Annotated in this window: 49 protein-coding genes (2 of these 49 cut by a window edge); 20 read left to right on the top strand and 29 right to left on the bottom strand. The window is 65.0% G+C overall.

Features of this window, described 5'->3' with window-relative positions; all coding sequences use genetic code 11:
• The 10 genes from rpsA to GDN70_RS03805 form a co-directional block, all read left to right on the top strand.
• On the top strand, positions 1 to 814 hold the final stretch of the coding sequence (rpsA, locus tag GDN70_RS03760; protein ID WP_028139473.1) for a 30S ribosomal protein S1. 893 nt of this gene lie to the left of the window's left edge; only the last 814 of its 1,707 coding nucleotides appear in the window; its start codon lies beyond the left edge, outside the window; it ends in the stop codon at positions 812 to 814.
• A gap of 362 nt (positions 815 to 1,176) precedes the next feature.
• Entirely contained in the window at positions 1,177 to 2,157 is a 981-nt protein-coding gene (gene sppA, locus GDN70_RS03765) for a signal peptide peptidase SppA (RefSeq protein ID WP_028139474.1), read from the top strand.
• A gap of 171 nt (positions 2,158 to 2,328) precedes the next feature.
• The gene (locus GDN70_RS03770; RefSeq protein ID WP_007598410.1) at positions 2,329 to 2,634 is read left to right on the top strand and encodes an integration host factor subunit beta; all 306 of its coding nucleotides are present in this window, start codon (positions 2,329 to 2,331) and stop codon (positions 2,632 to 2,634) included.
• A 74-nt stretch (positions 2,635 to 2,708) separates the two neighbouring features.
• Complete coding sequence (locus GDN70_RS03775; RefSeq protein ID WP_038950992.1) at positions 2,709 to 3,101, top strand: lipopolysaccharide assembly protein LapA domain-containing protein; 393 nt, start codon at positions 2,709 to 2,711, stop codon at positions 3,099 to 3,101.
• Between the two features lie 65 nt (positions 3,102 to 3,166).
• Complete coding sequence (locus tag GDN70_RS03780; RefSeq protein ID WP_038950993.1) at positions 3,167 to 3,838, top strand: phosphoribosylanthranilate isomerase; 672 nt, start codon at positions 3,167 to 3,169, stop codon at positions 3,836 to 3,838.
• Complete coding sequence (gene trpB, locus GDN70_RS03785; protein WP_038950994.1) at positions 3,835 to 5,049, top strand: tryptophan synthase subunit beta; 1,215 nt, start codon at positions 3,835 to 3,837, stop codon at positions 5,047 to 5,049. Before GDN70_RS03780 ends, trpB begins: the two co-directional genes overlap by 4 nt.
• The gene (trpA, locus tag GDN70_RS03790) at positions 5,046 to 5,882 is read left to right on the top strand and encodes a tryptophan synthase subunit alpha (protein WP_028139478.1); all 837 of its coding nucleotides are present in this window, start codon (positions 5,046 to 5,048) and stop codon (positions 5,880 to 5,882) included. Before trpB ends, trpA begins: the two co-directional genes overlap by 4 nt.
• A 111-nt stretch (positions 5,883 to 5,993) precedes the next feature.
• Entirely contained in the window at positions 5,994 to 6,935 is a 942-nt protein-coding gene (accD, locus tag GDN70_RS03795) for an acetyl-CoA carboxylase, carboxyltransferase subunit beta (RefSeq protein ID WP_028139479.1), read from the top strand.
• On the top strand, positions 6,932 to 8,275 hold the full coding sequence (locus GDN70_RS03800; protein WP_152102172.1) for a folylpolyglutamate synthase/dihydrofolate synthase family protein: 1,344 nt from the start codon (positions 6,932 to 6,934) through the stop codon (positions 8,273 to 8,275). Before accD ends, GDN70_RS03800 begins: the two co-directional genes overlap by 4 nt.
• A gap of 138 nt (positions 8,276 to 8,413) precedes the next feature.
• Positions 8,414 to 9,154 carry a metallophosphoesterase gene (locus GDN70_RS03805; RefSeq protein ID WP_038972338.1) on the top strand — a complete coding sequence of 247 codons (741 nt, stop codon included), beginning with the start codon at positions 8,414 to 8,416 and terminating at the stop codon, positions 9,152 to 9,154.
• 100 nt (positions 9,155 to 9,254) lie between these two features.
• Here GDN70_RS03805 and GDN70_RS03810 read toward each other — a convergent pair whose 3' ends face one another.
• The 4 genes from GDN70_RS03810 to addB all read right to left on the bottom strand — a co-directional run bounded on the left by GDN70_RS03810 (position 9,255) and on the right by addB (position 17,445).
• Complete coding sequence (locus GDN70_RS03810) at positions 9,255 to 10,262, bottom strand: ATP-dependent DNA ligase (protein WP_038972339.1); 1,008 nt, start codon at positions 10,260 to 10,262, stop codon at positions 9,255 to 9,257.
• Positions 10,263 to 10,407: 145 nt separating this feature from the next.
• Complete coding sequence (gene trxA, locus GDN70_RS03815; protein ID WP_007598398.1) at positions 10,408 to 10,728, bottom strand: thioredoxin; 321 nt, start codon at positions 10,726 to 10,728, stop codon at positions 10,408 to 10,410.
• A gap of 67 nt (positions 10,729 to 10,795) precedes the next feature.
• The gene (gene addA, locus GDN70_RS03820) at positions 10,796 to 14,305 is read right to left on the bottom strand and encodes a double-strand break repair helicase AddA (protein WP_173015747.1); all 3,510 of its coding nucleotides are present in this window, start codon (positions 14,303 to 14,305) and stop codon (positions 10,796 to 10,798) included.
• Entirely contained in the window at positions 14,299 to 17,445 is a 3,147-nt protein-coding gene (gene addB, locus GDN70_RS03825) for a double-strand break repair protein AddB (protein ID WP_152102174.1), read from the bottom strand. Before addB ends, addA begins: the two co-directional genes overlap by 7 nt.
• Positions 17,446 to 17,843: 398 nt before the next feature.
• On the opposite strand from addB, the gene GDN70_RS03835 reads away from it, so the two are divergent.
• Positions 17,844 to 18,815, top strand: coding sequence for an IS110 family transposase (locus GDN70_RS03835; RefSeq protein ID WP_049801720.1), 972 nt, complete (start codon positions 17,844 to 17,846; stop codon positions 18,813 to 18,815).
• Between the two features lie 217 nt (positions 18,816 to 19,032).
• Here GDN70_RS03835 and GDN70_RS03840 read toward each other — a convergent pair whose 3' ends face one another.
• From GDN70_RS03840 to ubiE, 8 genes are all read right to left on the bottom strand, one after another.
• A complete protein-coding gene (locus GDN70_RS03840) occupies positions 19,033 to 19,755 on the bottom strand; it encodes a nucleotidyltransferase family protein (RefSeq protein WP_097668272.1) in 723 nt (240 codons plus the stop codon).
• Positions 19,756 to 19,873: 118 nt separating this feature from the next.
• On the bottom strand, positions 19,874 to 20,191 hold the full coding sequence (locus GDN70_RS03845) for a PilZ domain-containing protein (protein ID WP_018323417.1): 318 nt from the start codon (positions 20,189 to 20,191) through the stop codon (positions 19,874 to 19,876).
• Positions 20,192 to 20,277: 86 nt separating this feature from the next.
• Positions 20,278 to 21,804, bottom strand: a complete 1,527-nt coding sequence (tsaE, locus tag GDN70_RS03850; RefSeq protein WP_038970606.1) for a tRNA (adenosine(37)-N6)-threonylcarbamoyltransferase complex ATPase subunit type 1 TsaE — start codon at positions 21,802 to 21,804, stop codon at positions 20,278 to 20,280.
• A complete protein-coding gene (locus tag GDN70_RS03855) occupies positions 21,801 to 24,305 on the bottom strand; it encodes a PAS domain-containing sensor histidine kinase (RefSeq protein ID WP_018323415.1) in 2,505 nt (834 codons plus the stop codon). The genes tsaE and GDN70_RS03855 overlap by 4 nt, the downstream gene beginning before the upstream one ends.
• A gap of 294 nt (positions 24,306 to 24,599) precedes the next feature.
• On the bottom strand, positions 24,600 to 25,058 hold the full coding sequence (gene dut / locus GDN70_RS03860) for a dUTP diphosphatase (RefSeq protein ID WP_152102175.1): 459 nt from the start codon (positions 25,056 to 25,058) through the stop codon (positions 24,600 to 24,602).
• Complete coding sequence (coaBC, locus tag GDN70_RS03865; RefSeq protein WP_038970608.1) at positions 25,055 to 26,506, bottom strand: bifunctional phosphopantothenoylcysteine decarboxylase/phosphopantothenate--cysteine ligase CoaBC; 1,452 nt, start codon at positions 26,504 to 26,506, stop codon at positions 25,055 to 25,057. The genes dut and coaBC overlap by 4 nt, the downstream gene beginning before the upstream one ends.
• 72 nt (positions 26,507 to 26,578) lie before the next feature.
• Entirely contained in the window at positions 26,579 to 28,153 is a 1,575-nt protein-coding gene (gene ubiB / locus GDN70_RS03870; protein WP_028139489.1) for a 2-polyprenylphenol 6-hydroxylase, read from the bottom strand.
• Positions 28,150 to 28,911: a bifunctional demethylmenaquinone methyltransferase/2-methoxy-6-polyprenyl-1,4-benzoquinol methylase UbiE gene (gene ubiE / locus GDN70_RS03875; RefSeq protein ID WP_028139490.1), complete on the bottom strand. Its 762-nt coding sequence runs from the start codon at positions 28,909 to 28,911 to the stop codon at positions 28,150 to 28,152. The genes ubiB and ubiE overlap by 4 nt, the downstream gene beginning before the upstream one ends.
• Before the next feature lie 81 nt (positions 28,912 to 28,992).
• Here ubiE and mutM point away from each other — a divergent pair, with 81 nt between their 5' ends.
• Positions 28,993 to 29,892: a bifunctional DNA-formamidopyrimidine glycosylase/DNA-(apurinic or apyrimidinic site) lyase gene (gene mutM, locus GDN70_RS03880; protein WP_028139491.1), complete on the top strand. Its 900-nt coding sequence runs from the start codon at positions 28,993 to 28,995 to the stop codon at positions 29,890 to 29,892.
• 6 nt (positions 29,893 to 29,898) lie between these two features.
• Positions 29,899 to 30,465, top strand: a complete 567-nt coding sequence (locus tag GDN70_RS03885; protein ID WP_028139492.1) for a GNAT family N-acetyltransferase — start codon at positions 29,899 to 29,901, stop codon at positions 30,463 to 30,465.
• A 247-nt stretch (positions 30,466 to 30,712) separates the two neighbouring features.
• Here GDN70_RS03885 and GDN70_RS03890 read toward each other — a convergent pair whose 3' ends face one another.
• Positions 30,713 to 31,456, bottom strand: a complete 744-nt coding sequence (locus GDN70_RS03890) for a ParA family protein (protein ID WP_028139493.1) — start codon at positions 31,454 to 31,456, stop codon at positions 30,713 to 30,715.
• A 382-nt stretch (positions 31,457 to 31,838) separates the two neighbouring features.
• Positions 31,839 to 33,197: a peptidoglycan-binding protein gene (locus GDN70_RS03895; protein ID WP_028139494.1), complete on the bottom strand. Its 1,359-nt coding sequence runs from the start codon at positions 33,195 to 33,197 to the stop codon at positions 31,839 to 31,841.
• A 248-nt stretch (positions 33,198 to 33,445) separates the two neighbouring features.
• On the opposite strand from GDN70_RS03895, the gene GDN70_RS03900 reads away from it, so the two are divergent.
• Positions 33,446 to 34,249: a molybdopterin-synthase adenylyltransferase MoeB gene (locus GDN70_RS03900; protein ID WP_152102176.1), complete on the top strand. Its 804-nt coding sequence runs from the start codon at positions 33,446 to 33,448 to the stop codon at positions 34,247 to 34,249.
• 16 nt (positions 34,250 to 34,265) lie between these two features.
• Here GDN70_RS03900 and GDN70_RS03905 read toward each other — a convergent pair whose 3' ends face one another.
• A complete protein-coding gene (locus GDN70_RS03905) occupies positions 34,266 to 35,267 on the bottom strand; it encodes a D-glycerate dehydrogenase (RefSeq protein ID WP_018323404.1) in 1,002 nt (333 codons plus the stop codon).
• 326 nt (positions 35,268 to 35,593) lie between these two features.
• Between GDN70_RS03905 and GDN70_RS03910 the strand changes: the two genes are divergently transcribed.
• On the top strand, positions 35,594 to 36,124 hold the full coding sequence (locus GDN70_RS03910; RefSeq protein ID WP_018323403.1) for an SH3 domain-containing protein: 531 nt from the start codon (positions 35,594 to 35,596) through the stop codon (positions 36,122 to 36,124).
• 141 nt (positions 36,125 to 36,265) lie between these two features.
• Here the strand turns inward: GDN70_RS03910 and irrA are convergent, their stop codons facing one another.
• On the bottom strand, positions 36,266 to 36,757 hold the full coding sequence (gene irrA, locus GDN70_RS03915; protein WP_008131763.1) for an iron response transcriptional regulator IrrA: 492 nt from the start codon (positions 36,755 to 36,757) through the stop codon (positions 36,266 to 36,268).
• A 353-nt stretch (positions 36,758 to 37,110) separates the two neighbouring features.
• On the opposite strand from irrA, the gene fabA reads away from it, so the two are divergent.
• The 3 genes from fabA (at position 37,111) to fabI (ending at position 39,822) form a co-directional block, all read left to right on the top strand.
• Positions 37,111 to 37,632: a bifunctional 3-hydroxydecanoyl-ACP dehydratase/trans-2-decenoyl-ACP isomerase gene (fabA, locus tag GDN70_RS03920; protein WP_018323402.1), complete on the top strand. Its 522-nt coding sequence runs from the start codon at positions 37,111 to 37,113 to the stop codon at positions 37,630 to 37,632.
• 39 nt (positions 37,633 to 37,671) lie between these two features.
• Positions 37,672 to 38,895, top strand: coding sequence for a beta-ketoacyl-ACP synthase I (fabB, locus tag GDN70_RS03925; protein ID WP_038949452.1), 1,224 nt, complete (start codon positions 37,672 to 37,674; stop codon positions 38,893 to 38,895).
• Between the two features lie 126 nt (positions 38,896 to 39,021).
• On the top strand, positions 39,022 to 39,822 hold the full coding sequence (gene fabI, locus GDN70_RS03930; protein ID WP_028139498.1) for an enoyl-ACP reductase FabI: 801 nt from the start codon (positions 39,022 to 39,024) through the stop codon (positions 39,820 to 39,822).
• A 138-nt stretch (positions 39,823 to 39,960) separates the two neighbouring features.
• Here the strand turns inward: fabI and GDN70_RS03935 are convergent, their stop codons facing one another.
• The 5 genes from GDN70_RS03935 to GDN70_RS03955 all read right to left on the bottom strand — a co-directional run bounded on the left by GDN70_RS03935 (position 39,961) and on the right by GDN70_RS03955 (position 43,946).
• The gene (locus GDN70_RS03935; protein WP_028139499.1) at positions 39,961 to 40,557 is read right to left on the bottom strand and encodes a glutathione S-transferase family protein; all 597 of its coding nucleotides are present in this window, start codon (positions 40,555 to 40,557) and stop codon (positions 39,961 to 39,963) included.
• A gap of 114 nt (positions 40,558 to 40,671) precedes the next feature.
• Complete coding sequence (locus tag GDN70_RS03940; RefSeq protein ID WP_152102177.1) at positions 40,672 to 41,553, bottom strand: hypothetical protein; 882 nt, start codon at positions 41,551 to 41,553, stop codon at positions 40,672 to 40,674.
• Positions 41,554 to 41,622: 69 nt separating this feature from the next.
• Positions 41,623 to 42,456, bottom strand: coding sequence for a hypothetical protein (locus GDN70_RS03945; protein ID WP_038949450.1), 834 nt, complete (start codon positions 42,454 to 42,456; stop codon positions 41,623 to 41,625).
• Positions 42,457 to 42,547: 91 nt separating this feature from the next.
• On the bottom strand, positions 42,548 to 43,012 hold the full coding sequence (locus GDN70_RS03950; protein WP_097668276.1) for a GNAT family N-acetyltransferase: 465 nt from the start codon (positions 43,010 to 43,012) through the stop codon (positions 42,548 to 42,550).
• Between the two features lie 7 nt (positions 43,013 to 43,019).
• Entirely contained in the window at positions 43,020 to 43,946 is a 927-nt protein-coding gene (locus GDN70_RS03955) for a hydrogen peroxide-inducible genes activator (protein ID WP_152102178.1), read from the bottom strand.
• 114 nt (positions 43,947 to 44,060) lie between these two features.
• Here GDN70_RS03955 and katG point away from each other — a divergent pair, with 114 nt between their 5' ends.
• On the top strand, positions 44,061 to 46,226 hold the full coding sequence (gene katG / locus GDN70_RS03960) for a catalase/peroxidase HPI (RefSeq protein ID WP_038949447.1): 2,166 nt from the start codon (positions 44,061 to 44,063) through the stop codon (positions 46,224 to 46,226).
• Between the two features lie 110 nt (positions 46,227 to 46,336).
• Here katG and pnp read toward each other — a convergent pair whose 3' ends face one another.
• The 8 genes from pnp to rimP form a co-directional block, all read right to left on the bottom strand.
• Complete coding sequence (gene pnp, locus GDN70_RS03965) at positions 46,337 to 48,493, bottom strand: polyribonucleotide nucleotidyltransferase (protein WP_028139505.1); 2,157 nt, start codon at positions 48,491 to 48,493, stop codon at positions 46,337 to 46,339.
• Positions 48,494 to 48,868: 375 nt separating this feature from the next.
• Complete coding sequence (rpsO, locus tag GDN70_RS03970) at positions 48,869 to 49,138, bottom strand: 30S ribosomal protein S15 (RefSeq protein ID WP_008131787.1); 270 nt, start codon at positions 49,136 to 49,138, stop codon at positions 48,869 to 48,871.
• A gap of 2 nt (positions 49,139 to 49,140) precedes the next feature.
• Positions 49,141 to 50,262 (bottom strand): tRNA pseudouridine(55) synthase TruB, encoded by a 1,122-nt coding sequence (gene truB / locus GDN70_RS03975; protein WP_038970620.1) that lies wholly within the window; start codon positions 50,260 to 50,262, stop codon positions 49,141 to 49,143.
• Positions 50,259 to 50,705 (bottom strand): 30S ribosome-binding factor RbfA, encoded by a 447-nt coding sequence (gene rbfA / locus GDN70_RS03980; RefSeq protein ID WP_018319415.1) that lies wholly within the window; start codon positions 50,703 to 50,705, stop codon positions 50,259 to 50,261. The genes truB and rbfA overlap by 4 nt, the downstream gene beginning before the upstream one ends.
• Before the next feature lie 156 nt (positions 50,706 to 50,861).
• Positions 50,862 to 53,570, bottom strand: coding sequence for a translation initiation factor IF-2 (infB, locus tag GDN70_RS03985; protein ID WP_038970621.1), 2,709 nt, complete (start codon positions 53,568 to 53,570; stop codon positions 50,862 to 50,864).
• Between the two features lie 69 nt (positions 53,571 to 53,639).
• Positions 53,640 to 54,323, bottom strand: a complete 684-nt coding sequence (locus GDN70_RS03990) for an RNA-binding protein (RefSeq protein WP_028139508.1) — start codon at positions 54,321 to 54,323, stop codon at positions 53,640 to 53,642.
• Positions 54,324 to 54,346: 23 nt separating this feature from the next.
• The gene (gene nusA, locus GDN70_RS03995; protein ID WP_018319418.1) at positions 54,347 to 55,957 is read right to left on the bottom strand and encodes a transcription termination factor NusA; all 1,611 of its coding nucleotides are present in this window, start codon (positions 55,955 to 55,957) and stop codon (positions 54,347 to 54,349) included.
• 2 nt (positions 55,958 to 55,959) lie between these two features.
• Positions 55,960 to 56,718 carry a ribosome maturation factor RimP gene (gene rimP / locus GDN70_RS04000; protein WP_038949442.1) on the bottom strand — a complete coding sequence of 253 codons (759 nt, stop codon included), beginning with the start codon at positions 56,716 to 56,718 and terminating at the stop codon, positions 55,960 to 55,962.
• Positions 56,719 to 57,080: 362 nt separating this feature from the next.
• Between rimP and GDN70_RS04005 the strand changes: the two genes are divergently transcribed.
• Positions 57,081 to 57,671 carry the 5' portion of a DUF2336 domain-containing protein gene (locus tag GDN70_RS04005; protein WP_038949440.1) on the top strand. 492 nt of this gene lie beyond the right edge of the window, so only the first 591 of its 1,083 coding nucleotides appear in the window; it begins with the start codon at positions 57,081 to 57,083; its stop codon lies off the right edge, out of view.

Consider the following 57,671-nt stretch of genomic DNA (forward strand, 5'->3'; position numbering starts at 1 on the left):
CACCGACTACGGTGCGTTCGTCGAGCTCGAGCCGGGCATCGAAGGCCTGATCCACGTCTCCGAGATGTCGTGGACCAAGAAGAACATGCACCCCGGCAAGATCGTTTCGACCTCGCAGGAAGTCGAAGTGCAGGTGCTGGAAGTCGATTCCGTCAAGCGCCGCATCTCGCTCGGCCTCAAGCAGACCATGCGCAACCCCTGGGAGGTCTTCGTCGAAGGTCACCCGACCGGTTCGACGGTCGAGGGCGAGGTCAAGAACAAGACCGAGTTCGGTCTGTTCCTGGGTCTCGAGGGCGACGTCGACGGCATGGTCCATCTCTCCGACCTCGACTGGAAGCTTCCGGGCGAGCAGGTGATCGACAACTACAAGAAGGGCGACATGGTGAAGGCCGTGGTGCTCGATGTGGACGTCGAGAAGGAGCGCATCTCGCTCGGCATCAAGCAGCTCGAAGGCGACCCCTTCGCCGAGCCGGGCGATGTCAAGAAGGGCGCGGTCGTGACCTGCGAAGTGCTCGAAGTGAAGGAAAGCGGCATCGAGGTGAAGATCACCGGTACCGACTTCTCGACCTTCATCAAGCGCTCCGAACTCGCCCGTGACCGCAACGACCAGCGCGCCGAACGCTTTGCCGTCGGTGAGAAGGTCGATGCCCGCGTGATCCAGTTCGACAAAAAGGCCCGCAAGGTCCAGGTGTCGATCAAGGCGCTCGAAGTCGCCGAAGAAAAGGAAGCCATCGCGCAGTACGGCTCCTCCGATTCGGGAGCAACGCTCGGCGACATCCTCGGCACCGCGCTCAAGAACCGCGACAGCAAGTAAGCGAACCTTTCGGTTCGCCAGACATCGAAGCCCCGGCGCGAGCCGGGGCTTTTTTGTTGCCGCCTCCACAAACTCCGCTGTCGTCCCGGACAAGCGCGCTCAAAGCGCGCGTAGATCCGGGACCCATACCCACAGGGAGTGGTTTGACGAAGACTCGGAGTGGGCGTCTCGCGTCACACTCCGCCCTGCGGGTATGGGTCCCGGCCTTCGCCGGGACGACATGTGAGTGTATGGCAGCATCTCGGCCTACGCTGTCACAGCCTTGTTTTCTTCTAATTGCGCCGCAATTGATGTATCCAGATAAGCCGTTGGTCACGCTGTGAGGGCACAACGCGTCCGGCCTTTCATTTGGAGATATCTAGATGTCGCTCGATTCGGACATCATCGTCGATCGCCGCAGGATCCGCCGCAAGCTGACGTTCTGGCGCGTGATGGCTGCGCTGATCGCGATTGCGGCGATTGCGGGCTTTGCGCTGGTCGTGACACCGGGTACGCGGGGCACGTTCGCATCCGCCGGCTCGATCGCGCGGGTCCAGATCGAGGGCCTGATCCGCAGCGATTCCGATCGTACGCAGGCGCTAGAGCGGCTGGAGAATTCGCAGGCCGCCGCCGTCATCATTCACATCAACTCGCCGGGAGGCACCACCGCCGGCTCCGAGCAGCTCTACGATTCACTCGTCCGGCTGAAGGCGAAGAAGCCGCTCGTCGTGGTGGTCGAGGGCCTGGCTGCCTCCGGGGGCTACATCACGGCGATTGCCAGCGATCACATCATCGCCCAGCAGAGTTCGCTGGTCGGGTCGATCGGCGTGCTGTTCCAATATCCCAACGTCAGCGAGCTCCTGAAGACCATCGGCGTCAAGGTCGAGGAGGTGAAGTCGTCACCGCTGAAGGCCGCGCCCAACGGTTTTGAGCCGACCAGCCCGGAAGCACGGGCCGCGCTCGATGCGCTGGTGAAGGATTCCTATGCCTGGTTCAGGGGATTGGTGAAGGAGCGGCGTGGCATGGATGACACGCAGCTCGAGAAAGTGGCTGATGGCCGCGTCTTCACCGGGCGCCAGGCGATCGATCTCAAGCTGATCGATCAGATCGGCGACGAGAAGACGGCGGTGACCTGGCTGGTCGAGCAGAAGGGCGTCAAGAAGGGGCTCTCCGTGCGCGACTACAAGCTCCAGCCGCGCTTCGGCGATCTGCCATTCCTCAAGACGGCCGCCGCCGTTACGCTGGAAGCGCTCGGTTTGGGCTCGATTGCGCATCAAATCGGGCAAACCGGCGTCGCGCAGGCGGTCGATCGGTTCGGAATGGATGGAATGCTGGCCCTGTGGCAACCGGCCGCCTCAAATTGAGGGGGTTGGGCGAGCGGCTGAGGGTTTTCCCGTTTGGCGGGCGTCGGGTCAGCCCGCTTTTTCGGCATTTGTCACGTAATTTCGCGACGCTCAACCTTGATTTAGCGTCTTGACAGATCAAGGTATTTTCACGGAAATGGTCATCCGCACGCTTCCGGGTCCTATCTCTCGATGATCAAATCCGAACTTGTTCAGCGTATCGCCGAGCACAACCCGCATCTGTACCAGCGGGATGTCGAGAACATTGTGAATGCGATTCTCGAAGAGATCGTAGCGGCCCTCGCGCGCGGTGACCGCGTCGAGTTGCGCGGCTTCGGTGCCTTCTCGGTCAAGCATCGCCCTGCACGCGCCGGGCGCAATCCACGCACCGGCGCCCATGTGCCCGTCGATCAGAAGAGCGTTCCGTTCTTCAAGACCGGCAAGGAAATGCGCGAGCGGTTGAACCGCGACCATCCGGATCCCGGCGCGCCCGACTGAGGCTGTCGTCGTCGGGGTTTAACCGAACGGCCGCATGATGCGGCCGCAAGCTTGATTCAAGACGAGCGATCGCGATGCGAAAGTTCCTGACCGCGCTGATCGTGATCCCGCTGGGCCTGATCCTGGTGGCCTTCGCCGTTGCCAACCGGCACTTCGTCACGGTCTCGTTCGATCCGTTCATTGCGAACGACCCGTCATTGTCGGTCACGCTGCCGCTGTTCCTGCTCCTGATCCTGGTCGCCGCCCTCGGCGTCTTCGCCGGCGGCTCCGCCGTCTGGCTCGGTCAGCGGCGCTGGCGCCGCGCGGCGCGCCGGCACGAGACGGATTCACGGGTCGCCAGGGCCGAACTGGCCGATTTGCGGGCCCAGGCGGCCGCGGCAAAGCCCGGCTCGCAGCGCCTTCCCGTACCCTCCGGGGTCGGGCTTTACGGGCCCATCGGGCGAGACAAGCAGCGCGCGACGTTGTAGAAGCGGCCCCGACCGAAAACGCTGTTTTCCGGCCGCACGTTGCGGCCTCCATTTGCTTTGAGACCATGTCCCTGCTCGTCAAAATCTGCGGCCTGTCCACGCGCGAGACGCTTCAAACGGCGCTCGAGGCGGGTGCGGATATGGTGGGGTTCGTGTTCTTCCCCCCTTCGCCGCGGCATCTGTCCCTGGAGCTCGGCCGCGACCTCGGCCGCCAGGTGAAGGGGCGCGCGCTCAAGGTCGCCCTCACCGTCGACGCCGACGATGCGACGCTCGACAACATCATGGACGCGCTGTCGCCGGACATTTTCCAGCTGCACGGCAAGGAGAGCGTGGCGCGGCTGCGCGACATCAAGCAGCGGTTCGGCCGCCCGGTGATGAAGGCGGTCCCGGTCGCGACCGCGGCCGATCTCGCCGTGTTGCCCGGCTATGCCGCGATCGCCGACCGCATCCTGTTCGATGCCCGCGCGCCGAAGGATGCGACCCGGCCGGGCGGCCTCGGGGAGCCCTTCGACTGGCACCTGCTCGAAAACCTCGATCTGAAGCTGCCCTACATGGTCTCGGGCGGGCTTCATGCCGACAATCTCGCCGAGGCACTCCGCGTCACCCGCGCCGGCGGTGTCGACGTCTCCTCCGGTGTCGAGAGCGCCCCCGGCGTGAAAGATCCTGAAATGATCAAGGCCTTCATTCGCGCTGCGCGCGCCAGCCAAGAATCCAGCCAAGAGTTGAGTGTTCGATGAACGTCGCCAAACCCAATTCCTATCGCAGCGGTCCCGACGATCGCGGCCATTTCGGCATCTTCGGCGGCCGCTTCGTCGCCGAAACCCTGATGCCGCTGATCCTCGATCTCGAGAAGGCCTACACCGAGGCCAAAGCCGATCCGGCCTTCCAGGCCGAGATGAACGGCTATCTCACGCATTATGTCGGCCGGCCCTCGCCACTCTATTTCGCCGAGCGCCTCACCGAGCATCTCGGCGGCGCCAAGATCTATTTGAAGCGCGAAGAGCTCAACCACACCGGCTCGCACAAGGTGAACAACGTGCTCGGCCAGATCATGCTGGCGCGGCGCATGGGCAAGAAGCGCATCATCGCCGAGACCGGCGCCGGCCAGCACGGTGTCGCCACCGCGACGCTGTGCGCGCGCTTCGGGCTCGAATGCGTGGTCTATATGGGCGCCGTCGACGTCGAGCGGCAGCAGCCCAACGTGATCCGCATGGAGATGCTGGGTGCGACGGTGGTCCCGGTGCAGTCGGGCACGCGCACGCTGAAGGACGCCATGAATGAGGCCCTGCGCGACTGGGTCACCAACGTGCACAACACCTTCTACTGCATCGGCACGGTGGCCGGCCCGCATCCCTATCCGACGCTGGTGCGCGACTTCCAGTCGATCATCGGCAACGAGACCAAGACGCAGATGCAGGAGGTCGAAGGCCGCCTGCCGGATTCGCTGGTCGCCTGCATCGGTGGCGGCTCGAACGCGATGGGCCTGTTTCATCCGTTCCTCGACGATCCCTCCGTCGAAATCTTCGGCGTCGAAGCTGCGGGCCATGGGCTGACGCAGCTGCATGCGGCGTCGATCGCGGGCGGCCGTCCCGGCGTGCTGCACGGCAACCGCACCTATCTCTTGATGGACGCGGACGGCCAGATCCAGGACGCGCATTCGATCTCGGCCGGCCTCGATTATCCCGGCATCGGCCCCGAGCATTCCTGGCTGCACGAGATCGGCCGCGTGAACTATCTCTCCGCGACCGATGACGAAGCGCTCGCCGCGTTCCAGCTGCTGTCGCGCCTCGAAGGTATCATCCCCGCGCTTGAGCCCGCGCACGCCATCGCCAAGGTGATGGAGCTCGCGCCGAAGCGGCCTCGGGATCACCTGATGGTCGTCAACCTCTCCGGCCGCGGCGACAAGGACGTCCCGCAGGTCGGCGACATCCTGAGGGGCAAGAAGTGACCACGCGTATCGACACCCGTTTTGCCGAGCTTGCGAAGCAGGGCCGCTCGGCCTTCGTCACCTTCTTGATGGCCGGCGATCCCGATCCGGCGACCTCGCTCGAGATCATCAAGGCGCTGCCGAAATCAGGCGCCGACGTCATCGAGATCGGCATGCCCTTCACCGATCCGATGGCCGACGGTCCCTCGATCCAGGCCGCCGGGCTGCGTGCGCTCAAGGCCGGCATGACGCTGAAGAAGACGCTGGAGCTGGTGCGCGGCTTCCGCAAGGACGACAATGCGACGCCGATCGTGTTAATGGGCTATTACAATCCGATCTACATTTACGGCGTCGACAAGTTCCTGGTCGATGCCAAGAGCGCGGGCGTCGATGGTCTGATCATCGTCGACCTGCCGCCGGAGGAGGACGACGAGCTCTGCCTGCCCGCGATGAAGGCCGGCCTCAATTTCATTCGTCTGGCGACACCGACGACCGACGACAAGCGGCTGCCGGCCGTGCTCGCCAACACCTCGGGCTTCGTCTACTACGTCTCGATCACCGGCATCACCGGTGCGGCGGCGGCGGACTCCTCGGCCGTGAGCGAAGCGGTGGCCCGCATCAAGCGGCACACCAAGCTGCCGGTGTGCGTCGGCTTCGGTATCCGCACGCCGGAGACGGCGCGTGCCATTGCCTCCCATGCCAATGGTGCGGTCGTCGGCACCGCGCTGGTCGACGCGCTCAAGAACAGCCTCGACGCCGAGGGACGGGCGACCGGCAAAACCGTTAACGCCGTGGCTGAGCTGACGGCGGCCCTGGCCCAGGGCGTCAAGGGCGCGCAACAGGCGGCGGAATAGGCCATAATTCCGCTTTTGGAGCGGGCGACACGGCGGCTTGCCGGGCAACGGCCCGGTCGCCATATATCCCTTCAGGCGATCCGCGAGGCGGGTCGCACATCGGAGCAAACCATGAACTGGCTTACCAACGTGGTCCGGCCGAAGATCCGCAACATGCTGCGGCGGGAGACGCCGGAGAATCTGTGGATCAAGTGCCCGGACTCCGGGCAGCTCGTGTTCTACAAGGACGTCGAGGCCAACCAGTTCGTCATCCCCGGCTCGAACTATCACATGCGCATGGGGGCGGTGGCGCGCTTGAAGTCGATCTTCGACAACGAGACCTGGTTCGACGTCGCGCTGCCTGACGTCACGCCAGATCCGCTCAAGTTCCGCGATGAGAAGAAATACGTCGACCGCATCAAGGACGCGCGCGCCCGAACCAATCTGAACGATGCGATCAAGGTCGGTTACGGCAGACTCGAAGGCTCCGCCGTCGTCGTTGCCGTGCAGGATTTCGACTTCATGGGTGGCTCGCTCGGCATGGCCGCAGGCGAAGCCATCGTCCGCGGGCTCGAACTCGCCGTTGAAAAGAAGTCGCCGTTCATCGTGTTCGCCGCATCCGGCGGCGCACGCATGCAGGAAGGCATCTTGTCGCTGATGCAGATGCCGCGCACGACGGTCGCGGTGCAGATGCTGCGCGAGGCCAAGCAGCCCTATATCGTCGTGCTGACCAACCCGACCACCGGCGGCGTTACCGCCTCCTATGCGATGCTCGGCGACGTTCAGATCGCCGAACCCGGCGCGCTGATCGGCTTTGCCGGCGCCCGCGTGATCGAGCAGACCATCCGCGAGAAGCTGCCTGAAGGTTTCCAGCGCGCCGAGTATCTGAAGGAGCACGGCATGGTCGACATGGTCGTGCATCGCCACGAGCTGCGTCCGACTCTGGCGCGGCTCTGCCGTCTGCTGACCAAGGCGCCGGCGCCGGAGACCGCGTCGAAGCCGATGCAGCCGGTGCTCAGCCCGGCACAGATCGTATCGGCCGCCGAGACGGCGCCGGCTGCGCCGCACGCGTGAACGCGTCCTCTGACAGCGCGAAGACGCCGCTCGGTGAATTGATCGGGCGGCTGTCGGTCCTGCATCAGAAGCGCATCGATCTCGGGCTGGAGCGGATGCACCGCCTGCTCGAACGGCTCGGCCACCCCGAGCTCAAGCTGCCGCCGGTGATCCACATCGCCGGCACCAATGGCAAGGGCTCGACGCTCGCTTATCTGCGCGCGACGCTGGAGGCAGCAGGCCTGCGGGTGCACGCCTACACCTCGCCCTATCTTGTCAGGATCAACGAGTGCTTCCGGCTCGGCCGCCTCAGTGGTGGTCAGCTCGTCGGCGATGACGAGTTGCGTGCCGCACTCGAAGAGGTCGAGCGAGTCAATGCCGGTGAGGCCGCGACATTGTTCGAGCTGAAGACGGCGGCCGCCTTCCATCTGTTTGCGCAGAACCCGGCCGACGTGGTGCTGCTCGAAGTCGGCCTCGGCGGCCGGCTCGATTCGACCAACGTGATCGATGCGCCGGCGGCCTGCGTGATCACGCCCGTCAGCATGGACCACATGGATTTCCTCGGGGGCACCCTGACGTCGATCGCCGGCGAGAAAGCGGCGATCATCAAGCGCGGCGTGCCCGTGATCTCCGCGGAGCAGGCGGGCGAAGCCATGGCGGTGATCGAGGCGCAGGCCAAGCGCATGCGCGCGCCGCTTTTTGCGGCGAACGAGAGCTGGCACGTCAATGTCGAGCACGGTCGCCTCGTCTACTCCGACGATCGCGGCCTGATGGATCTCACGGCGCCGCGGCTGTTCGGCCGCCACCAGTTCGACAATGCCGGCCTTGCGATCGCGACGCTGCGCGCGATTCCGAACTTCAAGATCAATCAGGCGGCGTTCGAGGCCGGCATCGTTGGTGCCGAATGGCCGGCGCGGATGCAGCGCATCACCTCGGGCGAGCTGCTCGCTCTCGGTCCGCAGGGCTCGGAGATCTGGCTCGATGGCGGGCACAATGCCGAAGGCGGCCGTGTCGCGGCGGCGGCGCTCGGAGATCTCGAAGAGCGGGTGTCGCGACCGCTGGTCGTCATCGCCGGCATGATGGCCAACAAGGATGCGCAGGGCTTCCTTGCCAATTTCGCCGGTCTCACCCGTCACATCTTCGCGGTGCCGATCCCCGACACCGAGAACGCGATGCCGGTCGATCGCCTCGCCGACGCCGCCCGCAGCCTCGGCATGCGCGTCGAGACCGTCTCCGGCGTCGAAGCCGCGCTGCGCGCCCTCTCGAAGCTCGCCTACGAGGTGCCTCCGCGCATCCTGATCACTGGCTCGCTGTATCTGGCCGGCCACGTGCTGGCGATCAACGGCACGCCTCCTGCATGATTTCTCTTGTCCCGGACGCGGTGCAGCGTGCAACGCTGCTCCGCAGAGCCGGGACCCAGGCCGCATGGGCCCCGGCTCTGCAGCGCATCCCTGAAGCAGCGCTGCGCTGCGTCCGGGGCACGAAAGAGAGAATGGCCAATGCGCTTCGCCGCGATTGCCGACGTCCACGGAAACTACCTTGCGCTGGAGGCGGTGCTGGCCGACATCCGGGCCCTTGATATCACCGACATCGTCAATCTTGGCGATATGCTGAGCGGCCCGCTCGATGCGCGCCGCACCATCGAGATCCTGATGACGCTCGACGCCGTCCACGTGCTCGGCAATCACGACCGCTATCTGCTCGACCGCCCCCCGGAGAAAATGGGCTCGTGGGATCGCCCCGCCCACGCAGCGCTTAATACCGTGCAACTGGATTGGCTGCGCTTGCAGCCGATGACGCGCGTCTTCCGTGATCAGGTGTTCCTCTGCCACGCGACGCCCGATAACGACGAAGTTTATTGGCTCGACATGGTGCACCCGGAGGGCGCGGTGGCGCTGTCGCCGCTCGACCGAATCGAGCAATTCGCGCTGGGGCTCACGCAATCCCTGATCCTCTGCGCCCACACTCATCTCGCCCGCGCCGTGCGCTTGCATGACGGCCGGCTGATCGTCAATCCCGGCAGCGTCGGCAGTCCTGGGTATCGTGACAAGCATCCCTATCCGCATGTAGTCGAAGCTGGCACGCCGCATGCGCGCTACGCGATCCTCGAGCTGGCTGATGGTGCCTGGCAGGTGACATTCCGCCACGTCGCGTATGATCACGAGGCGATGGCGGCGCTGGCGCGGCGCAATGGGCAGCCCGAACTGGCGCAGGCGATCGCGACCGGATGGCTCAGGTAAATCCTCTCGTGTCCCGGACGCGGTGCAGCGCAAAGCGCTGCTCCGCAGAGCCGGGACCCAGACTCGCGGCTTCTGGGCCCCGGCTCTGCACTAGACCGACTCACTTCAGCAGCTTCATCGGATCGGCCACCTTCTGCTTCAGTTGCTCGAAGCTGCATTGCCGCGGCGCCTTGTCGGGGCGCCAGCGCAGGATCGAGGTGCCGTGGCGGAAGCGTTCGCCGCTGAAATGGTCGTAGCAGATTTCGATCACCAGCTTCGGTCTCAGCGGACACCATTTTGCCGAGCGCTCGGTGGACCAGCGGCTCGGTCCGCCCGGCGCGTTGCCGGTGAAGCCGGGTTCTGCGATCAGCGCCTCTACCCGGTCGGTCAGCGCGGGCTTCTGCTCTGCCTTGATCGCGGATGTGAAGCCGACATGATGCAGCAAGCCACCATCGTCGTAGAGCCCGAGCAGCAGCGAGCCGACCACCTTTCGCCCGGCGATCTTGTTGGTGGCGTAGCGGAAGCCGCCGACCACGCAATCGGCGCTGCGAAATTTCTTGATCTTCTGCATGCCGTCGCGATTTCCGGCCTGATAAGGCAGGTCGACGCGCTTGGCGATGACGCCGTCCGAGCCGCCACCGGATTGCGCCAGCCACTTTTTCGCCGTGGCGAAGCTCGTCGTCGCCGGCGACAGGCGGAAGAGGCCGCCCTTCAGATGGGCCTTCGCAAAAGCCTCCAGCGCCGGCCGCCGTTCGCTCAGCGGCCTTCCGGCAAGCTGCTTCTGTTTTACCGTCGCGAGCAGATCGAAGGTGAGATAGAGCGCCGGCGTGTCCTGCGAGAGCTTTTTCACACGGCTTGCGGCGGGATGAATCCGTTGCAGCAGTGCGTCGAACGAGAAGCTCTTGCCGTGCGGTACGACGATCTCGCCGTCGAGCGTGAAACGGTCGGCTTTCAGCTTCAGCGCCGCGGCGACGACTTCCGGGAAATAGCGCGCGAGGTCCTCGCCCGATTTCGAGCGCAGTTCGACATGACTGCCGTCGCGCGACAGCAGGCAGCGAAAGCCATCCCATTTCGGCTCGTATTGCCATTCCTTGCCGCGTGGAATTTCGTCGACCGACCGCGCCTCCATGGCAACGAGAGAGGTCGATTTTCGCGCGCGCTTTGCAGGAGGGGCAGGCAAGGGTCGGGACTCGTCATACGCTGGACATGTCCCGTCAACGCAAACGGCCGGCATTTCGCCGGCCGTTGTCGAAAATAAACTTGCGCCAGGCGGATCAGACCGCGGAGGTGATCCACTGCTGCAGCTTCGCCTTCGGCGCCGCGCCGACCTGGCGGGAGGCCATCTCGCCGCCCTTGAAGATCATCAGCGTCGGGATCGACATCACGCCATACTTGGACGCGGTCTTGGGGCTCTCGTCGACGTTGAGCTTCACGATCTTGACCTTGTCGCCCATCGCGCCAGCGATCTCGTCGAGGGCGGGCGCGATCATGCGGCAGGGGCCGCACCACTCAGCCCAGAAATCGACGACCACAGGACCGTTCGCCTTGAGCACTTCGGCTTCGAAATCGGTGTCAGAAACCTTGCCAACGGCCATGGGAGTACCTCGTTCGGTTGAAAGAATCGGCGCGGATGGGAATCGCGCCTGGGATCATGCCGTCAACCTATGAACGGCCCCTTGCCGGGTCAAGGACGCTCACACCGAGATGAAGGGATGCCAGCGCCGCGTCCAGCGCGGGGGCTGAAATCTCCATATATTCAAGGGCCTCGGTCCAGAGCAGGACGGCGCGGATGGGCTTTTGGGGATAAAGCCGCGCCAGCACCGCCCGGTACAGCGCAAGCTGCCGGACATAGGCGGCGGGCGCTGCGGCCGCGTTCTTGGGCGCCGCCTGGTTGGTCTTGAAATCGACGATCAAAACCTCATCCGGACGAACGATCAGCCGGTCGATCTGTCCCGACACCAATGCCGGGGCGCGGCCCGGCCGCTCCAGCCTGCCGGCGATGGCGACTTCCGCCCGGCTGCCGGCGGCAAAGACCGGCGCGAAGCGCGGTTCAGTGAGCAGGGCGAGTACCTTGTCGGCCAAAGCGGCGCGGTCGGCCTCCGTCCAGTCCGCGGCATTGCGCGCCATGAAGCCGAGCGCGGCCTCGCGCCGGCGCTCCGCGGCGATATCAGGCAGGGATTGCAGGAGACGGTGAACCAGCGTGCCGCGCTGCAGTGCGAGCGCGCGGGACCGCACCGATTCGCCGGTCCGCACGCTGCGGCCTTCCTCAGCCGACTGGCCGGACGGACGTACCAGGTCGTCGTCAACGGTCTCGCGCGGCGCGGGCGTTCGCAGCCAGGCCGGCAGCGCGACCGTCTGGTCCACGGTCGTCGCCGGGATACCCAGCGCCGCGACATCCTCCGGCCGGGCGAATCGGGTCACCTTGCCAAGCGGCGTCTCGATCGTCTGCTTGTCCAGGCCCGAGCCTTTGAGCCCGGTGTCGACCAGGTCATACCAGCTCAGCTTGCGGACTGTCCTCATATTGCCGGGCATGCAGCCGCCGACGATCAGCCGATCGGCCGCGCGCGTCATCGCGACATAGAGCAGGCGGCGATATTCGTCCTCGGTCTCCTCGAGCATCGCCTTGCGCGCGTCGGCGACGGGCTTGGGGTCGTCGGCCTTGCGGCCGGCCCAGACCACGACCTCGCCGCCATTGCCGCGCGGCACGTGGATCAGCCGAACCCGCTGCGAGTCCGCGGGCGACGACGTGGTGTCGACCATGAATACGACCGAGGCCTCCAGGCCCTTGGCGCCATGCACCGTCATCACCCGCACCTCGTCGCGCGAGATCTCCATGTCGCGCTTCACCTCGGTGTCGGCCGAGCGCAGCCAGGCCATGAAGCCCTGCAACGATGCCGGCGCCTTGCGCTCACAGCTCAGCGCGAGCTCCAGGAATTCGTCGAGCGCGTCGTTGGCCTCATGCCCGAGCCGGCGCAGGATGCGCGCACGGCCGCCGTCGCCCCCTAACAGCCAGGCGTAGAAGGTAAACGGCGTTTCCTCGCGCGCGCGCGTCTCACAGGCTTCCAGACGCCGCAGCACGGCCGCAAACTTCTCGCTTCCCTTCGCATGCTCGCCGAGTGCGCAGCGCAGCGATCCCTTGCGGTCGTGGGCAAGCTGGAACAGATCGTCGTCATCGAGACCGAACAGCGGGCTCTTCAGCGCCACCGCCAGCGCGAGATCGTCCTGCGGCAGCAGCAGGGCATCAGCGAGGTTCATCAGGTCGATGATCGCGATGTGCTCGGTCAGCTTGAGCCTGTCGGCGCCGGCCACCGGAACGCCAGCGTGCTTCAGCGCCTGGATCACGGCATCGAAGGCATTGCCGCGGCGGCGCACCAGGATCAGCATGTCGCCATAGCGCAGCGGTCGGCGCTCGCCTTCGTGCCCGGTCAGCGTGCCACTCTCGACCAGCCGCTTGATTTCGGCCTGGATGCGGCGCGCCAGCTTGACTTCTGGGCTGGTGACAGCGACGCCGTCGAACGGCGCGCGCCAGCCCTCGATCTCCTGGCGGTCGTCGGCGACAGCCAGATCCCACAGCTCGATCACGCTCGGACCGGCATCGGCGAGCGCGTTGTGCAGGGGATGGCCGATCTCGACCGAATGGATGCTCTTGTAGATCTCCTGGTCGCGGAAGACGTGGTCGACCGAGTGCAGGATCGCAGCGCCCGAGCGGAACGAATAGGTGAAGGCGACCGGATCGAACTTCAGCCCCGCCGAGGTGAACTTGCGGTGCAGCTCGCGCCGGCGCGCGTCGAACTCGTGCGGCGCCGCACCCTGGAACGAGAAGATCGACTGCTTCTCATCGCCGACCGCGAAGACCGTGCGGTTCAATCCTTCGCGCGCGCCTTCGCCGGCGGTGAATTCGGAGATGATGTGCGCGACGATGTCCCATTGCCGCGGGCTGGTGTCCTGCGCTTCGTCGATCAGCACATGGTCCACGCCGCGGTCGAGCTTGTAGTGCACCCAGCCTGAAGACACACGGTTCAGCATCGCCAGCGTCTTGTCGATGAGGTCGTCGTAGTCGAGCAGCCCGCGCTCCTGCTTCTCGCGGCGGTAGTTGGCGGCGGCCGCGGTGGCGATATGCAGCAGGGCCGCGGTGCGGTCACGCATGGCGACCGCCCGGCGCTTCTCGATCAATGCACTGACCCGCTGCGCCTCGTTCTCGAACAGGCGCGCGACCGACGGGTTGTGCTCGCCAAACTTCTTGGTCAGCACCGCCTTGCGCGGCAGCTTTTCGTCGGTGAGGAAGACGCAGAGATAGGCATCGACCTGCGCGCTGCCGGAGAACGCCTTGGCCTCGCGGAGCCGACCGGCCTGGTCGTTGTCGGACTTGCTGCCGTCTTCCAGCGCAAAGGCGATGTCGTCCCAGCGCGATCGCGGCAGATAGGGTCCATCGAGAATCTCGGTCTCGACGTCCTCGATGCGATCGCTCGCATCGACGCCCAGCGCCGCCGCCATCTGCGCAGCAGCGGCTTCGGCGTTGCCGGCCTCATCCGTCCAGGCCATGAAGTGATCGCGGCTCAGGCACGCTTCGCGCACGACCTCCTTGAAGGTGACGTCGGCCGCGCTCGCCATCGCGGTCAGCAATGCGCGACCGGTGACGCTCTCCGGATCGCGCGCGGCCTCCAGCAGCACCTTCAGATTGGCGCGCTCCATCATGTCGGTCTGGTCGCGCTCGTCGATCACGGCGAAGCGCGCGGGAACGTTGGCCTCGAACGGAAACTGCTGGAGAAGGCGCGTGCACAGCGCGTGGATAGTCTGCACCTTCAGCCCGCCCGGCGTCTCCAGCGCGCAGGCGAACAGTTTTCTCGCTTCGCGCCGAATTTTCGCGCTGGGATGCGGGATGCCGACAGCGCGGATCGCTGCGTCGAGCCCGGTATCATCCAGCGTCACCCAGTGACCAAGCGTGGTGAACACGCGTTCGGCCATGTTGGCGGCGGCGGCCTTTGTGAAAGTGATGCAGAGGATCTTCTCCGGCGGCACGCCCGACAGCAGCAGGCGTATCACGCGCTGCACCAGCACATGCGTCTTGCCCGAGCCGGCATTGGCCGACACGAAGGCCGACGCGGTTGGGTCGGACGCACGCGCCTGCCGCGCGCGGACCTCGTCGGGGATGGGGCGCGGTGCCTTCACCATTCCTCGATCCCCAAACCGCCGGCCGCGGACCATTCCTTGATCCGGGCGAGATCGTCATAGGTACCGTAGCGATTGGACCACATCGGCAGGTTCAGCGAGGTGTAGGGCTGGTTCTCGTCGTCGAAGGCACGGATCAGCGCTTCCAGTTTGGCCCGCGCTTCGGCGGCCGCTGTGTCCGGCGGCTGCGGCTCGTCGCCGGGTTTGTACTTGAGCTCGAGGATGCGCTCCTCGCCCGGCGGATTGTTGCCGCTCAAGCGCACATAGACGAGCTGGCTCACCGACGCGCCGGCGTCGATATCGGGAAAGCCACCCTCGCGGAGGATCGCGGCCTCCAGTGTGAGCTGCGGCGACAGGCCCATGCGGACCTGCTTGCCGGTCGGCGGCTGTCCGGTCTTGTAGTCGAGGATGGCGTAGCCGCCGCCCTGGCGCCGCTCGATGCGGTCGGCGCGCGCGGAAAGATAGAAGGTGCGCGCATTGTCGAGGCGGATCGATATCTCGCCGCGGGTCTCCGCCGTGATCGATTCGATCGCGTCGCGGCGCGCGGTCTCCCATTCGCCGAACCAGCGCGCGATGCGCTGGAAGCGCGGCCACCACAGCGCCCGCGCCTCGGGTCGCTCCATCAGCGGCGCGAAATATTTCTCGCCGATCGCTCGCAGCACATGGGCGGGATCGTCAGGCAGATTCGCCGCATAGTTCTCGGTGAACTCGCCGATCGCGTCGTGGATCGCCGAGCCGCGGTCGGCGGCCGACAGCGGCATGTCGACGGGATCGAGCGCATCGAGCCGCAAAATGTGTTTGGCGTAGATCGTGTAGGGATCGCGCAGCCAGTCTTCGATCGCGGTCACCGACATCCTGAGCGGCCGCGTCGCGCGCGGCGGCCGCGGCTCGGGCTGCTTGATTGGCCTGACCTCGTCCGGCTGGTCGAGCGCGCCCGCGAACTGCACGTATTTCTCGCCGGCGCGAACGGCCGCCTTCCAATGATCGTCGCCCGCAACCGCCTCCAACCGATGCAGGAAGCGCGAAGCCACCGCCGGCGCGCCGCCGGCCTTGGCGGAATGGGTGAGGATCACCTCGTCGCCACCGAGCAGCTGGGCAAAATCGTGGGCGGAGAGGCCGATGCGGCGCTCCGGCAGATCGAGACCGAGCTCGTGCCGCATCGGCCGGCTCAGCCAGGGGTCGATGCGCGGCGCCGGTGGCCAAACGCCTTCGATCAGCCCGCCGACGATGATGCGGTCGGCCTGCATCAGGCGCGATTCCAGCGGGCCGTAGATCTGCAGCCGCGCGCCCGGCTTGTCGCGCCGCCACACCGCGCGGTCGCTGAACGCGGTCTGGAAGACGTCGGCGTAATCAGGCAGCGTCACCATCAATCCGCTGGTCGTGCCGCCGCGCAGCAGATCGTCGAAGGCGCCGGCGAGCGCGAGGCCTTCTCGCTCCTCGAAAGCGAGCGGAATGCCTTGCTCGTCACGCGAAAGCTCGATCATGATCTCGCGATGCCGGTGCGCGAGCTCGGCGAAGTCATATAGTTTTAGTGGCGCCAGACTCTCGATCGGTGCCAGCGCCTTCTGCAAGGCGTCGATCAGCGTCTGGATGCGCTCGATGTCCTCGGCCTTGAGGCCCGCGCGGGGCTCGGCCTTGTGAAGCGCGGAGGTCTCGCTGCGCCACAGCTTTGTCAGCTCGTCCCGAAAACGGTTGAATTCTCGCAGCAGGCCGCCGGTGCCGGCAGGCGGGCGCGTGCCGCGCAGGACTGCAAGTTCGAGATCTTCGATCGCTGCCTTCCATGCGCCAGGCAGCCGTCCAAGCCGGCACAGCGGATGCTTCAGCATCGCCAGCAGCGTTGGCGGCTCCAGCCCCTTGGTGGCCGCCTCTGCCACAAGCCGCGCGAAAACGCCGGCGGATGTTTCCATCAGCACGTCACCGCCGGAATCGTCGAAGGGGAGATCCCATCGGGTCAGCGCAGCCATCACCCGCCGCGCCAGCGCGCGGTCCGGCGTCACCAGCGCTGCCGATTTGTCGAGATGCCGTGCTTCGCGCATGGCGATGGCAATGGCGAGCGCTTCCATTTCAGGGTTGGGTGCTTCGACGACCGCGAGGTTTTTCATGCCGCCGGAGATCTTCGCCGCGACATCCGGCTGCTTCAGCCGGTCGTGCCAGACTTCCGTCTTGGCCGACGGTCGCATCGATTCCGAGGCGAGCAGATCGCGGCCGCCTTCTGCCGGCGGCTGGAGAATCTCGACGTCACTGCGCTTGATGCCAAAACGATCCAGCAGTGCGTGCATGGCATATTGCGGATGGTTCGACGCCGGATGCTCCGCGAACTTGCCGAGCGAGTCGCGCACGCCGCCGATGCTGCGCCAGGCGTCGTCGTCGAGATCTGTATCGAGGCCCGGCAGCACCACTGCACCATGCGGCAGCGAGGCGACCGCGTGCAGGAATTTGGCGGTGGCCGGCATCGAGCCGGTCGAACCCGCTGCGATCACCGGTCCGTTCGGATGCGCGGTCAGCCGTTTGGCTTCCGCCGCGATCAGGAGATCGCGCCGGGCTGCGGGTTCAATCCGGTTGATCTCGGCGAGATGCCCGGGCCAGGCGATGCGCGCGATCCGCAAAAATTCGAGCGAGTGCTGCCAGTAGCGGTCGAGGTTGTCAGGTACGAGGCCGTCGAGCGCGCTCCAGTCGACGCCGCGCGTCACCATGTCGTCGATCAGGCGTGCGAGGTCGCCGGCGAGCGCCAGCGTCGAAGCAGGCCCGCCGACCACCAGCGGCGACAGCACCGGGCCCTTGGCCCAGGCCGCGACCAGTTGCGCCAGCGTCAGCCGTCGTTCGAGCTCGCCGAGCCGCGGGGGTATGTCGAGGGGCGTTGGGCCGGAGAACTGCTCGCCTTCGTCGGCGAAGGCGAGTTCATCCTCGTCGATGTCGCCGAGCGCGACGATGCGCGGCAGCACCACGGCGTCCGCTTTCATCTCGTCGAGGAAGATCTCGCGGACCACGCGCATCGCGCGCCTTGTCGGCAGATACAGCGTGGCATCCGCCAGCCGCGCCGGTTCCTTGCGCGCCTCGAATCCCTCGACCAGCCGTCCGTCGAGCAGGCTCGCGACGATCGTGCGCAGGAATGGAACTGAGAGGGGAACGCTGAAGACGCGCATGAGCTGCCTGATTCGGAGATCAGGGCAATATAGGGAGGCGCGGTCGAATGGTCATGGGGCGGGGGGAAGTCGTCCCCGCTGTTCGCGAGACCTGACAGGTCTTGTAGGGTGGGCAAAGCGAAGCGTGCCCACGCATTTTGCCATCGAGAGAGATGGTGGGCACGGCGCTAGGGCGCCTTTGCCCACCCTTGTATTAGCGCGCCGGATTAGAATGGCCTGGTTCCGTGAGGAATGGCCCAGCCCGGGTGGCCGCCCGAGCTGGGCCGCCGATCGATCGGATCGATGCCCACCGAAGCCTTGAGGGCTGCGTTTTGTAGCAAGATCGCGGTCGGCACTTCATCGGGACCCGCATGGTTGAACGAACTTCAGGTTCGCATCACAAGGGAGGGTCGAGGAAGATGGCCAAACGTAACACGATCTGTGCTGGAATCGATACCAGCAAAGATAAGCTCGACGTGGCGCTCGATGGCAGTTCGGAGGAGCTGCAGGTCAAGAACACGGCGGAAGGCCACCAGGAGCTGGTGGAGTGGCTGAAGCGCCACAAGGTCAAGCGGGTTGGGATCGAGGCAAGCGGTGGTTACGAGCAGGCGGCGGTCGCCGAACTGCGACGCCAGCGGTTTGTCGTCATCGTGTTTCAGCCGATCCAGGTCCGCGCCTATGCCACGTTCCATTTGCAACGGGCCAAGAACGACAAAATGGATGCCGCATTGATTGCGGCCTGCACCGCCGCGGTCAAGAAGATCCATCCCGCTCCAGACCCCCGGCTGCAGCCTTTTGCCGTGCATCTGACGATGATCGACCAGATCAAGGAGGACATCGCAAAGCTCAAGAATCGGCTGGAGAGCTGCCCTGACGAACGTATCCAGAAGTTCTGGAAGGAGCAGATCGCTTTGTTGGCCAAGCACAGACGAGCCGAGTTCAAGGCCCTGGTGGCAGCGATCCGCAAGCATCGCGATCTCGCCGCAAGGCTCGATCTGATCTACAGCGTTGGCGGCAGCGGCTTGCCGACCGCGGTTGCCATCTTGATCAGGATGCCCGAGATCGGTCAGATCACCCGCGAGCAAGCCGCAGCCCTCACCGGGCTTGCGCCGTACGATGACGACAGCGGCAAGCATGTCGGCGCCCGCAGGATTGACGGCGGACGCCAGCGCTTGCGTCAGGCGCTCTACACCGCAGCTCTTCCGGCATCCTTCCGCTGGAATCCGCAGCTCATGGCCCTGTACAGCCGGCTGATCGCCGCCGGCAAGGGCCACAAGCGCGCGCTGGTCGCCTGTGCCAGGAAGCTGATCGTCATCATCAACGCCGTCGTCGCCCGCGGAACACCGTGGGTCGCCGAACCGCCCAGAACCGCGAGTGTGTCCGTCACCTGATCTCGTTTCTTTGTTCGATCAGGCGACCGTTTCTTCGTCCCGACCTGCCGTCAAGACGACGCCGCGCGCCGCGGCCGTCAAGGATGGCCGTCGCGCTCGTCTCACCTCACGTCGACTGCCGCCAGGCCACGCCTTGACGGCCGCAAGCACGGCGTCATGCTCGCGGAAATCGGGCGTGCTTTAATGGTTGCTACGGCACCGCGTTCGGGGCCGGTCCCTACGCCACACTCTCCAGGAACGCCTCTTCCGCGGCGTGCACGGCGTCGGGCGTGCCGACATGCATCCAGACGCCGTCGAGGCGGAGGCCGAACAGCCGCTCCTGCTCGCCCGCGCGGTCGAACATTTTCGTCAGCGAGAACTCGCCCTGCGGCGCGCCTTCGAAGATCGACGGCGACAGGATCGCCGCGCCGGCATAGACGAACGGAACGACCTCCTTTTCCTTGCGCTTGCGCAGGGCGCCGTCGGGCAGCATGCCGTAATCGCCGCGACCGCTATAGCCGATGCTGGTCGCAGTCGGCGCCATCAGCAGCAGGATATCCATGCGCGCGGGGTCGAAATTCTCGGCGAGCCGCGTCAAATTGGAGCGCACGCCGTCGATCCAGAGCGTGTCGGAATTGACGTGGAAGAACGGTGCGTGGCCGAGCAACGGCAGCGCCTTGACCACGCCGCCGCCGGTGCCGAGCACCTGGTCGCGCTCGTCAGAAATTGTCACGCGCGGAAGCTGGCGCGATGCGACGTGATCGATGATCTGGTCCGGCAGGTAATGCACGTTGACCACGGCCTCGGTCACGCCCGCCTGGCCGAGCTTGTCGAGCACGTGGTCGAGCAGTGGCTGGCCGGCCACCGGCACCATCGGCTTCGGCATCTTGTCCGTCAGGGGACGCATGCGCAGGCCAAACCCTGCGGCGAGCACCATGGCTTTGGTCGGTTTGACGGACATCCTTCGCTTTCTCAGACCTTTCGCGTTCGCAGCAATCCTAACACGAGGTTCGATCAGCCGCACCGCATCTCAACCGCCTTAACCACCCGCCGTGACGGTTGTACGACGGGTGTTGCCATCATGCCCCGACGGCTGTGGAACGCGCCTTTTTCTTCTTGTCGCCGAGCTTGAGGAAATTGACCCCGATCTGGTCGCCATTGACCCAGGCCAGCTCGCAACGCCGGTACGCAAGTCCGGTGGACGACAGCAGCAGAAAGAACTCCTTCAGATGGAGGCCCTCCACCGAGCCGTCGATGGTCAGCTTGGCGCCGGTCTCGGAGACGTCCTCCATGGTGCAGTCGCGCCGCCAGGTGCCGTCGATCCCCATCATCTGGGCCGAGATCCCGCGCTCGAAGACAACCCGGCTGTTGCCGCGCTGGTCCGTCTTTACCGCCATCTGCCCGCTCCAGCCCGTAATGATCCGGCTGCCTCGCCGCCAGAATACCGGCGTCTTGGCTAACAGCTGGTAAATCGGCCTCCGAATCAGGCCGGACTTTGGGGCGGAGGGACGTTGGCGAGATACCAGTCGCGCAAAGAGCTCAGCGCGGGATGTGCCAGCGAGCGCTGGAGATAGGTCCAGATCCGCGGCTGGTGACGCAAATAATGCGGCTTGCCATCGCGGCGGTTGAGGCGGGCGAAGGTGCCGAGCAGCCGCGTATTCCGCTGTGCCGACATGATGGCGTAGAGCTCGGCGAACCCGGCCGGATCGAAGCCGGCATCGCCAGCGCGCCGCGCCTTGATGTAGCGCGACAGCAGCGTCAGCTCGAGACTTTCGGGCACGTCGATGCGGGCGTCCTGCAGCAGCGACACCACGTCGTAGGATTGCGGACCGAGCACGGTGTCCTGGAAATCGATCACGCCGACGCGCGCGATGCCGGCGCGATCCGGAAGCCAGATCAGATTGGGCGAGTGATAGTCGCGGATGATCCACGTCCTCGGCGCGGCCAGCGGCTTCCTCAGCAGCTCGTGCCACATCGCGAAGAATTCGGCCCGCTTGTCGTCGCTCAGCGGCGCGTTCCGATCAGGCAGATACCATTCCGGCATCAGGCCGATCTCGATCAGCAGCGCCTCGGCATCGAAGACAGGTATAGCGTAGGTCTGATCCGCCAGCGGCAATGTTTCCGGCAGCGTCTTGCCGTGGAGCACGGCCAGCACATCGGCCGCGGCCTCGTAGCGCTCGGCAATCGGGCGTGGCGGATCGCCTTCGATCACGCCTTCGCTGCCGAAATCCTCGGTGATCAGGAAGCCATGGTCGAGGTCGGAATGGTGGATCGCGGGCGCCGAGATGCCCTGCGCGCGCAGGCCTTCGTCGATCGCGACGAACGGCTTGACGTTCTCGGCGAGATGCACTGCGGCGCTGTACGATTTTCCGTTGTACGTCGCAGCACCATCAGGGCGCTGCGGAAAGTTCATGAGGATGACGATCTCGTCGTCGCGCAGCAGCCGCGCATAGGAGCGCGTCGAGGCATCGCCGGCCATGCGCTTGCGAGTCGCATCCATGTAGCCGGAGGCATCGAGGAATTCGCGCAGCGCCTGCAGCCGCGCGACAGCGGCGGCCGCCTTGCCGTAACCGGTGATGTCGGCGGCGCGCGCATTCGAGCCCAGCGCCGGCCGATGCGTCAGCGCGATGTCGATGCGATCCTGTGGCATCGCCGACGGCGCGCGCTCCGGCCATTCGATCAGGACGAGTGTGGCATCGGGCAGCGGCGACAGCCCGATCTCCTCGAGCTCGCTCTCGTCCTCGACGCGGTAGAGATCGGCGTGCATCACCGGAAAGGGCGGCAGCTCATAGCCCTGCACCAGGGTGAAGGTCGGGCTCGGCACTTCCAGCGCCTCGTCGCCGGCGAGGTAGCGGATGAGCGCGCGGGCGGCCGCGGTCTTTCCTGCGCCGAGATCGCCGGTGAGGGTGATGACATCGCCGGGACCGACCAGCAGCGCGAGGTCGGCCATCAGTTGCGCGGTGGCCGTCTCGTTGTGAAGCGCGACGGAGAATGTGGTGGGCGCGCTCATTCGGCGGCGTCGCGATGCGCCGCCTGGTCGGTCGGGAAGTCACAGATCACGACCGTGCCGCGGCCGACGATCGAGTCCACCCGCACCTTGCCGCCATGCAGCTCGACGAAGGAGCGCACCAGCGACAGGCCGAGCCCGGCGCCGCGGTGACGCGAGCCCTGCGAGCGGCTTTCGAACCAGTTGAACACCTTGTCCTTCATGTCGGCAGGTATTCCAGGCCCGGAATCTGTCACAGTGAAGACCACGCTGCGTTCGGTGCGCCGCGCGCTGATGCCGACGGTGGAATCCTGTGGAGAAAATCCGACGGCGTTGGCGAGGAGGTTATAGAGCACCTGCACCACGCGCTTCTCGTCGCCGACGAAGCTGCCGACATCGGGCGCGATCTCGACTTTTAGGCGGATGCGGTCGGTCGCGAGCCGGTCCTGGATGCCTTCGGCCGCGAGCTCGATGGTCTTGCTGACGTCGACCGGCCCGAGTTCCAGCTTCATGGCGCCCGCGTCGATGGTGGCCAGATCGAGGATGTTGTTGGTCAGCGCCAGCAGCGCATTGGTCGATTTGGTGACGTAGTCGAGATATTCGGCCTGTTTCGGCGTCAGCGGCCCGGTCGAGGGATCGCTGAGGAAATGCGCGAAGCCGATGATGGTGGTGAGCGGCGAGCGCAGCTCGTAGGAGACGTGGTGGACGAAATCCACCTTCATCTGGTCGGCGGCCTCCAGAGCCTCGTTGCGCTCGCGCAGCGCGCGCTCGACGTTCTCGGTGTCGGTGATGTCCTGGAACGTCAGCATGGTTGCGCCGTCATGCAGCGGGCGGATCATGCCGTCGAGCACGCTGCCGTCCTTGCGCTCCAGCTTCAGCGGCACGTCGGCGCGGCTCTCGATCGAGGTGACGGCCTCGCGGATCTGGCGCCAGACCGTGGGGTCGTCGAACAGCTGATGGCACCAACCTTCCACCGTCTGGATGTGCGGCTCGTCGCGCATGGCATCGCTCGACAGTTTCCACATCCGGACGAAGGCCGGGTTGAACAGCTGCGCCTTGCCGTTGCTGCCGAACACCGCGACGCCCTCGGCGAGGCTGTCCAGCGTCTCGCGCTGGACACGGATCATGCCGTCGAAGCGGCGGGCGAGCTCGAGGCTCTCGGTGACGTCGTCGAACAGATAGGTGACGCCGCCTTCCGGGTTCGGCGTGGTGACGACCGAGAGCGCGCGGCCGTCGGGCAGGTACCAGGTGTCCTTGGTGGTCTCGACCGCGCGATAGGCCTCGTGCAGCTTGGATTTCCAGGCACGGAAGTCCGGCTGTTCCGGCAGTTTTCGCGCGGCACGGAGCTGATCCAGCACGCTGGAATCATCGGGATTGGCGTCGAGGAAGGTGCGGTCGAGGTCCCACAGCCGGCGGTAGGAATCGTTGTAGAAGGCGAGCCGGCGCTGGCCATCGAACACGGCAACGCCGGAGGAGAGCTGGTCGAGCGTGCGGCGATGCGCCTCCGCCATCCGCACCAGCGCCGAGCTGAGCGCGTCCGCCTCGCTGGCATCGATGGCGACGCCGACGCTGCCGCTGCCGACATTGACCGCGCGCACATCGTAGATGCGGCGCTCGCCGCTGATCACAATCGGCAGCCGGGCGTTGAAATTGGCGGTGTCCTTCAGTCCCCGTTCCATCGCGGTGCGGTCGGCGCTGTCGAGCAGCTCGAGCTTGCGCTCCTGCGCGTCGGTGACGTTGTTCGCCTCGGTGGCACGAACATAGGCGGGGTTGGCGTAGGTCAGCGCGCCGTTCTCGCCCTTGGCCCAGATCGGCCAAGGTGCGTTGGCGGCAAAGCCGCGCAGCATCTCGGTCTCGTCGGAGAGCGCGTTGTAGCGCAGATTGGTCTCGGCCAGATCGCGGCGGAGACCCGAGAGTTCGCGAATCCGGACAATGGCCTGGCCGCCGATGGCGCGGCCGATGGCCTCGAGCGTGTGGCCATGCGCGGTCGTCAGCGTCAGCTGGAACCCGTCGCCGCGGTCACGCAGCGCATCGACGGCGTGATCCATCTGGAGCGCGGGCTCGGGCGGCAGCCAGGTTCCGAATGCGAGCACCCGTTGCGGCGAGGAGTCGCGCGGCAGCACCATGGAGATGTCGCCGGAGATCTGCGCGCGATTGTCGCCGGCCGGCCAGGAGATCAGGATCTGCGGCTCGGCGAACAGCAGCGCGCCGAAGCGGTCGGCCTGGAGCTGGAGTTCCCCGATTCGTGCGCGCAGCCGCGCCTCGTTCTTCGCGGTGCGCACGCGCGTGCGCATCAAGAGGATCGCAGCCACCACCGAGAAGCCGAGCAAGGCCAGCGCGGTGGCGAGCACCGCGAGTTCCTGCCGGTTGAAATCCAGCATGATGGAGAGGGTGTCGATGAGGTCGGCCGCCTCGGCCGGCGCAGCCGGCAGCAGCGCTGCAAGAGCGCCTCCCAACAAGCCGTTGCGCACGAGCGATGTGCACGACAGTAGCGTCCGACGCATCGACACGATCACGCCTGACATAGTTGCCCCAAGACCGCACGAATTTACGCGCGGCGACCCCCGTCGCGCGCGAATCAAACGACAATACCCTCACCGCGACTCCGCCGGTAAGAGTCCAGATCGTGAACGCAAAGGCGGCCCCAAAAAAATGCCGGGGGAGGGGTTCCCGCCCACGTAGTTCTTCGGGATGATTCGGCTGAAATTGCCGTGCGTTAGCGGGGCTGAATATTTGGGCGACATGGCCGCCGCGGAGCAGGTGCGCTCCCTCCCCTGCTCTGCGCGTCGACCTCTCCCGCAAGCGGGAGAGGTAAGAAACTAGCGGCCGGTCGAGCCGAAGCCGCCGGCGCCGCGATCCGTGGCCGACAATGTGGCCACCGGAACCAGCGCGGCCTGCTCCACGGGCGCAATCACCATCTGGGCGATGCGCTCGCCGCGCTTGATCACGAACGGTGCCGCGCCGTGGTTGATCAGGATCACTTTGATCTCGCCGCGATAGTCCGCGTCGATCGTGCCCGGCGCGTTCAGCACAGTGACGCCGTGCTTGGCGGCAAGCCCCGAGCGCGGCCGCACCTGCGCCTCGTGCCCGGCCGGCAATGCGATCGCAAGGCCGGTCGGCACCAGCGCATATTGGCCCGGTGCGAGCGTCATCGGCTCGCCGTCCGGCACCGCGGCCATCAGGTCGAGGCCGGCCGCCTCGGTGGTTTGATAGGCCGGCATTGGCAGGCCTTCCGCATGGGCCAGGCGTTGCAGTTCGACAGTGACCTTCGTGCTCAAGATGCCGGCTCCAGGGATTTGTCGGTCACGCTTCGTGCGACATGCGCGACCAGTTCGATGGCGACCTGTTCCTTGGTCATCACCGGCCAGGAATCAACTGCAATCTCGCCGTCCTTCTCACCATTCTTGCGACTGATCAGATGCACGGTGTTGCGGTCGCCGCCCATCACGCCCGTGGCGGGCGAGACGTCGTTGGCGACGATCCAGTCGCAGCCCTTGCGGGCAAGTTTTGACTTGGCGTTGTCGATGAGGTGCTCGGTCTCGGCGGCAAAGCCGATCACGAGCGGCGGACGCTTGTCGGTCAGCTTCGAGATCGTGGCGAGGATATCGGGGTTCTCGATGAGCTGAAGCGGCGGCATGCCGGCCGCGGTCTTCTTCAGCTTCTGCTCGCCTTCGTTGGCGACGCGCCAGTCGGCGACGGCGGCGGCAAAGATCGCGATGTCGGCGGGGAGCGCGGCCTGCACCTGCTCCAGCATCTGCCGCGCCGATTCCACATGCTTCACCGTCACGCCCTGGGGATCGCTGAGGTCGACCGGACCGCTCACCAAAATGACCTCGGCACCGGCGGCCTGTGCGGCGGCGGCGATGGCAAACCCCTGCTTGCCGGAAGAGCGGTTGGCGATGTAGCGCACCGGATCGATCGGCTCGTGGGTGGGACCTGCGGTGATCAACACGCGCTTGCCGGCGAGCGGGCGCGGCACCGGCGGCCGCAGCAGACGCTCGGCGGCGGCGGCGATCTCGACCGCCTCCGACATGCGGCCAATTCCGGCCTCGCCCGCTTCGGCCATCTCGCCGGAATTGGGTCCGATCAGCACCACGCCGTCGCGCTGCAGCTGCGCGACGTTGCGACGCGTCGCCGCATTGTTCCACATCAGTGGGTTCATTGCCGGTGCCAGCAGCACCTTGCGGTTGGTCGCGAGCAGGATCGCGCTGGCGAGATCGTCGGCGTGGCCGTTGGCCATCTTCGCCATCAAGTCGGCGGTCGCGGGCGCCACCACGATCAGGTCGCAGTCGCGCGCAAGCCTGATATGGCCGGCGTCGAACTCGCTCTGGGGGTCGAACAGGTCGGTATAGACGCGCTCATGGGAGAGGGCGCTGACCGCTAGCGGCGTGACGAATTGCTGCGCCGCTTTGGTCAGGACACAGCGGACCTCGACGCGGCGCTCCTTCAGCCTTCGGATCAGGTCGAGCGATTTATAGGCTGCGATCCCGCCGCCGATGATCAGGGTGACGCTGGCCTCAGGGACGGCGCCGGTGCGCTGAGGGGTGGGGGCGACGGAGGCTGCCGGCGGCGCCGAAAACGGCGTCAGCGGCTCCTCGCGGCCCTCGATCAGCTCCCGCAGGATGACCCGGACCTCTTCCTCGACCGATCTGCGGTTCTTGGCCGAGCGCAGCCGCAAATAGGTTTTGACGCCGTCGTCGAGCTTGCGGATGGTCAGGCTTGCCATGACGCCCCTCCAGCACGGAATGATAGCGATGCTATCACTCGTGTGATTGCAATGCAATCAAGCTTTTGGCAATCACAGATTCCGGACGGCGATCAGGATCCCGATGAAGGTCGCGGCGATGATCCAGAGCGCGACGGTGCGCCAGCGGTTCTTGCGGCCCTCGCTGCGACCCATCGCGGCGATGCTCTCCGGCGACAGCCTGATGCCCTCCCGCGTCATGGTCTCGAGCTGCTCCAGCACCTTCACCGACCGCTCGGCGATCTCCGGCAGGCGCATCAGCACGCGCGCGATGTCTCCGGTCCCGGCGAGCGCGCCTTGCACCCGGCCGATGGGTCCGAGATTGCGCTCGATCCATTCGCGTACCACGGGGTCGGCGATCTTCCAGATGTCGAGCTTGGGATCGAAGCCGCGCGCCACGCCCTCGACCACCACCATGGTCTTCTGCAGCAGGATCAGCTCGGGCCGCGTCGTCATGTCGAACAGGCCGGTGACCTCGAGCAGCAGCGTCAAGAGCCGCGCCATCGAGATCTCTTCCGCCGTGCGGTTGTGGATCGGCTCGCCGATGGCGCGGATGGCTTGCGCAAAGTTCTCGACCGAGTGATGCGCGGGCACGTAGCCCGCCTCGAAATGCACCTCGGCGACGCGGCGATAATCGCGGGTGATGAAGCCGAGCAGGATTTCCGCGAGAAAACGCCGCTCCTTCATGCCGAGCCGGCCCATGATGCCGAAATCGACTGCGACGAGTCGTCCCGCGTCATCCAGGAACAGATTGCCCGGATGCATGTCGGCGTGGAAGAAGCCGTCGCGCAGCGCGTGCCGCAGGAAGCTCTGGATCACCTTGCGGCCGAGATCGGGCAGGTCGACCTGCGATTCTGCCAGACGCTTGTGATCGTTCAGCGCGATGCCGTCGATCCACTCCATCGTCAGCACGTTGTGCGTGGTGCGGTCCCAGTCCACGGACGGCACGCGGAAATCAGGATCGCCCTGCGTGTTCTCCGCCATCTCTGACAGCGCCGCAGCTTCCAGCCGCAGATCCATCTCCATGGCGACCGAGCGCGACATGGTGTTGATGACCTCGATGAGCCGCAGCCGCCGCGCTTCGGCCGAGTAGGTCTCGGCTTTGTTTGCGACGAAGAAGAAATCGGAGAGGTCGCGGCGGAAGCGTGAGGCCACGTTGGGCCTGAGCACCTTGACCGCGACCGACTTGCGGATGCCGGCGTGCAAGACCTCGCCGCGATGCACCTGCGCGATCGAGGCCGCCGCGACGGGAGGGCCGAAGCTCACAAACACGTCCTTCAGCGGCCGCTCCAGCGAGGTCGCGATCGCGGCTTCGGCTTCGTCCTGCGGAAACGGCGGCAGGCGGTCCTGGAGACTTTCGAGGTCGCGCGCCATGATGACGCCGACGACGTCGGGTCGTGTGGCCAGGAATTGTCCGAGCTTGAGATAGGCGGGGCCCATCCGCGTCAGCGCGCGCGATATCCGCGGGCCGTGCTTGACGCCACGCCGTTCGACGAGGCGCGCCAGCTTCAGAGCGAGCTGTCCCGGCGGCGGCACCAGGCTCGGATCGACCGAGCCGAACACGCCCTCGCGCGCAAACACGAACGCGGCGCGGATCAGGCGCGCAATGTGGGTGAAGGCAGAGATCACAAACGCCAGCCCGAATGCAGTGCGACGATGCCGCCGGACAGGGTCTGCCAGCTGACGCGGGCGAAGCCGGCGTCGCGGATCATGTCGGCGAAGGCGTTGGGTTTTGGAAACTTGCGGATGGACTCGACGAGATATTGGTACGACTCGGCGTCGCCCGTGATCATGCGGCCGAGCGGCGGGATCACCTTGAACGAGAACAGGTCGTAGATCCGGTCGAGCCCGGGCATCTCGACGGTGGAGAATTCCAGGCACAGAAAGCGGCTGCCGGGCTTCAGCACGCGATAGGCCTCGCGCAGCGCCAGATCGATCCGGGGCACGTTGCGAATGCCGAAAGCGATCGTATATGCGTCGAAGCTGCGGTCGGCGAAGGCGAGCGCTTCGGCATTGCCTTCGACGAAATCGACCCGGGTTTCGAGATGGCGCTTCGCGGCGCGCTCGCGGCCCACCGCCAGCATGTCGGTGTTGATGTCGCAGACGGTGGCATGGAAGCCGGGGCCCGCGGCCTTGGCGGCGCGGAACGAGATGTCACCGGTGCCGCCGGCCACGTCAAGCAAGGCGAACGACCGGTCGCTCCTGGGCGGGTCGAGCGCGGTGATCATGATGTCCTTCCAGACCCGGTGCAGGCCACCGGACATCAAATCGTTCATCAAATCATAGCGCGATGCCACGCTGTGAAACACATCGTTCACCAGCGTCTGCTTGTCCCCGAGGGGGACGTCCTTGAAGCCAAAATGCGTGGTTTCGCCCGGCCGATCCATTACTCTACTCCACTGGGCGAACCATAGCGCGCCCGCCGCAATGGCGCTATCACACCGCCCTCATAAGGTGAATGCCTGACCATGCCTGAATTGCCCGAAGTCGAGACCGTCCGCCGCGGCCTTCAGCCCGTGATGGAGGGTGCGAAAATCCTGGTGGCGGAGGCCCGCCGGCCGGACCTGCGCTTTCCGTTCCAGCCAGATTTCGTGGCCCGGCTTCAGGGGCAGGTCGTCACGGGGCTCGGCCGCCGTGCAAAATATCTCTTGGCCGATCTCGCCTCCGGCGATGTGCTCCTGATGCATCTGGGCATGTCGGGCTCGTTCCGCGTCATCAAGCCGGACAACGAGGCAGCTCCCGGCGAGTTTCACTATCCTAGGGGTAAGGACTCCACGCACGACCACGTGCTGTTTCGGATGTCTTCCGGCGCCGACATCGTCTTCAACGACCCGCGCCGTTTCGGTTACATGAAAGTGATCGCGCGTAACGCACTCGACGAGGAGCCGCTGCTGCGCGGCCTCGGCCCCGAGCCGCTCGGCAACGAATTCGACGCCGCGATGCTGGCGCGGTCCTGCGAAGGCAAGGCCACCAGCCTGAAGGCCGCGCTGCTCGACCAGCGCGTGGTGGCGGGGCTCGGCAACATCTATGTCTGCGAAGCCCTGCATCGCTCGCATCTGTCGCCGCGCCGGATCGCGGCGACGCTCGCGACCAAGGGTCGCAAGGGCGTTGGCGGCGGCGAGCCGACCGATCATGCGAAGCGATTGGTAAGTGCGATCCACACCGTGCTGAACGACGCCATCAAGGCCGGCGGCTCGTCCTTGCGCGACCATCGCCAGACCTCGGGCGAGCTCGGCTATTTCCAGCACTCGTTCAAGGTCTACGACCGCGAAGGCGAGAAATGCACGACGCCGGGGTGCGGTGGCACGGTCAAGCGGTTTACGCAGAATGGCCGGTCCACCTTCTGGTGTCAGAAATGTCAGAAGTAGAAATCCATGCCGACGCCGCAGCTTGAAACCGAACGGCTGATCCTGCGTCCGCTGGCGCTGTCAGACGTGCCGGCGATCCAGCGCCATTTCGACAATTGGAATATCATCCGGCATCTCTCGATGGTCGTGCCGTGGCCGTATCCCGCCGACGGAGCGGAGACGTTTGTCAGGATGCAGTTCGACAAGATCTCAGCCGGCGACGACATCCATCTCTGGGTTCTGGTGCTCAAGGAGGGGGACGGCGAGGCGATTGGAAACATTCATCTGCGGCCCCGTACAGAAGGCCCGAAAGGCAATCGCGGCTTCTGGCTGGCGGAGCCTTACTGGCGGCGCGGACTGATGACGGAAGCCATCGCCGCGGTGAACGATTTTGCCTTCCTCACGCTCGGCCTCGATCATTTCTACGTCTGCAACGCCGCGACCAACGAAGCCTCGCGTCGGGTCAAGCAGAAGACCGGCGCGGAATTCGTCGGCTTCATCGAGCTCGCCCATCACGACGGGCAATCGAAGTCCGAGAAATGGATCGTGCGGCGGGAGGCCTGGTTGGGCAACAGATCTGCGATTGAAGGCTAATGCATGCCCAACGTCATGGTCGGGCTTGTCCCGGCCATCTACGTTCTTCTTCCCTGTTGCCAAGACGTGGATGCCCGGGACACCTGCGCGAAGCCGCGCTTCGCGCTTTTGCCCGGGGCGCGACGGATGGATGGGGGTCAAAAAACGCGAAGCGAAGCAATCCGGCCGGGCTGGTGGCCGGATTGCTTCGTCGCTGGGGCCCTTCGGGATGGTGAAGGGCCGGCTGCCGTCTGAGCGATCGCCCCGCTCAGGACGCCAGTGTCGTGGTCTCGTCCGCCGAAAGCTCGGCAGCGACATGCAGCATGCCGCCCGCAGCCGATATCACCTGGTCGATCTGGACATTGGTCGTGGCACTTAGCTCGAGCCGGGTTTCGATCCAGCGCCAGAGGCCGCGGATCTCGTCCGCCGACTTGCCGTTCGGCGCGAATTCGCTCACCGCACGGCCGTTCGCGAGCGAGTCCTGGTGATCGTTGCGCATCACGATCAGCGGGCGCGCGAGCACGTCAGAAAGATCGAGCGCCGCTTCCTCGGCGAGGGTGTTGGCGGCGTTGTCGATGCGCTGGCCGCGGATCGGCGTCTGGTTCAACACGAAGCTGTAGGGCCGCTTCCAGGCGCGTGCGACGCTGAGCGTCGAGACGGTCGCCTCGATGTCGGCGACGCTCGGGCGGGCCGGGATCAGGCAGAGATCGGAATGGCGGATTGCAGCGGTGGTCGCGGCGCTGAGGCCGGCGGCGGTGTCGACGATCGCAAGCTGCAGGCCGCTGTCAGCCAGCATCTTCAGGCGCGGCTCGATGTCGGCTGCGTGATAGATCGGCTCGACGACGAGATCATCGGCGGTGCGGCGGCGCTGCCAGTTCGACAGGGTGCCCTGCGGGTCGGTCTCGATCAGGCGGACGGTGAAGCCGGCCTGCTTGGCCGCGAGCGCGAGGCCGATGGCGAGCGTGCTCTTGCCGCTGCCACCCTTTTGGGTGGCCAGTACGATCGTGTGCATTTGAAGATCAATCCTTTGGAATGCTTGGGTCAGGAATACGCCACGCGAACGTGCATCGATCTTGATGCTGAGCCTTCTAGCTCAGGACGTGCCGGCCCGATCCAAAGGGGGATCGCGGAGGTCCGAATCAGCAGCAACGATGATGGCGGAAGAGGGATGACCAGCTAATCCGTACCATTACTGGACCAGTAGTCGTACGTGTGATGATGCTCGCGGCTCGGTTGAGCTCGTGCCCCGGACAAAGCGCAGCACGCTAGTGATGCGCTGCTGAGCCGGGGCCCAGAAAGCCACTTGCACGGAATTTGAGGAAGCATGGGTCCCGGCTCAGCGGCGCGGCACTACGCGCCGCACCGCGTCCGGGACACGAGAGTTGGCGTTAGACCTACTTCCGGACGCAGATCACGCGCACGACGGCAGCTTTTGCATCCGTCGAGGTGCCGTTCGCTGTGACCTCGTTCGCCTTCAGGAAATCGCGCACCGTTTCCGCGGACACCATCACCGCCTGTGACGCCGGCACCGATGTCGCGGGCCCCGCGACCATCGCCGGCTTCAACAGCGCAATGCCGGCGAACTTGCCGTCGCCATCGATCGCCGGACCCCCGGATACCCCGACCGCCGGCGGTGGGGACAGCACGGAATCGCTGCTCGGGACCGGCGCCAGCGCAGCCTTGATGCTCGACACGCCGGCCGCGCCACCCTGGCTCTGCGGATCGGCGATGCCGACGACATCCACGTTCGTCCTTGCCGCGCCGCCAGCGAGGCTGAACGGCTTCAGGCCGCGCGCGCCGTAGATATGCAGGAGTGCGAGACCGCGCTCCTTGTCCTCGGCGAGGCGATCGGCGCTGCCATAGCCGGCGATCGTGATGGCAAGACAGTTGTCGGTGACGAGCCGGTCGGTGACGATCGCGCCGTCGTCGCTGACGACGAGGCCGGTGCCGTACTCGACGGTCTTGCGGGGCGGCGGCCCGGCCTGCGGGCCTGGCGGAAATGCATTGAACGCGCTCGACATCGCGATCACGACCGGCTCGACCGTGTTCTCGGTCGCCTGGTCGTAGAGGATTGTCATGGTGCGGACCTCGTCCCCTCTAAAGGTGCCGCGGACGTAAAATTTCTTCAGGCCCTGCAAGCCCGACAGCACGAAGAAATCCGGCTTCACCACGGTGTAATCGACCTTGCGCCCGGACGGCTCCTTCTCAAGCTCCGCGAGTTTTGCCGTGGTCGGGTTCGCCTCCTTGCGGCGGCTGAGCAGCACCTGCACGGTTCCAGTCGGCGAGGTCCATTTCGAGCCGTTGGCGTCGCTCGCCTGCTGCGGCACCAGTTTCGAGGGGATGCCGAGCCGGGCGCCGCTGGTCGGCTCCGTCACGATCTTCCAGCCGACGCCGTCCTGCTTCTTTCGCGCCGTCTCGGCCAGCGCGGCGCGCTCCAGCGGATTGAGCACGCCGGTCGGCTTGCCGCCCTTGGCCTTCTGGTATTCCTTGATGGCGGTGACCAGCCGCGCGCTGGCGTCGCCGGTGATGGCGCCGTTGTATTGGCCGACCCAGGCGAGGTCGGATTGCAGCGACAGCCGCTCCGCCTGCGCCATCGCATCCGCCGTCGCCGACGGCGTCTGCATTGCGGGTGGCCGGATCGGCACGGTCTGGACCGGCTTCGGCTTGGTACCGGGGATCTGCGGCGTCGTCATCTGGGCGTTCGCGCCTGTGGCAGACGCAAACATCAGTGTTGCCGCAAGCATCGATCTCATGACAAATCCAGCCAGCCCATTGAACGCAATGTCATTCAAGCACATCTCGTTGGTCGCGAACAATGTAGCGGTGGTTCAGGCCCAAGGTCGAGCCGCGTACTCAGGTCCTCATCCTGAGGAGCGGCCTCAAGGCCGCGTCTCGAAGGATGGCCGCGGCGAGATCGGGGCCTGCATGGTTCGAGACGGCGCTTTGCGCCTCCTCACCATGAGGAGTGAAAGCGACGGCTTGGTAGGAGAGGCGTACGACGATGCTGAGCCCGGATGAACTCGAACGCTATGCCCGCCATATCGTGCTGCGCGACGTCGGCGGCCCGGGCCAGGCGGCGCTGAAGCGGGCCTCCGCGCTGGTGGTCGGTGCCGGCGGGCTCGGCGCGCCGGCGCTGATGTATCTGGCCGCCGCCGGTATCGGCACGCTCGGCGTGGTCGATGACGACGTGGTGTCGCTGTCCAACCTGCAGCGCCAGGTGATCCACACCACGCCCGATATCGGCCGGCACAAGGTCGAGAGCGCGGCCGAGCGGATTGCGGCGCTCAATCCGCATGTTCGTTTCGTCGGCCACGCCACCTGGCTGAATGCCGACAATGCGCTCAGCCTGATCGGCGACTACGACCTCGTGCTCGACGGCTCCGATAATTTCTCGACGCGCTATCTGGTCTCGGACGCCTGCTTCTTCGCGAAGCGGACGCTGATCACGGCGGCGCTCGGCACCTTCGACGGCTCGCTCACCACCATCCGCGCGCACGAGACCAACGAGCAGGGCGAATTCAATCCGACCTATCGCTGCCTGTTTCCGGAGGCGCCGCCGCCGGGTACCGTTCCGGCCTGCGCGGAAGCCGGCGTCATGGGTGCGCTGGCGGGCGTGCTGGGATCGATGATGGCGATGGAGGCGATCCGCGAGATCGTCGGTTTCGGCGACGGCCTGGTCGGCCGCCTCCTGATGATCGATGCGCGCGCGATGCGCTTCGAGACGCTGCGCTACGAGCGCGATCCGGCCAACCCGCTCAATGGCGACGGGCCGGCGTTCGACGATTTGAGCATCCACCGCGAGTAGAGGTGGCAGTGAAACCTCAGAGCATGCTCGGCAGCACGCGATCCGGCGGCTTGTGGGCGTCGAGGAAGGTGCGGATGTTGATGATCACCTTCTCGCCCATCTCGACGCGGCCTTCGATCGTGGCCGAGCCCATATGCGGCAACAGCGTCACCTTGCCGGCCTTGGCAAGCCGCACCAGCTTCGGGTTGACCGCGGGCTCGTGCTCATAGACGTCGAGCCCGGCGCCGCCGATCTCGCCGCCTTCGATCAGCTTGATCAGCGTGTCCTCGTCGGTCACCTCGCCGCGCGCGGTGTTGACGATGTAGGCGTCCTTGCGGATCAGCTTCAGCCGCCGCGCCGAGAGCAAATGATAGGTCGCCGGCGTGTGCGGACAGTTCACCGAGATGATGTCCATCCGCGCCAGCATCTGGTCAAGGCTTTCCCAATAGGTCGCCCCTAACTCCTCGGCGATCTTCGGCGCGACGGGACGGCGGTTGTGATAGTGGATCTGCAGGCCGAAGGCGCGGGCGCGGCGCGCCACCGCCTGGCCGATGCGGCCCATGCCGATGATGCCGAGCCGCTTGCCGCCGATGCGGTGGCCGAGCATCCAGGTCGGCGACCAGCCCGGCCAGGGTTTTCCTTCGGTCAGGATCGAGGCGCCTTCGATCATCCGCCTGGGCACGGCGAGGATCAGCGCCATGGTCATGTCGGCGGTGTCCTCGGTCAGGACCTTCGGCGTGTTGGTGACGGTGATGCCGCGAGCATGCGCGGCCTCGACGTCGATATTATCGACGCCGTTGCCGAAATTGGCGATCAGCCGCAGCTTGCAGTCGGGCTGGTTGATGATGTCGGCGCTGATATGGTCGGTGACGGTCGGAACCAGCACGTCGGCGGTGCGTGCGGCTTCCGCGATCTGGTCGGCGGACATCGGCGTGTCCTCGAGATTGATCCGCGCGTCGAACAATTCGCGCATCCGCGTCTCGATCGAATCCGGCAGCTTGCGCGTCACCACGACGAGGGGCTTTTTCTTCACCGACATGTCCTGCTCTCATGAGGCGTCGCAAGCCGCCTCTGTCGCCAAAGGCCGGTCGTTGAGGTCTCATTAACCCGGTTGTTCGACACTGCCCTTGCCGTGTCCGTCCCCGGCGTTTCCTTCAAGCTCTCCCGATATTTCCGGCCGGAAAAATCGGGACAAACTGGTTGTTCAAGTGCCCGTCCTCTCTAGCAGAAGGCCGGGCCAAGACAAGAACCACGGGTCAAGGCTTGGGAACACCCGCGTGGGGCGGGTCAGGGGGGTGCGCGGCAGGTTTTGGAATTTGGGGTGAGGACCCGGCTCGGGCCGGGTCGTCGACAGGAGACGGGTTGATGGCGTTGGGGCGTTTTTGTTCGGTGATGGCGCTCGTTTGCACCTGGTTGAGCGCTTCGGTCGGCCCCTCGCATTCGGCCAAGGATACGACGCCCCAGACCGCCAGCGGCCTGCCGGTGCCGCGCTATGTCAGCCTCAAATCGGATCATGTGAACGTCCGCGCCGGCCCGACCAAGGACAATGACGTGGCCTGGGTCTACACCCGTTCGGGCCTGCCGGTGGAAATCACCGCCGAGTTCGAGAATTGGCGCCGGGTGCGCGATTCCGAAGGCGCCGAGGGCTGGGTCTATCACTCGTTGCTGTCGGGCCGCCGCACCGCGGTCGTCACCATGAAGCACAAGGACGACCTCGCCCCGATCTACGATCGCGCCGACCTCGACAGCGCGGTTGCAGCAAGACTCCAGGCCGGCGTCGTCACGCAGGTAAAGAAGTGCGCTGCAAACTGGTGCCGCGTCACCGGCAACGGTTTTGACGGCTGGATCCAGCAGGAGCGCCTCTGGGGCGTGTATTCGGACGAGCAGGTGAATTGACGCTGCCGTCGTCCCGGCGAACGCCGGGACCCATAACCACAGGGTTAAATTGTTTTGGAAGGCGTCAGCCAGCGTGCCTCATTGAGGGATCACGCGGTATGGGTCCCGGCGTTCGCCGGGACGACAATAGAGTTGTGAGGTTCAGCGCTTCTTGCGCAGGCGCACGACCATGTCGATGCGCGCGATCTCGTAACCCTCCGGCACCTCCGGCATCTTGGACAGCGCCAGATGCGGATCCTCGATGTCGACCAGCTCATGGCTGTTCTCGAGGTAGTAGTGATGGTGGGTGGTGACGTTGGTGTCGAAATAGGTCTTGGTGCCGTCGACGCTGACTTGGCGGAGCAGGCCGGCATCGGTGAGCTGGTTCAGCGTGTTGTAGACAGTCGCCAGCGACACCGGAACCTTGGCCAGTGTGGCTTCCTCATAGAGCATTTCAGCCGTGAGGTGGCGAGCACCTTTGCCGAACAACAGCCAGCCCAATGCCATGCGCTGACGCGTCGGACGGAGCCCGGCGGACTGGAGCATTTCATTGACGTCGTGCCAGGGGCAGCCGGTCAGAGCCGGCTGGCGGCCGGACAAGAGGGCCGCGGCATGGACGTCGTCGTCATGATGGGGCGCAGTATTCTCGCTCATTTCCAGATTTCGGGCACGCGTGAACAATATCTCTCAGCAATATAAGAACAGAAAGATGCAGATGCAAGTTTCTCGCAACTAGAGGGGTTCTAATCAGGCTTGGAACCGGAGCGGGATCGCGTCATTTTAACTTCATGGATGCGCTTTGCTACCCGAAATAGCCTGTGTTAGAGAGCGCGCGGTTCCGCTTAGCCGATTTTGGCGCAGCCGGGCATCGAAGCCCGGTCCGCAGTCCATCCGGGGCATGCGGGCGCAGCGCCTGACAGTGGCAATTGGCGTTGCTCTCCGACCGAGACGGGGCCCATTTTCGCCAAAAAGCGCCGCTCAATCGGAATTCAAACAGAGGCTCGTGCATGCTGAACAGGCGCAACGGTTACGAATATGAAGATCTGCTGGCCTGTGGCCGCGGCGAGATGTTCGGCCCGGGCAATGCCCAGCTGCCGTTGCCGCCGATGCTGATGTTCGACCGCATCACTGACATCAACGACAATGGCGGCGAGTTCGGCAAGGGGCTGGTGCGCGCCGAACTCGACGTGAAGCCCGACCTCTGGTTCTTCGGCTGCCACTTCAAGAACGATCCGGTGATGCCCGGCTGCCTCGGCCTCGACGCGCTGTGGCAAATGGTCGGCTTTTACCTGGGCTGGACCGGGGGCGAAGGTCGTGGTCGCGCGCTTGGCCTGAACGAGCTGAAGTTCAGCGGCCAGGTGCTGCCCGAGGCGCGCAAGGTTGTGTACAACGTCGATATCAAACGCGTGATGCGTTCAAAGCTGGTGCTCGGTATCGCCGACGGGTGGCTTTCGGTCGATGACCAGATTATTTATCGCGCCAAGGACTTGAAGGTCGGCCTGTTCAAGCAGGGCACGAGCCTGGGCTGAGCGCATCACCAAGACAACAACGATTGAGGCGAGGCTGTCATGAGGCGGGTTGTGGTCACCGGGATGGGCATCGTCTCGTCGATCGGAAACAACACCCAGGAAGTGCTTGCGAGCCTTCACGAGGCGAAGTCGGGCATTTCGCGGGCTGAGAAATATGCCGAGCTCGGCTTCCGTTCGCAGGTACAGGGCGCGCCGACGCTCGATCCTGCGACGGTGGTCGACCGCCGCGCGATGCGTTTCCTCGGCCAGGGCGCGGCGTGGAATCACGTCGCGATGGAGCAGGCGATCCAGGACTCCGGTCTGTCGCCTGACGAAGTCTCCAACATTCGCACCGGCATCATCATGGGCTCCGGCGGCCCGTCCGCCCGTACCATCGTCGAATCCGCCGACATCACCCGCACCAAGGGACCGAAGCGCGTCGGACCTTTCGCAGTGCCGAAGGCGATGTCGTCCACGGCCTCCGCGACGCTTGCGACCTGGTTCAAGATCAAGGGCGTGAACTATTCGATCTCCTCGGCCTGCGCGACGTCGAACCATTGCGTCGGCAACGCCTATGAGACGATCCAGATCGGCAAGCAGGACGTCATCTTCGCCGGCGGCTGCGAGGAACTGGACTGGTCGCTCTCCGTGCTGTTCGACGCGATGGGCGCGATGTCCTCGAAATACAACGACACGCCGGCCACGGCCTCGCGTCCCTACGACGTCAACCGCGACGGCTTCGTCATCGCCGGCGGCGCCGGCGTGCTGGTGCTGGAAGAGCTCGAACATGCCAAGGCGCGCGGCGCCCGCATCTACGGCGAGATCGTCGGCTACGGCGCGACCTCGGACGGCTACGATATGGTCGCACCTTCAGGCGAAGGCGCCGAGCGCTGCATGCGCATGGCGATGTCGACGGTGAAGACCAAGGTCGACTACATCAATCCGCACGCGACCTCGACCCCCGCCGGCGATCCGCCGGAGATCGACGCGCTCCGCCGCGTGTTCGGAAGTGGAGAGAAGTGCCCGCCGATCTCGGCGACCAAGGCGCTGACCGGCCACTCGCTGGGCGCCACCGGCGTGCAGGAGGCGATCTACTCGCTGCTGATGATGAATAACGGCTTCATCTGCGAGAGCGCGCATATCCAGGAGCTCGACCCTGTCTTCGCCGACATGCCGATCGTGCGCAAGCGCATCGACAACGTCAAGATCGGCACCGTGCTGTCGAACTCCTTCGGCTTCGGCGGCACCAACGCCACGCTGGTGTTCAGCCGGTTGGATGCGTGACGTCGTTGTTGGCGTACTGTTGATTTTCTCGTCATGGCCGGGCTTGTCCCGGCCATCCACGTATTGGGACTAGGTTTGGAAGGGCGTGGAAGCCCGAGCATGACCTAAGCGGAAGGTAATCGCGAGATGGAAGGTCTGATGAAAGGTAAGCGCGGTTTGATCATGGGCATCGCCAATGATCATTCGATCGCCTGGGGCATGGCGAAGACGCTGCATGCCCACGGCGCCGAGCTTGCCTTCACCTTCCAGGGCGAGGCCCTCGGCAAGCGCGTCAAGCCGCTGGCGGAGCAGCTCGGCGTCGATCTGGTGCTGCCGTGCGACGTCGAGGACATCGCCAGCGTCGATGCGACCTTCGATGTGCTCCGTGAAAAATGGGGCAAGCTCGATTTCGTCATCCACGCCATCGGCTTTGCCGACAAGAACGAGCTGAAGGGCCGCTACGCCGACACCAGCCGCGAGAACTTTTCACGCACCATGGTGATCTCGTGCTTCTCGTTCACGGAAGTGGCGAAGCGCGCCGCCGAACTGATGACGGAGGGCGGCAGCATGATCACGCTGACCTTCGGCGCCTCCGAGCGCGCGATGCCGAACTACAACGTGATGGGCGTGGCCAAGGCGGCGCTGGAAGCCTCCGTGCGCTATCTCGCCTCCGATTTCGGACCGCGCGGCATCCGCGTCAACGCGATCTCGGCGGGCCCCATCCGGACGCTCGCCGGCTCCGGCATCGGCGAGGCGCGCGCGATGTTCGCCTTCATGCAGAAGCATTCGCCGCTTCGCCGCGGCGTCACGCTCGACGAGCTCGGCGGCTCGGCGCTGTATCTGCTGTCGGATCTCTCCGGCGGCGTGACCGGCGAGATCCACTATGTCGATTCCGGCTACAACATCGTCCTGATGCCGAGGCCTGACGATTTGAAGACGCCCGACTGAGGCGTCCGCGAGTAGCCTGATATGACGACGCCGTAGGGTGGGCAAAGGAGCGCAAGCGACGTGCCCACCATCTCTGCGTGATCGCAATAGATACATGACGTGGGCACGCTTCGCTTTGCCCACCCTACGAGAGTTCGTCTAACCCGCGGCGATCTTCTCCGCGCGCTGGAAAGCGGGACGTGCCATGCAGCGTGCGAGATAGGCATCGAACGCGGGGCGCGACGGCACCATCTTGAACAGGCGCACCGCGAAATTCAGACCCGAGCCGATCGTGACGTCGGCGGCCGAAAATTCTTCGCCGAGAATCCACGGCCCCTCGGCGAGCGCAGCGTCCAGAACGTCGAACACCTGCGTCGCGCTGCCCCAGGCCGCGGTCGAGGTCGGGATCTCGATCTTGGTGAAGATCTGGATGATGGCAGGTTCGATGCAGCCCGGGGAGAAGAACAGCCATTGCAGATAGCGGGCGCGGCGCGGGTCGGTCACGGCGGGTGCGAGCTTCGTCTCGGGGTAGCGGTCGGCGATGTAGGCGCAAATGGCCGCGGCCTCGCCAAGGGCTGCATCGCCGTCGCTGAGCGCCGGCACTTTCCCCATCGGATTGACCCTGAGGAAATCCGGCGCCTTTTGCGCGCCGGTCGAGATGTCGGTCAGCACGCGCTCATAGGGCAGGCCGCTCTCTTCCATCAGCCAGAGCGTCGTGAACGAGCGCGAGCGGGGCGACCAATAGAGCTTGATCATGGCGGGAACCTTTCATCGGCGAAAGGCTACTGCGTGCAATTCATGCCGCGTTTGCCGCGTATCCGCAACGCACTACGCCTGGGTCGATGCCAACCAGCGTAAACGACATGTGGGTCAACGTTGTTCAGTGTCGCTTTGGCGTGCTGCTGGTCGACGTCCAAGCAAAAGCGGCAACGTCTTGTCGAGGCTTTCCGCCAGCATGGCGCGCACGCCGTCGCGCAGTGCGGGGTTGTCGGCGGCATCTTCAGGGCGCGTTGGAAACGATTCTGCGGGCAACTCGCGATAAGGGCCGCCGACGAGCTTGCCCAAAAACCTCTGCACCGCCAGCGAATGATCCAGGTTGATCAGCGCAGAGCTCTGTCTGACGATGGCAAAGGCGCGCCCGTCAAAGATACGGATAAACGCCAGGGCGTGGAGAAAGATGCGACGCCCGAGCACCACATCCTGGTTGAGGATGCCGAAGCCGCGGACCGTATACCTTGATGACCCGATCGGACTGATTGCATTGAGGATCTGGATGTAGTGCCGGCAATTCGTTCCTTTCACGGCCTCGCGCATGTATCCGGCCAGCTCCGCGTTGGGATCGCGGACCAACCTATCTTTCAACGTGTCCTTTGACTCATCGTGGGGAGGAAATTTCGCCGGATTGTATGTGATTCTCACAACGGACGCGCCGGCAGGGATCGCGGCGCGAGTCCGCGCGAAGATCAGATCGCTCAATCCCCAGCCTGGGATCGGGACCACCGTCTTCTTGTTCTGAAATATGGTCAGGCCGGTCGTCTGCACGGTGAACTCATCGCCGGTGGTGACGACGACACCGAAGTCGCACGAGCCGCCGGCCACGGGAGCGGGCTTGCCCGTCGCTTCACGCCGCGTGGTCAGCTTGCCATTGGCTTGTTTGACGGTTGGTTGTGCCGTCTCCCATTGGGCTTGTGCCGGCGCCTGAGTTGAAAAACACCACAGGATGAGCGTAATGACGAGCAGCCGGGCGATCATGCTGAATGCGACTGTGTTCGCAGGCGCAGCCAAACTTGATCCTTTGGCGCGTCGTGTCGACAAAGGCGCTTACTCTTCCTTTAGATAGCCGGGGAGGTTCCGGTCGAGCCTTTCTACGACGAGCGCACGCGTTCTCTCGCGCAACGCCGCGTTGGTCGAAGCTGTCTCGGGCGGATCTGGGAACAGTGAATTGTCGAGCTTCGTGATCGGGTCTTCAAACAGACGCATGCTTGTGGCGAGGTTCGCGCCGATATCCGTAAGGGGGCGCTTGATCTGTTCGTAGCTGCGGCCGTCAATCAGCGTGATCGCAACATTGGCGAAAAGGTGTGAGTGCCGAATCAAGCTGCCGAGCCCCTGGTTGTAGGTGCCGATCCCGTTCAGCGTCATGTTTGAGTTCGGCAGCTTCGTCTTGAAAGTGGTTGCGACGAGATAGCGATCGCAATTCGCATTCGCGGTGAACCCCTTCACGATCACCGGCAGAGTCTCTTTGGGGTCCGGGATGAAGATCGCCTTCGCATGATAGAAGGGATCGAAGGCGCCCTTGGGATAAGCGATCCTGCGTATCGAGGAATCGTTGTTCGTTGCCGCCCGCACGCGCGCGAAAACGAGATCATCGAGGCCCCAGTCGATCGGGACCTCCTTTGCTTCCGCCTCGAAGATTGTCACGCCGAACTTCTGTACGGAGTAATGCTCGCCGATTACCGAGATTACGCCGAGACGGCACGGACCGCTGTTCATCTGCTCGGCTGGTTTGACTGCCGCAGCTTTCGGCTTCGTCGCCGCTTTCTTGACGGTCGGCTTTGAGGGAGGCGTGGGTGGCGCGGTGGTTGCAGGAGGAGTTTGAGCTGCTGCCAGAGCTAGAGAAGACAGCAAAACGATCGCGGAGGCAGCAAATCGAATCATGGATTCCAGGGCATCAGCAGCGGGAGAATATCGATCACGCCACCCTAGATTAGGACGGTGACAACCGCAAGCTGCACCCGGAGGTCGTGGTCTATCCGGTTGGTCGCTGCCGCTTCCACCGGTAATATTTCATCATGAACCCGTTCGCTGGCTCGATCTCTTCCTTCTCGAACACAAAACCTTCGCGCTCGTACCAGCACCAGGCTTTTTCGTTCTCGCGCACGCAGCGCAGGTGCATCTCGTCGGGCATTTGCGTGCGCGTGAAGGCGAGCAGCTTTCGCCCGAGCGATTGACCCTGATAGTCGGGCGCGACGAACAGCATGTCGAGATAGAGTTTTGGCACATGCAGCGCCAGCATGGCGGCGATGGTGCCGCGATCATCGGCGACGAACAGGCTCCAGCCGTTCTCGATCTCGCGTCGGATGCGCGCGCGGAGATTGGCGAGCAGAAAGTCGCTGGCCTCGCCGAGGCCGGTCGAGACCCAGCTCTCCATCCAGACGCGGCCGACCTCGTCGTATTCGTCGGCGCGGGCGAGGCGGATGATCGGATGCGACATCGGAGCCTCAGGCCCGCTGGCTGCGCACAGGCGGGCGTGCGCGCACCTTGCCGGCCGACAAGCACACCACCTCGGAGATTTGCAGCAGCTGCCGCGCCAGCGGGCTGGTCTTGCGCCAGACCATGCCAATGGTGCGGGAGGGCTGCGGATCGCGGAAGCGCGCGAGCGAGACCGACGCCGATCGCGTCTCCACCGGCACCGCCATCTCCGGGATCAACGTAACCCCGATGCCGGCGCTGACCATCTGGACCAGCGTCGACAGCGAATTGGCATCCAGCATCTCGCGCGGCGGCGCCGACTGCATGTTGCAAAACGACAGCGCCTGATCGCGGAAGCAGTGTCCCTCTTCGAGCAGCAACAGCCGCATCTCGCGCATCATCTCGCGCGACGGCGCCGGGGTCCCTTCATCCGCGCTCGGCCGGACCAGCAGGAATTTCTCCTCGAACAGGGCGACCTCGGTGAGCGAAGGCTCGGACACCGGCAGGGCCACGATGGCGGTGTCGAGCCGCCCTTCCACCAGCTCCTGGATCAATCGCGGCGTCATGGTCTCGCGCACACGGATGTCGAGCTCCGGATGCATGCGCGTGAGATTCTTGGTGATGGTGGGCAGCAGATACGGCGCGATCGTCGGGATCATGCCGATGCGCAGGCGACCGGCGAAGCGATCCTGCGAGGCGCGGGCGAAATCGCCGAGCTCATCGACCGAGCGCAAAATGTCGCGAACGCGTTGCGCGAGCTCCTCGCCGAACCGGGTCAGCGCCACCTGCCGGGCGCTGCGCTCCAGCAGCAGGCCGCCGAGCGCCTCCTCCAACTCCTTGATCTGCATCGACAAGGCCGGTTGCGAGATGGAGCAGGACTCAGCCGCGCGGCCGAAATGGCCGTGACGCGCCAGGGCGTCGAAATACCGGAGCTGGCGCAGCGTCAGGTTTATCATCAGAAAATCCTATCGCAGCGATCATTAAAGTCAACTTTACCTGATAGGACGCGACGCTTAGAGTGGTTCTACCTGGTCAAGGGCGCGAGTTCGACGCCACCAGAGGAGGTATTCATGGACGACACTTCGAAGTGCCCGTTTTCGGGTGGAAAACGCGTGCCAGCGAACCGCGATTGGTGGCCAACTCAGCTCAGCATCGAGATGCTGCACAAGAATTCCGGCCTGTCCGATCCGATGGGCGACGAATTCGACTATGCCAAGGAATTCAAGACGCTCGACCTTAACGCGGTCGTCAAGGACCTGACCGCGCTGATGACGGACTCGCAGGAGTGGTGGCCCGCCGACTTCGGTCACTATGGCGGTCTCATGATCCGTATGGCCTGGCACAGCGCGGGCACCTACCGCATCACCGATGGCCGTGGCGGCGCCGGAGCCGGCCAGCAGCGTTTCGCACCACTCAACAGCTGGCCCGACAACGCCAACCTCGACAAGGCGCGCCGGCTGCTGTGGCCGATCAAGCAGAAATACGGCCGCAAGCTCTCCTGGGCCGACCTGATGGTTCTCGCCGGCAACGTCGCGCTGGAATCGATGGGCTTCAAGACCTTCGGCTTCGCCGGCGGCCGCGCCGACGTCTGGGAGCCGGAAGAGCTCTACTGGGGTCCCGAAGGCACGTGGCTGGGTGATGAGCGCTACAGCGGCGAACGCCAGCTCGCCGAGCCGCTCGGCGCGGTGCAGATGGGCCTCATCTACGTCAATCCGGAAGGCCCGAACGGCAAGCCGGACCCGGTTGCCGCGGCCAAGGACATCCGCGAGACCTTCGCCCGCATGGCGATGAACGACGAAGAGACCGTCGCGCTGATCGCCGGCGGCCACTCCTTCGGCAAGACACACGGCGCCGGCGATCCGTCGCTGGTCGGTCCGGAGCCGGAAGCGGGCGCGCTCGAGGATCAAGGCCTCGGCTGGAAGAGCAAGCACGCTTCGGGCCTCGCCGGTGATTCCATCACCAGCGGTCTCGAAGTGACCTGGACGGCGACGCCGACCAAGTGGAGCAACAACTTCTTCGAGAACCTGTTCAACTACGAATGGGAGCTTACGAAGAGCCCGGGCGGTGCGAACCAGTGGACCGCCAAGGGCGCCGACGCGATCATTCCCGATGCCTTCGACAAGTCGAAGAAGCATCGGCCGACCATGCTGACCACCGACCTCTCGCTGCGTTTCGACCCGGCCTACGAGAAGATCTCGCGTCGCTTCCTGGAGAACCCGGCTCAGTTCGCGGACGCCTTTGCCCGCGCCTGGTTCAAGCTCACCCATCGCGACATGGGTCCGATTCAGCGTTATCTCGGCCCGCTGGTGCCGAAGGAGACGCTGATCTGGCAGGATCCGATTCCGGCCGTGAATCACGAGCTGGCCAGCGAGCAGGACATCGCGGCGCTGAAGAGCAAGATCCTGGCCTCGGGTCTGTCGGTCTCCGAGCTGGTCTCGACCGCCTGGGCGTCCGCCTCGACGTTCCGCGGCTCCGACAAGCGCGGCGGCGCCAACGGCGCGCGCATCCGTCTTGCCCCGCAGAAGGATTGGGAGGTGAACCAGCCGGCTCAGCTCTCCAAGGTTCTGGGCAAGCTCGAAGCGATCCAGAAGGACTTCAACGCGTCTTCAGGCGCGAAGAAGGTCTCGCTCGCGGACCTCATCGTGCTCGGCGGTTCTGCCGCGGTCGAGAAGGCCGCCAAGGATGCCGGCGTCGACGTCAAGGTCGGCTTCACGCCGGGCCGGATGGACGCCTCGCAGGAGCAGACCGATGCGGAGTCCTTCGCTCCGCTGGAGCCGCGGGCCGATGGCTTCCGCAACTTCATCGGCAAGCGGCATCAGTTCATGCAGCAGGAAGAGGCGCTCGTCGACCGCGCGCAGCTTCTGCGGCTAACCGGGCCCGAGATGACGGCGCTCCTCGGCGGCCTGCGCGTGCTCGGTGCCAACGCGGGCAATTCGAAGAACGGCGTCTTCACCTCCAAGGTGGGAACGCTGACCAACGACTTCTTCGTCAACCTGCTCGACATGAGCACGCAATGGACGCCGGCGGCCGACGGCACCTACGAGGGGCGCGACCGCAAGACCAACGCCGTCAAGTGGACCGGCACGCGCGTCGATCTGATCTTCGGCGCGCACTCGCAGCTCCGCGCCTACGCCGAGGTCTATGCCACCTCGGACGCCAAGGAGAAGTTCGTGAAGGACTTCGCCAAGGCCTGGACCAAGGTGATGAACCTCGACCGGTACGACATCGCGGCGTAAGTCGCTGCACCTCTCCTGCTTGCGGGAGAGGTGCAAGTCACCCCGGGGCGGACACAAACAAAAAGGGCGGCCTTTCGGCCGCCCTTCGTGTTTCTGATGTTGCCGAGCGCTTACTCGCCGGCGGCTTCGCGCGGGGCCTTCTCGCCCTCGCCGCCCTTGCCTTCGAGGTCTTCGCCGGTGGTCTGATCGACCACCTTCATCGACAGGCGGGTCTTGCCGCGGTCGTCGAAGCCGAGCAGCTTGACCTTGACCTTGTCGCCTTCCTTGACGACGTCGGAGGTCTTCTGCACGCGCGCCGAGGCGAGCTGGCTGATGTGGACGAGACCGTCCTTGGAGCCGAAGAAGTTCACGAAGGCGCCGAACTCCATCACCTTGACGACGGTGCCGTCATAGATCTGGCCGACTTCCGGATCGGAGGCGATCGACTTGATCCACTTGATCGCGGCCTTCATGGCCTCGCCGTCGCTGGAGGCGACCTTCACGGTGCCGTCGTCTTCGATATTGACCTTGGCGCCGGTCTTCTCGACGATCTCGCGGATCACCTTGCCGCCGGTGCCGATCACTTCGCGGATCTTGTCGGTGGCGATCTTGAAGGTCTCGATGCGCGGCGCGTATTCGCCGAGCTCGGCACGGGCGTTGGTGAGCGCCTTGGCCATCTCGCCGAGGATGTGGATACGACCATCCTTGGCCTGGGCCAGTGCCACCTTCATGATCTCTTCGGTGATGCCCTCGATCTTGATGTCCATCTGGAGCGAGGTGATGCCCTGCTCGGTACCGGCGACCTTGAAGTCCATGTCGCCGAGATGGTCTTCGTCACCGAGGATGTCCGAGAGAACCGCAAAGCGCTTGTCTTCGAGGATCAGGCCCATGGCGATGCCCGCGGTCGGCCGCTTCAACGGCACGCCGGCATCCATCAGCGCCAGCGAAGCGCCGCAGACCGAAGCCATCGAGGACGAGCCGTTCGACTCGGTGATCTCCGACACCACGCGCGTGGTGTAGGGGAATTCGTGATGCGGCGGCAAGACCGGGTGGATCGCGCGCCAGGCCAGCTTGCCGTGGCCGATCTCGCGACGCTTGGTGCCGCCGAGGCGGCCGGTCTCACCGACCGAGTAGGGAGGGAAGTTGTAGTGCAGCAGGAACGTCTCTTTGTACGTTCCCGACAGCGCGTCGATGTACTGCTCGTCCTCGCCGGTGCCGAGCGTGGTCACGACCATCGCCTGGGTCTCGCCGCGGGTGAACAGCGCCGAGCCGTGGGCGCGGGGCAGCACGCCGACTTCGGCGACGATGTTGCGGACGGTCTTGCTGTCGCGGCCGTCGATGCGCTTGCCGGTGTCGAGGATGTTCCAGCGAACGATCTTGGCTTCGAGCTCCTTGAACACGCCGGCGATGCGCAGCTTGTCGTATTTCGGCTCCTGCCCTTCCGGGAAGTAGTGGGCGATCACCTTTTCCTTGACCTTGCCGACTGCGGCGTAGCGATCTTGCTTGACCGGAATGGCGTAGGCGGCGCGCAGCTCCTGCTCGACGATGCCGAGCATTTCCTTCTCGAGCGCCGAATTGTCGATCACGGTGACTTCGCGCGGCTCCTTCGCAGCCTTCTCGGCGAGCTCGATGATCGCGTTGATCACTGGCTGGAAGTGGCGGTGACCGAACATCACTGCGCCAAGCATGATGTCTTCGTTCAGCTCCTTGGCTTCCGATTCGACCATCAGCACGGCGTCGGCGGTGCCGGCGACGACGAGGTCGAGCTGTGTGTCGACCATCTCGTCGAGCGTCGGGTTGAGGATGAACTCGTCATTGGCGAAGCCGACGCGTGCCGCGCCGATCGGGCCCTTGAAGGGCGCGCCGGACAGCGTCAGCGCAGCGGACGAAGCCACCAGCGCGACGATATCAGGATCGTTTTCCATGTCGTGCGAGAGCACGGTGACGATCACCTGGGTTTCGTTGCGCCAGCCGTCGACGAACAGCGGACGGATCGGACGGTCGATCAGGCGGGAGACCAGCGTCTCCTTCTCGGTCGGACGTCCTTCGCGCTTGAAATAGCCGCCGGGAATGCGGCCCGCAGCGTAGGTCTTCTCCTGGTAGTCGACGGTCAGCGGCAGGAAGTCGACGCCTTCGCGCGGCGCCTTCGCCGCGACGACGGTGGCGAGCACCACGGTCTCGCCATAGGTGGCGACGACGGCGCCATCGGCCTGACGGGCGATCTTGCCGGTTTCCAGCTTGAGAGTGCGTCCACCCCAGTCGATCTCGACCGAATGCTTATTGAACATAGATGTCTTCTTTCATGGGTTCTCGAAAGAAGGACGGCTCGAAAAACAAAAACCATGCGCAAGATTGCGGGGCGCTGATCGAAGCGGGTGATCAGCGTCCTGCGATCCTGCCATGGTTTTTGGATTTCGGATGGCGTCCATCCTTTCGGGTCATACGGGCGCCTTGCCCGTTGTGCCCAGCCGCCGGATTGCTGCTGGACTGTCAGTCGGCACGAATGCGAACACCGAATTGCGATCTTCGCTCATCATGCCCGGATGCTGGCCGTCAACGGCCCGCATCCGACGTGCACGCAACCTCGATCAAAAAGCTTAAAATAAGCGCTTTCGTTCGAAACCACGTGCGAAAACGCGCGCCGTTGGCGCGCGCAAGAACTCTTAGCGACGAATGTTGTGCTTCTCGAGCAGCGCCTTGTAACGCGCCTCGTCCCGCTTCTTGAGGTAGTCGAGCAGCGAGCGGCGGGTCGAGACCAGCTTCAAGAGGCCGCGACGCGAATGGTTGTCCTTCACGTGGGTCTTGAAATGGTTGGTGAGGTTGTTGATGCGTTCCGACAGGATCGCGACCTGAACCTCGGGCGAGCCGGTGTCGCCGGCCTTGTTGGCATTCGTCTTGATGACTTCCGCTTTGCGTTCTGCGGCAATCGACATCGTCAATTTCTCTCGTTGCGACCGGGGCTGGCAGTCAGGCCGGTCAGGTTGAACACACGCTTGGGGATGATTTCGCCATTGCCGACTTCAGCAAGCGCGAGAAGACGGCCTGCCACCGTGACATAGACTGTGCCGCTACAAGTGGGCGCATCCCGTCCGCGCAACAAAACGGCCTGGCCCCGATGGAGCCTTGCCGCATCAGCCCGAGTGACGGCCAGTGCCGGGATGTCGTCCAGCGCGGTCTCAACGGGCATAAGCGCGTCCGCGAGGCTACCCTCGCCGGACGCGGCTCTATCGCACAAAGCCTCCAGCTGATCCAGCGGAATCATGTCGTTTTCGCCAAATGGGCCGACCAGGGTCCGCCTGAGCGCGCAGATATGGCCGTAAGTGCCGAGAATCCGGCCCATATCGCGGGCCAACGCCCGGACATAGGTGCCCTTGCCGCATTCGGCCTCGAACACGGCTCGGTCGTTATCCGGTTGATCCACAAGGGTTAAATGGTGAATTTCGACCGGACGGGCGGCCAGTTCCACGACCTCGCCGTCGCGGGCGAGGTCGTAGGCGCGCTCGCCCTGGACCTTGATCGCGGAATAGCGCGGTGGGATCTGCTCGATCACCCCGGTGAAGCGGGGCAACAGGGCCAGGATGGCCTCGCGGGTCGGACGCTGGTCGGAGGTCGCGGTCACCCGGCCCTCGATGTCGTCGGTGTCGCGCTCCTCGCCCCAGCACACCGTGAACTGGTAGCGCTTGCGGCCGTCCATGACGAAGGGAACGGTTTTGGTGGCTTCCCCGAGCGCGATCGGCAGCCCGCCCGAGGCGAGCGGATCGAGCGTGCCGGCGTGTCCGGCGCGCTTGGCGTTGAACAGGCGCTTGAGCACCGCAACCGCCTGCGTCGAGGTCATGCCGATCGGCTTGTCGAGCACGACCCAGCCATGGACGTCGCGCCGGTCGCGGCGAACCTGGTTGCCCTTCTGCCTGGCATTGGCACGCGGATCATTGTTGACGCGGCGCGGTTCCTGATGCGGCTGCGAATCGCCGCCGAGATCCGCAAAATTATTTTTCTGCACGTCGCGCTGGTCGGCCTGTTCGCCGCAGATCGTGTCGTGAGCCGGGTCCATGGTCATCGTTCTTCTTCCCGATCCGTCTCCGGATCCTGTTCCAAATCCTGTTCGAGGTCCTTCTGAACTGCAGGTGTTCGCAAAAGCTTCTCGATCCGTTCCGCTTCGTCGAATCGTTCGTCGACGCGGAAACGAAGATCAGGTGCAAATTTCAGGTTAACGCGCCGCGCGACCTCGCCGCGCAGAAACTTCTTGTTGCGTTCGAGCGCAGCGATGACGACCGCGGTGTCGTGGCCACCGAGCGGCATCACATAGACTGTCGCGAGCTTCAGGTCGGGTGACATCCGCACCTCCGGCACGGTGATGATGTGACCTTCGAGATCCGCATCATGCACATTGCCTTGCGCCAGAATATCGGCCATCGCGTGGCGAACCTGCTCGCCGACGCGCAACTGACGTTGCGAGCCCCCGCCGGGTGCGGAATTTTTTTTCTGATGATGGCGTGGCATCTCGAAAATCACCTCGTCATGCCCGTGTTTGGGACACGGGCATTGTCATTTGTCCTGTTGAAACGAAGAGGGGTGGATGGCCGGAAAAAAATCCGGCCATCGCACTCCCGCAATTTCAGTTCAAAAAAGATCCGGGCGCTTCGGTAAGATTTGGACTTACAGGGAGCGCTGGATCGTCTCCACGCGGTAACACTCGATCACGTCACCGGCACGCATGTCGTGGTAGTTCTCGAAGGCCATGCCGCATTCCTGACCGGACTGGACTTCCTTCACTTCGTCCTTGAAGCGCTTCAGCGTCGACAGCTTGCCTTCGTGCACGACGACGTTGTCGCGGATCAGGCGCACATTGGCGCCGCGTTCCACGGTGCCGTCGGTGACGCGGCAGCCGGCGACCTTGCCGACCTTGGAGATGTTGAAGATCTCCAGGATCGCGGCATTGCCGAGCATGGTTTCGCGCAAGGTCGGCGCGAGCAAGCCGCTCATCGCCTTCTTCACGTCGTCCACGAGGTCGTAGATGATGTTGTAGTAGCGGATCTCGATGCCGTTGCGCTTGGCGGCCGCAGCGGCCTCCTTGTTGGCACGAACCGAGAAGCCGATGATCGCGGCGTTGAAGCCTTCGGCCAGCGTCACGTCGGATTCCGAGATGCCGCCGACGCCGGCATGCAGGATGCGGGCTGCGACTTCGTCGGTGCCGAGCTTCTCCAGCGAGCCGAGGATCGCTTCCAGCGAGCCCTGCACGTCGGCCTTGATGATCAGCGGGAATTCCTTGCGGCCCGCGGTCTTCAATTGCGACATCATCTGCTCGAGCGAGCCGCGCATGCCGGAGATCGAGGCAGCCGCGTTCTCGCGCTTCTGGTGCGCACGGTAGCTGGTGACCTGGCGGGCGCGGGCTTCGTTCTCGACCACGGCGAGACGATCGCCGGCTTCCGGCGGACCGTTGAAGCCGAGCACTTCGACCGGCACCGACGGACCGGCTTCCTGCACGGTCTCGCCCTGATCCGAGATCAGCGCGCGGACGCGGCCCATTTCGGCGCCTGCGACGATGATGTCGCCGACCCGGAGCGTGCCGCGCTGGACCAGTACGGTCGCGACCGGACCGCGGCCGCGGTCGAGCTTGGCCTCGATCACGGTGCCCTCGGCCGGTCGTTCCGAATTGGTCTTGAGGTCGAGGATATCTGCCTGGAGCGCGATCATCTCGAGCAGCTTGTCGAGATTGGTCTTGTTCTTGGCGGACACTTCGACGTCGACGACTTCGCCGCCGAAGGATTCCACCTGCACCTCGTGCTGGAGCAGCTCGGTGCGCACGCGCTCGGGCTTGGCGTCGGGCTTGTCGATCTTGTTGATGGCAACGATGATCGGCACCCGCGCCGCCTTGGCGTGGTTGATGGCTTCGATCGTCTGCGGCATGACGCCGTCATCGGCCGCAACCACCAGCACGACGATGTCGGTCACCTTGGCGCCGCGGGCGCGCATCGCGGTGAACGCGGCGTGGCCGGGCGTGTCGATGAAGGTGATCTTCTTGCCGCTTTCGGGCGACAGCACCTGATAGGCGCCGATATGCTGGGTGATGCCGCCGGCTTCGCCGGAGACGACGTTGGCATGACGGAGCGCGTCGAGCAGCGAGGTCTTGCCGTGGTCGACGTGACCCATGACGGTCACCACGGGCGAGCGGGTCTCGGTGTCGGTCGAATCGTCGGTGGCGTCGAACAGACCTTCTTCAACGTCGGACGCGGCAACGCGCTTGACGGTGTGGCCGAGCTCTTCGGCGATCAGCTGCGCAGTGTCGGCGTCGATCACGTCGGTGATCTTATGGATCGCGCCCTGCTTCATCAGCATGCGGATGATTTCCACCGCGCGCTCGGCCATGCGGTTGGCGAGCTCCTGGATGGTGATCGCTTCCGGAATGACCACCTCGCGGATGAGCTTTTCCTTCGGCTCGTTCGCGGCATGGCCCTTCAGGCGTTGGGTGCGGCGGCGGAACGAGGCGATCGAGCGCTCGCGCACGTCGTCGGCATTGAATGCGGTCACGACCGTCAGGCGGCCGCGCTCCTTCTGCGGGCCGGGCTTGTGGGTGGGCTTGGGGGCTACTACGGGACGCGCGGCGCCGCCGGGGCCGCGGCGGATCTGGCGCGGACCATCGTCCTCGTCCGGGCCGGCAGCAACCGCGGGAGCGCGGCCCAACGGGCCACCTGCCGGTCTCGCTGTGGTCGTTCCGGGGCGCGCGGTCGATGTTCCCGGGCGTGCCGTGGTGGTGCCGGGGCGCGCGGCGGGGGCGCCGGTGCGCGGCGCCGGAGTGGCCGGGGCGGCGGCTGCGGGGCGCGGCGCGGATGCCGGCTGCTCGCCTTCGCCAAAACGCTTCTTGGCCTCGGTCTCTGCCTTGCGCTTGGCTTCGTCCTCGTGACGGTGACGCTCTTCCTCGGCCTTGCGGCGGGATTCGGCAGCTTCGCGCTCGACGCGTTCCGCGGCTTCGCGAACAGCGCGGCGCTGGGCCTCTTCCTCGGCCTGGCGGCGCTCTTCGACTTCGCGCACCTTGGCATCGGCCAGCGCGCTGGCGCGGGCGGAACGTTCGTCCTCGGTCAGCGTGCGCAGCACCACGCCGGATCCGGCGTTACGCGGCGGCGCGGGGCGCGACGGAGCGGGCGTCGGAGTTGGCGCGGCCGGCGCCGGCTTCGCGACGACCGTGGGGGCCTGCGGTTCGGCACTGCCGTCGATGCGGCGCTTGCCGCGCTTCTCGACCACGACCTGCTTGCTGCGGCCATGGCTGAAGCTCTGGCGGACAGTGCCCGTTTCGACGCGCGGCTTGAGCGATAGCGTCTTGCTCGGAACGCTCAGCTTCTTGTCGTCAGGGGTCTTGGTATCAACCATTCAGCAGTCCTAATCCTGATTTATCAGTGTTGTGCGTTGCCGCACCGTCCTATCGGGTCGTCGTATCTCTCAGAAATCCTGGCCGGGCTTTTCGGCAGTCTTGTCAGCGTCCGCCATCCGGTATCGGACCAGCATCTGGCTACGTGACAGGAATGACCTGCTCGCCGGGCCCGCGAGCAGGGCAGCATGTATCACATTTGACCGGGTCAGTGCCAAATCCAATTCTAACGATTTCAGCGCGGTGACGACGGGAATCTGCGGCTTGGCGCCGCGATTTCCGGCATTTTGACGCGCCAGCATGTCCAATTTGCGGATTCCGTCCGCGGCCCCGTCGCTGGCGTGGATCAGGACCCCGGCCGTGCCTTCCCGAAGGGCGCTTTCGACCTTGCCGAAGCCGGCCACGACCTGGCCCGCTTTGGCGGCGATCCCAAGGGCTTCCGTCACGCTCCGAACCAGGAGCGCCTCTATATCGGCAGGAAGCGTCTGAGGGATGCGCAGCTCGCGCTTGAAGGCCTTGCTAAATTGGTGACGCCGGACGGCTTCCGCAACCACCCCGCGGGAGGCGGCGAGCCACATGCCGCGTCCGGGCAGCTTGCGCTTGAGATCTGGAACTACGTCGCCTTGCGGCGAAATGACGAAGCGGATCAGCTCGTCGATCGGCCGGACCTGCCGACTGACCGCGCACATCCGCATGGTCGCGGACCTTTCGGTCCGCGGTCCATGGTCGAGTTCGGGGTCAGTATCGGTGAGCATCCGGGCGACATTCTCCTTTGCCCTTAAGCCGGCTGATCTTCGGTCGCCTCAGCCTCCTCAGCGGGCTTGGCCAGATCGGCCTCGGTGATCCAGCCGGCCTTGACGCGGGCCTGCATGATCATCGCCTCGGCATCGTCACGGGAGATGTCGATACCGTCGAGCGCGCCGGGGAACTTGGTCTGCTCGCCGCCTTCCTTGCGTTCGGTCCAGCCGACCAGATCGTCGGTGGCGCAGCCGGCGAGGTCGTCGACCGTCTTGATGTCGTTCTCGCCGAACTTCACCAGCATCTTGGAGGTGACGCCGGGGACGTCCTTGACGGCGTCCTCGACACCGAGCTCCTTGCGCCTGGCCTCGATCTCAGCTTCCTGCTGCTCGAGATATTCGCGGGCACGGCTCTGGAGCTCCTGCGCGGTCTCCTCGTCGAAGCCCTCGATGCCTGCGAGTTCCTTGAGGTCCACCATGGCGAGTTCTTCGACCGAGGTGAAGCCTTCGGACGCCAGCAGCTGGCCGACCACTTCGTCGACGTTGAGCGATTCCATGAAGACGCGGGTGGAGTTCTCGAAGTCGGCCTGGCGGCGCTCCGATTCCTCCTGCTCGGTCAGGATGTCGATGTCCCAACCGGTGAGCTGCGAGGCCAGACGCACGTTCTGGCCGCGGCGGCCGATCGCCAGCGAAAGCTGGTTGTTGGTGTCGGGCACGACGACCTCGATGCGCTCGCGGTCTTCGTCGATGACGACCTTGGACACTTCGGCCGGCGCCAGCGCGTTGACCACGAAGGTCGCGATGTCGGGCGACCACGGAATGATGTCGATCTTCTCGCCCTGCAATTCGTTCACCACGGCCTGCACGCGCGAGCCGCGCATACCGACGCAGGCGCCGACCGGATCGACCGAGGAATCGCGGGAAATCACGCCGATTTTCGCGCGCGAGCCCGGATCGCGGGCAACCGCCTTGATCTCGACGATGCCGTCATAAATCTCCGGCACTTCCTGCGCGAACAGCTTCGCCATGAACTGCGGATGGGTGCGGGAGAGGAAGATCTGCGGACCGCGGGTCTCGCGGCGGACGTCGAAGATGTAGGCGCGGACGCGGTCGCCGTTGCGGAAAACTTCGCGCGGCAGCATCTCGTCACGGCGGATGATGGCTTCGCCGCGGCCGAGATCGACGATCACGCTGCCATATTCGACGCGCTTGACGACGCCGTTGACGATGTCGCCGATGCGATCCTTGAACTCCTGATATTGCCGGTCGCGCTCGGCCTCGCGCACCTTCTGCACGATGACCTGTTTGGCCGATTGCGCGGCGATGCGGCCATATTCCAGCGGCGGCAGGGTGTCGGCGATGGTGTCGCCGACCTGGGCGCCGGGATTGGCGCGCTGCGCGTCCACCAGCGAGATCTGGTTGGAATGGTTTTCGACCTTCTCGACGACCAGCATGTGGCGCGACAGCCGCAGCTCGCCCTTCTTCGGGTCGATCTCGGCGTGAACGTCAGTTTCGCTGCCGTAACGTGCCCGGGCCGCCTTGGCGATGGCGTCCTCCATCGCCGCGATGACGATGCCGCGGTCGATCGATTTCTCGCGCGCAACGGCATCGGCGATCTGGAGCAACTCAAGTCGATTGGCGCTGACTGCCATGGCTAGTCTCCTTCGTCAGGCTCGATCTCGCCCCGTCGCGCGCGTTCGGCGGCCAGGCGATGCTTCTTCGTATTGGTCGGGGCCGGTTTCTTTTTTTGCGGCTTGGTGTTCTTGGTGATCTTCGCGCTGATCTCCGCGTGCGGTGCCGCCGGCGGCTCGATGCCGAGGTTCCGGCGCATCTGGCGCTCCTCGGCCTTTCCGCGGCGCATCGATTCCGCGATCAGATCGTCGGTCAGCACCAGCCGAGCTTCACCAATATCTTCCATCGTCAGGAGAACGTCGGGATTATCGCTCGCCTTGGCGTCGTCGCGACGCAGGTGCACGCGGTCGCCCTCGACGGCGCCGATCATGCCGCGGAACCGCTTGCGCCCCTCATGGGCAACCGCCATCTCGATCTTCACCAGGTGGCCGGAATAGCGCTCGAAATCGGAACGGCGGACCAGCGGCCGGTCGATGCCTGGCGAGGAAATTTCCAGCCGGTAGGCGCGATCGATGGGGTCGGCGACATCGAGCACCGGCGACAGCGCCCGCGAGATCGCCTCGCAGTCCTCGAGTTGCATCGAGCCGTCCGGCCGCTCCGCCATGATCTGCACGGTGCAGCCGGCTTCCCCGGAAATGCGGATCCGCACCAGGCGGTAACCCATGCCCTCGAGCACCGGCGCTGCGACCGCAGACACACGTGCCGCCACGCCCGGCTCGACCACGAGCCTCGGCTCGGCCAGCAACTCGGCATCCGTGGAACCAGTGTTCGGTTCGGTCATATCAGGGGTCAAGGCGCTCGATGGTTAAGGCTTGGTTACGATTTTCAAAGCCCGCTTCGGAACTCCCCGACAGCGCGTCGGGCCGCATCTTCCGCCAAGCCGCGTTCGGGTAATAAAAAAGAGCGGGTCCTTTCGGGCCCACTCTCACTACGCGGATCGTATGAGAAGATGAATTGGCGCTGATATAGCGCTTTCTGTCCTCCCGGACAAGGCCCATCGCGGGCCAGACGAGGCTTTTTGCGCCCGATTCGCGGCGCCCCGGGCCTAACGCTTCCTTCACCTCGGGGGGCTAAATTCCCTGACTGTGGGGCGGCTTGGACCAAGGGCGCGCCCGCGGCGTGCCCCCTACGAGTTGCGTTTTCATGACCGTTGCCACGTCGCTCATTCCCGGACTGGACGATATCGTCAAACGCGGTGATCCGCGGCGACGCGGCGAAATCGCGCGCGCCATCTCCGAATTGTTCTTCCAGGATTCCGCCAATCTTCGGCCCGAGCTCATCGATCTCTTCGACAACCTCCTGATCGATCTCGTCCCGCATGCGGAGCTTGCCTCGCGCGTCGACCTCGCCGAGCGCTTCTCGCACCTGAACAACGCGCCGCCGCATCTGGTCAATCAACTCGCGCGCGAGAACGAGATCATGGTGGCCGGCCCCGTGCTGCGCCGCTCGCCCGTGCTCGATGACGCCGCGCTGGTCGAGATCGCGCGGCTGAAGGGCCAGGGGCATTTGCTGGCGATGACGGAGCGCCCCGCTTTGTCTCCCGTCATAACCGACGTGCTGGTGGAGCGCGGCGATCGCGACGTGGTGCGCCGCGCCGCGGGCAATGCCGGTGCGGTGTTCTCGCCTGGCAGCTATTCCGAGTTGATCAAGCGTGCGGCGCAGGACGGCGTGCTGACGCTCAAGATCGGCCAGCGCCGTGATCTCTCGGGCGAAAACCTGAAACAGCTTCTCGAC

It is taken from the genome of Bradyrhizobium sp. TM102, from assembly GCF_009176685.1.
In the GTDB taxonomy this organism is placed as follows: Bacteria; Pseudomonadota; Alphaproteobacteria; order Rhizobiales; family Xanthobacteraceae; genus Bradyrhizobium; species Bradyrhizobium ottawaense.

Coding starts and splice junctions, on each gene's coding strand:
- mutM (WP_028139491.1), top strand. CDS start 28,993: ATGCCTGAATTGCCCGAAGTCGAGACCGTCCGCCGCGGCCTTCAGCCC.
- GDN70_RS03805 (WP_038972338.1), top strand. CDS start 8,414: ATGCGCTTCGCCGCGATTGCCGACGTCCACGGAAACTACCTTGCGCTG.
- GDN70_RS03835 (WP_049801720.1), top strand. CDS start 17,844: ATGGCCAAACGTAACACGATCTGTGCTGGAATCGATACCAGCAAAGAT.
- GDN70_RS03950 (WP_097668276.1), bottom strand. CDS start 43,012: ATGTCGCATCCGATCATCCGCCTCGCCCGCGCCGACGAATACGACGAG.
- coaBC (WP_038970608.1), bottom strand. CDS start 26,506: ATGGCAAGCCTGACCATCCGCAAGCTCGACGACGGCGTCAAAACCTAT.
- rimP (WP_038949442.1), bottom strand. CDS start 56,718: ATGACCGAACCGAACACTGGTTCCACGGATGCCGAGTTGCTGGCCGAG.
- GDN70_RS03775 (WP_038950992.1), top strand. CDS start 2,709: ATGCGAAAGTTCCTGACCGCGCTGATCGTGATCCCGCTGGGCCTGATC.
- ubiE (WP_028139490.1), bottom strand. CDS start 28,911: ATGGATCGGCCGGGCGAAACCACGCATTTTGGCTTCAAGGACGTCCCC.
- trxA (WP_007598398.1), bottom strand. CDS start 10,728: ATGGCCGTTGGCAAGGTTTCTGACACCGATTTCGAAGCCGAAGTGCTC.
- GDN70_RS03855 (WP_018323415.1), bottom strand. CDS start 24,305: ATGTCAGGCGTGATCGTGTCGATGCGTCGGACGCTACTGTCGTGCACA.
- infB (WP_038970621.1), bottom strand. CDS start 53,570: ATGGTTGATACCAAGACCCCTGACGACAAGAAGCTGAGCGTTCCGAGC.
- GDN70_RS03955 (WP_152102178.1), bottom strand. CDS start 43,946: ATGATAAACCTGACGCTGCGCCAGCTCCGGTATTTCGACGCCCTGGCG.
- GDN70_RS03845 (WP_018323417.1), bottom strand. CDS start 20,191: ATGGCGGTAAAGACGGACCAGCGCGGCAACAGCCGGGTTGTCTTCGAG.
- addA (WP_173015747.1), bottom strand. CDS start 14,305: ATGGTGAAGGCACCGCGCCCCATCCCCGACGAGGTCCGCGCGCGGCAG.
- GDN70_RS03940 (WP_152102177.1), bottom strand. CDS start 41,553: ATGATCGCCCGGCTGCTCGTCATTACGCTCATCCTGTGGTGTTTTTCA.
- GDN70_RS03810 (WP_038972339.1), bottom strand. CDS start 10,262: ATGGAGGCGCGGTCGGTCGACGAAATTCCACGCGGCAAGGAATGGCAA.
- GDN70_RS03885 (WP_028139492.1), top strand. CDS start 29,899: ATGCCGACGCCGCAGCTTGAAACCGAACGGCTGATCCTGCGTCCGCTG.
- fabA (WP_018323402.1), top strand. CDS start 37,111: ATGCTGAACAGGCGCAACGGTTACGAATATGAAGATCTGCTGGCCTGT.
- GDN70_RS03770 (WP_007598410.1), top strand. CDS start 2,329: ATGATCAAATCCGAACTTGTTCAGCGTATCGCCGAGCACAACCCGCAT.
- pnp (WP_028139505.1), bottom strand. CDS start 48,493: ATGTTCAATAAGCATTCGGTCGAGATCGACTGGGGTGGACGCACTCTC.
- rbfA (WP_018319415.1), bottom strand. CDS start 50,705: ATGCCACGCCATCATCAGAAAAAAAATTCCGCACCCGGCGGGGGCTCG.
- fabI (WP_028139498.1), top strand. CDS start 39,022: ATGGAAGGTCTGATGAAAGGTAAGCGCGGTTTGATCATGGGCATCGCC.
- GDN70_RS03990 (WP_028139508.1), bottom strand. CDS start 54,323: ATGCTCACCGATACTGACCCCGAACTCGACCATGGACCGCGGACCGAA.
- GDN70_RS03840 (WP_097668272.1), bottom strand. CDS start 19,755: ATGTCCGTCAAACCGACCAAAGCCATGGTGCTCGCCGCAGGGTTTGGC.
- rpsO (WP_008131787.1), bottom strand. CDS start 49,138: ATGTCGATTGCCGCAGAACGCAAAGCGGAAGTCATCAAGACGAATGCC.
- katG (WP_038949447.1), top strand. CDS start 44,061: ATGGACGACACTTCGAAGTGCCCGTTTTCGGGTGGAAAACGCGTGCCA.
- accD (WP_028139479.1), top strand. CDS start 5,994: ATGAACTGGCTTACCAACGTGGTCCGGCCGAAGATCCGCAACATGCTG.
- GDN70_RS03900 (WP_152102176.1), top strand. CDS start 33,446: ATGCTGAGCCCGGATGAACTCGAACGCTATGCCCGCCATATCGTGCTG.
- nusA (WP_018319418.1), bottom strand. CDS start 55,957: ATGGCAGTCAGCGCCAATCGACTTGAGTTGCTCCAGATCGCCGATGCC.
- GDN70_RS03780 (WP_038950993.1), top strand. CDS start 3,167: ATGTCCCTGCTCGTCAAAATCTGCGGCCTGTCCACGCGCGAGACGCTT.
- GDN70_RS03910 (WP_018323403.1), top strand. CDS start 35,594: ATGGCGTTGGGGCGTTTTTGTTCGGTGATGGCGCTCGTTTGCACCTGG.
- sppA (WP_028139474.1), top strand. CDS start 1,177: ATGTCGCTCGATTCGGACATCATCGTCGATCGCCGCAGGATCCGCCGC.
- addB (WP_152102174.1), bottom strand. CDS start 17,445: ATGCGCGTCTTCAGCGTTCCCCTCTCAGTTCCATTCCTGCGCACGATC.
- GDN70_RS03895 (WP_028139494.1), bottom strand. CDS start 33,197: ATGAGATCGATGCTTGCGGCAACACTGATGTTTGCGTCTGCCACAGGC.
- tsaE (WP_038970606.1), bottom strand. CDS start 21,804: ATGAGCGCGCCCACCACATTCTCCGTCGCGCTTCACAACGAGACGGCC.
- irrA (WP_008131763.1), bottom strand. CDS start 36,757: ATGAGCGAGAATACTGCGCCCCATCATGACGACGACGTCCATGCCGCG.
- truB (WP_038970620.1), bottom strand. CDS start 50,262: ATGACCATGGACCCGGCTCACGACACGATCTGCGGCGAACAGGCCGAC.
- GDN70_RS03935 (WP_028139499.1), bottom strand. CDS start 40,557: ATGATCAAGCTCTATTGGTCGCCCCGCTCGCGCTCGTTCACGACGCTC.
- GDN70_RS03905 (WP_018323404.1), bottom strand. CDS start 35,267: ATGTCGGTGAAGAAAAAGCCCCTCGTCGTGGTGACGCGCAAGCTGCCG.
- trpB (WP_038950994.1), top strand. CDS start 3,835: ATGAACGTCGCCAAACCCAATTCCTATCGCAGCGGTCCCGACGATCGC.
- fabB (WP_038949452.1), top strand. CDS start 37,672: ATGAGGCGGGTTGTGGTCACCGGGATGGGCATCGTCTCGTCGATCGGA.
- GDN70_RS03890 (WP_028139493.1), bottom strand. CDS start 31,456: ATGCACACGATCGTACTGGCCACCCAAAAGGGTGGCAGCGGCAAGAGC.
- GDN70_RS03945 (WP_038949450.1), bottom strand. CDS start 42,456: ATGATTCGATTTGCTGCCTCCGCGATCGTTTTGCTGTCTTCTCTAGCT.